Source organism: Luteimonas endophytica, assembly GCF_029887875.1.
Lineage (GTDB): Bacteria > Pseudomonadota > Gammaproteobacteria > Xanthomonadales > Xanthomonadaceae > Luteimonas > Luteimonas endophytica.
This window is the reverse complement of the sequence record NZ_JARXRM010000045.1, coordinates 56,496-113,866: the sequence shown is the minus strand read 5'-3', so window position 1 is coordinate 113,866 and position 57,371 is coordinate 56,496. Positions and strand designations below refer to the sequence as shown.

The 57,371-nt window shown below is 71.3% G+C and carries 44 protein-coding genes and 2 pseudogenes (2 of these 46 cut by a window edge); 23 read left to right on the top strand and 23 right to left on the bottom strand.

The features are described from left to right. Together ctaD and coxB are read right to left on the bottom strand one after the other, a co-directional pair. Positions 1 to 300, bottom strand: a pseudogene (gene ctaD, locus QFW77_RS16445) (cytochrome c oxidase subunit I); its annotated part reaches 1,323 nt to the left of the window's first position; the annotation flags it as partial. Positions 301 to 333: 33 nt separating this feature from the next. Continuing rightward, positions 334 to 1,302 carry a cytochrome c oxidase subunit II gene (coxB, locus tag QFW77_RS16440; RefSeq protein WP_331487969.1) on the bottom strand — a complete coding sequence of 323 codons (969 nt, stop codon included), beginning with the start codon at positions 1,300 to 1,302 and terminating at the stop codon, positions 334 to 336. 266 nt (positions 1,303 to 1,568) lie between these two features. On the opposite strand from coxB, the pseudogene putA reads away from it, so the two are divergent. Together putA and QFW77_RS16430 are read left to right on the top strand one after the other, a co-directional pair. After that, a pseudogene (gene putA / locus QFW77_RS16435) lies at positions 1,569 to 4,777 on the top strand (bifunctional proline dehydrogenase/L-glutamate gamma-semialdehyde dehydrogenase PutA). A gap of 204 nt (positions 4,778 to 4,981) precedes the next feature. After that, the gene (locus QFW77_RS16430) at positions 4,982 to 5,899 is read left to right on the top strand and encodes an AEC family transporter (protein WP_280575897.1); all 918 of its coding nucleotides are present in this window, start codon (positions 4,982 to 4,984) and stop codon (positions 5,897 to 5,899) included. Between the two features lie 87 nt (positions 5,900 to 5,986). On the opposite strand, the gene QFW77_RS16425 is transcribed toward QFW77_RS16430, so the two are convergent. Next, positions 5,987 to 6,691, bottom strand: coding sequence for a 2OG-Fe(II) oxygenase (locus tag QFW77_RS16425; protein WP_280575896.1), 705 nt, complete (start codon positions 6,689 to 6,691; stop codon positions 5,987 to 5,989). Further along, complete coding sequence (gene ada, locus QFW77_RS16420) at positions 6,681 to 7,745, bottom strand: bifunctional DNA-binding transcriptional regulator/O6-methylguanine-DNA methyltransferase Ada (protein WP_280575895.1); 1,065 nt, start codon at positions 7,743 to 7,745, stop codon at positions 6,681 to 6,683. Before ada ends, QFW77_RS16425 begins: the two co-directional genes overlap by 11 nt. Before the next feature lie 162 nt (positions 7,746 to 7,907). Here ada and QFW77_RS16415 point away from each other — a divergent pair, with 162 nt between their 5' ends. After that, positions 7,908 to 8,549, top strand: a complete 642-nt coding sequence (locus tag QFW77_RS16415) for a glutathione S-transferase family protein (RefSeq protein ID WP_280575894.1) — start codon at positions 7,908 to 7,910, stop codon at positions 8,547 to 8,549. 31 nt (positions 8,550 to 8,580) lie between these two features. Beyond that, a complete protein-coding gene (locus QFW77_RS16410; protein ID WP_280575893.1) occupies positions 8,581 to 9,018 on the top strand; it encodes a hypothetical protein in 438 nt (145 codons plus the stop codon). Positions 9,019 to 9,090: 72 nt separating this feature from the next. Here the strand turns inward: QFW77_RS16410 and QFW77_RS16405 are convergent, their stop codons facing one another. Continuing rightward, positions 9,091 to 10,479, bottom strand: coding sequence for an OmpP1/FadL family transporter (locus tag QFW77_RS16405; RefSeq protein ID WP_280575892.1), 1,389 nt, complete (start codon positions 10,477 to 10,479; stop codon positions 9,091 to 9,093). A 212-nt stretch (positions 10,480 to 10,691) separates the two neighbouring features. Between QFW77_RS16405 and QFW77_RS16400 the strand changes: the two genes are divergently transcribed. From QFW77_RS16400 to QFW77_RS16390, 3 genes are read left to right on the top strand one after another with little or no spacing between them, the layout of a single operon-like run. Then, the gene (locus QFW77_RS16400) at positions 10,692 to 11,384 is read left to right on the top strand and encodes a rhomboid family intramembrane serine protease (protein ID WP_280576127.1); all 693 of its coding nucleotides are present in this window, start codon (positions 10,692 to 10,694) and stop codon (positions 11,382 to 11,384) included. A gap of 18 nt (positions 11,385 to 11,402) precedes the next feature. Then, positions 11,403 to 11,723, top strand: a complete 321-nt coding sequence (locus tag QFW77_RS16395; RefSeq protein ID WP_280575891.1) for a DUF1820 family protein — start codon at positions 11,403 to 11,405, stop codon at positions 11,721 to 11,723. A 22-nt stretch (positions 11,724 to 11,745) separates the two neighbouring features. Continuing rightward, the gene (locus QFW77_RS16390) at positions 11,746 to 12,270 is read left to right on the top strand and encodes a hypothetical protein (RefSeq protein WP_280575890.1); all 525 of its coding nucleotides are present in this window, start codon (positions 11,746 to 11,748) and stop codon (positions 12,268 to 12,270) included. 204 nt (positions 12,271 to 12,474) lie between these two features. Here the strand turns inward: QFW77_RS16390 and QFW77_RS16385 are convergent, their stop codons facing one another. From QFW77_RS16385 to gpmI, 3 genes are all read right to left on the bottom strand, one after another. Further along, positions 12,475 to 14,109 carry a S41 family peptidase gene (locus QFW77_RS16385; RefSeq protein ID WP_280575889.1) on the bottom strand — a complete coding sequence of 545 codons (1,635 nt, stop codon included), beginning with the start codon at positions 14,107 to 14,109 and terminating at the stop codon, positions 12,475 to 12,477. 94 nt (positions 14,110 to 14,203) lie between these two features. Next, positions 14,204 to 15,415, bottom strand: coding sequence for a murein hydrolase activator EnvC family protein (locus tag QFW77_RS16380; protein WP_280575888.1), 1,212 nt, complete (start codon positions 15,413 to 15,415; stop codon positions 14,204 to 14,206). 8 nt (positions 15,416 to 15,423) lie between these two features. After that, positions 15,424 to 16,929, bottom strand: coding sequence for a 2,3-bisphosphoglycerate-independent phosphoglycerate mutase (gene gpmI / locus QFW77_RS16375; RefSeq protein WP_280575887.1), 1,506 nt, complete (start codon positions 16,927 to 16,929; stop codon positions 15,424 to 15,426). Positions 16,930 to 17,078: 149 nt separating this feature from the next. Between gpmI and QFW77_RS16370 the strand changes: the two genes are divergently transcribed. Next, the gene (locus QFW77_RS16370) at positions 17,079 to 17,822 is read left to right on the top strand and encodes a DUF4097 family beta strand repeat-containing protein (protein ID WP_280575886.1); all 744 of its coding nucleotides are present in this window, start codon (positions 17,079 to 17,081) and stop codon (positions 17,820 to 17,822) included. 73 nt (positions 17,823 to 17,895) lie between these two features. Beyond that, positions 17,896 to 19,617, top strand: coding sequence for a M28 family metallopeptidase (locus QFW77_RS16365; RefSeq protein ID WP_280575884.1), 1,722 nt, complete (start codon positions 17,896 to 17,898; stop codon positions 19,615 to 19,617). Between the two features lie 65 nt (positions 19,618 to 19,682). Here the strand turns inward: QFW77_RS16365 and QFW77_RS16360 are convergent, their stop codons facing one another. After that, positions 19,683 to 20,276: an MgtC/SapB family protein gene (locus QFW77_RS16360; protein ID WP_280575883.1), complete on the bottom strand. Its 594-nt coding sequence runs from the start codon at positions 20,274 to 20,276 to the stop codon at positions 19,683 to 19,685. A 25-nt stretch (positions 20,277 to 20,301) separates the two neighbouring features. Further along, positions 20,302 to 21,522 (bottom strand): tyrosine--tRNA ligase, encoded by a 1,221-nt coding sequence (tyrS, locus tag QFW77_RS16355; protein WP_280575881.1) that lies wholly within the window; start codon positions 21,520 to 21,522, stop codon positions 20,302 to 20,304. A 183-nt stretch (positions 21,523 to 21,705) separates the two neighbouring features. Here tyrS and QFW77_RS16350 point away from each other — a divergent pair, with 183 nt between their 5' ends. The 3 genes from QFW77_RS16350 (at position 21,706) to zupT (ending at position 25,379) form a co-directional block, all read left to right on the top strand. Continuing rightward, complete coding sequence (locus QFW77_RS16350) at positions 21,706 to 23,172, top strand: M23 family metallopeptidase (RefSeq protein ID WP_280575879.1); 1,467 nt, start codon at positions 21,706 to 21,708, stop codon at positions 23,170 to 23,172. Positions 23,173 to 23,294: 122 nt separating this feature from the next. Then, positions 23,295 to 24,425, top strand: coding sequence for an anhydro-N-acetylmuramic acid kinase (locus QFW77_RS16345; protein WP_280575878.1), 1,131 nt, complete (start codon positions 23,295 to 23,297; stop codon positions 24,423 to 24,425). 141 nt (positions 24,426 to 24,566) lie between these two features. Next, the gene (gene zupT, locus QFW77_RS16340) at positions 24,567 to 25,379 is read left to right on the top strand and encodes a zinc transporter ZupT (RefSeq protein ID WP_280575876.1); all 813 of its coding nucleotides are present in this window, start codon (positions 24,567 to 24,569) and stop codon (positions 25,377 to 25,379) included. Positions 25,380 to 25,436: 57 nt separating this feature from the next. Here zupT and QFW77_RS16335 read toward each other — a convergent pair whose 3' ends face one another. The 7 genes from QFW77_RS16335 to rhlB all read right to left on the bottom strand — a co-directional run bounded on the left by QFW77_RS16335 (position 25,437) and on the right by rhlB (position 32,474). Further along, positions 25,437 to 25,853 carry a hypothetical protein gene (locus QFW77_RS16335; RefSeq protein ID WP_280575874.1) on the bottom strand — a complete coding sequence of 139 codons (417 nt, stop codon included), beginning with the start codon at positions 25,851 to 25,853 and terminating at the stop codon, positions 25,437 to 25,439. A gap of 232 nt (positions 25,854 to 26,085) precedes the next feature. Beyond that, positions 26,086 to 26,964, bottom strand: coding sequence for an RNA polymerase sigma factor RpoH (rpoH, locus tag QFW77_RS16330; protein ID WP_280575870.1), 879 nt, complete (start codon positions 26,962 to 26,964; stop codon positions 26,086 to 26,088). Between the two features lie 256 nt (positions 26,965 to 27,220). Further along, a complete protein-coding gene (ung, locus tag QFW77_RS16325) occupies positions 27,221 to 27,928 on the bottom strand; it encodes a uracil-DNA glycosylase (RefSeq protein WP_280575868.1) in 708 nt (235 codons plus the stop codon). Between the two features lie 123 nt (positions 27,929 to 28,051). Then, a complete protein-coding gene (locus tag QFW77_RS16320) occupies positions 28,052 to 28,942 on the bottom strand; it encodes a response regulator (RefSeq protein ID WP_280575866.1) in 891 nt (296 codons plus the stop codon). A gap of 11 nt (positions 28,943 to 28,953) precedes the next feature. After that, positions 28,954 to 29,904, bottom strand: a complete 951-nt coding sequence (gene ftsX / locus QFW77_RS16315) for a permease-like cell division protein FtsX (RefSeq protein WP_280575865.1) — start codon at positions 29,902 to 29,904, stop codon at positions 28,954 to 28,956. After that, on the bottom strand, positions 29,897 to 30,586 hold the full coding sequence (ftsE, locus tag QFW77_RS16310; RefSeq protein ID WP_280575864.1) for a cell division ATP-binding protein FtsE: 690 nt from the start codon (positions 30,584 to 30,586) through the stop codon (positions 29,897 to 29,899). The genes ftsX and ftsE overlap by 8 nt, the downstream gene beginning before the upstream one ends. A gap of 118 nt (positions 30,587 to 30,704) precedes the next feature. Continuing rightward, positions 30,705 to 32,474 (bottom strand): ATP-dependent RNA helicase RhlB, encoded by a 1,770-nt coding sequence (gene rhlB, locus QFW77_RS16305; RefSeq protein ID WP_280575863.1) that lies wholly within the window; start codon positions 32,472 to 32,474, stop codon positions 30,705 to 30,707. A gap of 186 nt (positions 32,475 to 32,660) precedes the next feature. Between rhlB and trxA the strand changes: the two genes are divergently transcribed. The 4 genes from trxA (at position 32,661) to QFW77_RS16285 (ending at position 37,552) form a co-directional block, all read left to right on the top strand. Next, complete coding sequence (gene trxA, locus QFW77_RS16300; protein ID WP_280575862.1) at positions 32,661 to 32,987, top strand: thioredoxin TrxA; 327 nt, start codon at positions 32,661 to 32,663, stop codon at positions 32,985 to 32,987. Between the two features lie 231 nt (positions 32,988 to 33,218). Further along, positions 33,219 to 34,970, top strand: a complete 1,752-nt coding sequence (gene rho / locus QFW77_RS16295) for a transcription termination factor Rho (protein WP_280575861.1) — start codon at positions 33,219 to 33,221, stop codon at positions 34,968 to 34,970. A 145-nt stretch (positions 34,971 to 35,115) separates the two neighbouring features. Beyond that, on the top strand, positions 35,116 to 35,649 hold the full coding sequence (locus QFW77_RS16290; RefSeq protein ID WP_280575859.1) for a GAF domain-containing protein: 534 nt from the start codon (positions 35,116 to 35,118) through the stop codon (positions 35,647 to 35,649). Between the two features lie 70 nt (positions 35,650 to 35,719). Next, positions 35,720 to 37,552, top strand: a complete 1,833-nt coding sequence (locus tag QFW77_RS16285; RefSeq protein WP_280575858.1) for a monovalent cation:proton antiporter-2 (CPA2) family protein — start codon at positions 35,720 to 35,722, stop codon at positions 37,550 to 37,552. A 293-nt stretch (positions 37,553 to 37,845) separates the two neighbouring features. Here the strand turns inward: QFW77_RS16285 and QFW77_RS16280 are convergent, their stop codons facing one another. The 5 genes from QFW77_RS16280 to QFW77_RS16260 all read right to left on the bottom strand — a co-directional run bounded on the left by QFW77_RS16280 (position 37,846) and on the right by QFW77_RS16260 (position 44,548). Then, on the bottom strand, positions 37,846 to 38,172 hold the full coding sequence (locus tag QFW77_RS16280; protein WP_280575857.1) for a hypothetical protein: 327 nt from the start codon (positions 38,170 to 38,172) through the stop codon (positions 37,846 to 37,848). Positions 38,173 to 38,486: 314 nt separating this feature from the next. Then, on the bottom strand, positions 38,487 to 41,771 hold the full coding sequence (locus tag QFW77_RS16275) for an ankyrin repeat domain-containing protein (RefSeq protein WP_280575856.1): 3,285 nt from the start codon (positions 41,769 to 41,771) through the stop codon (positions 38,487 to 38,489). Beyond that, a complete protein-coding gene (locus QFW77_RS16270) occupies positions 41,764 to 42,036 on the bottom strand; it encodes a YcgL domain-containing protein (protein WP_280575855.1) in 273 nt (90 codons plus the stop codon). The genes QFW77_RS16275 and QFW77_RS16270 overlap by 8 nt, the downstream gene beginning before the upstream one ends. A 65-nt stretch (positions 42,037 to 42,101) precedes the next feature. Further along, positions 42,102 to 43,115, bottom strand: a complete 1,014-nt coding sequence (cydB, locus tag QFW77_RS16265) for a cytochrome d ubiquinol oxidase subunit II (RefSeq protein WP_280575854.1) — start codon at positions 43,113 to 43,115, stop codon at positions 42,102 to 42,104. Continuing rightward, on the bottom strand, positions 43,115 to 44,548 hold the full coding sequence (locus QFW77_RS16260; protein ID WP_280575853.1) for a cytochrome ubiquinol oxidase subunit I: 1,434 nt from the start codon (positions 44,546 to 44,548) through the stop codon (positions 43,115 to 43,117). The genes cydB and QFW77_RS16260 overlap by 1 nt, the downstream gene beginning before the upstream one ends. Before the next feature lie 305 nt (positions 44,549 to 44,853). On the opposite strand from QFW77_RS16260, the gene QFW77_RS16255 reads away from it, so the two are divergent. From QFW77_RS16255 to QFW77_RS16245, 3 genes are all read left to right on the top strand, one after another. Further along, entirely contained in the window at positions 44,854 to 47,214 is a 2,361-nt protein-coding gene (locus QFW77_RS16255) for a prolyl oligopeptidase family serine peptidase (RefSeq protein ID WP_280575852.1), read from the top strand. A 265-nt stretch (positions 47,215 to 47,479) separates the two neighbouring features. After that, entirely contained in the window at positions 47,480 to 48,424 is a 945-nt protein-coding gene (hemF, locus tag QFW77_RS16250; RefSeq protein ID WP_280575851.1) for an oxygen-dependent coproporphyrinogen oxidase, read from the top strand. A gap of 66 nt (positions 48,425 to 48,490) precedes the next feature. Next, on the top strand, positions 48,491 to 48,739 hold the full coding sequence (locus QFW77_RS16245; RefSeq protein WP_280575850.1) for a hypothetical protein: 249 nt from the start codon (positions 48,491 to 48,493) through the stop codon (positions 48,737 to 48,739). 249 nt (positions 48,740 to 48,988) lie between these two features. Here the strand turns inward: QFW77_RS16245 and uvrD are convergent, their stop codons facing one another. Beyond that, positions 48,989 to 51,172, bottom strand: coding sequence for a DNA helicase II (gene uvrD / locus QFW77_RS16240; protein ID WP_280575849.1), 2,184 nt, complete (start codon positions 51,170 to 51,172; stop codon positions 48,989 to 48,991). 233 nt (positions 51,173 to 51,405) lie between these two features. Here uvrD and QFW77_RS16235 point away from each other — a divergent pair, with 233 nt between their 5' ends. The 4 genes in view from QFW77_RS16235 to QFW77_RS16220 are tightly spaced (at most 29 nt apart) and all read left to right on the top strand, a layout consistent with a single transcriptional unit that may run on beyond the window. Further along, on the top strand, positions 51,406 to 54,417 hold the full coding sequence (locus QFW77_RS16235) for a TonB-dependent receptor (protein ID WP_280575848.1): 3,012 nt from the start codon (positions 51,406 to 51,408) through the stop codon (positions 54,415 to 54,417). Positions 54,418 to 54,446: 29 nt separating this feature from the next. Beyond that, positions 54,447 to 55,151, top strand: coding sequence for a SapC family protein (locus tag QFW77_RS16230; protein WP_280575847.1), 705 nt, complete (start codon positions 54,447 to 54,449; stop codon positions 55,149 to 55,151). Next, complete coding sequence (locus QFW77_RS16225) at positions 55,138 to 56,157, top strand: cupin-like domain-containing protein (protein ID WP_331487967.1); 1,020 nt, start codon at positions 55,138 to 55,140, stop codon at positions 56,155 to 56,157. The genes QFW77_RS16230 and QFW77_RS16225 overlap by 14 nt, the downstream gene beginning before the upstream one ends. Positions 56,158 to 56,166: 9 nt before the next feature. Next, positions 56,167 to 57,371, top strand: the 5' portion of a protein-coding gene (locus tag QFW77_RS16220) for a tryptophan halogenase family protein (protein ID WP_280575846.1). It continues 349 nt past the right edge of the window; 1,205 of the gene's 1,554 nt are visible here — the first part of the coding sequence; it begins with the start codon at positions 56,167 to 56,169; the stop codon falls past the right edge of the window.

Here is a 57,371-nt window from a genome sequence, read left to right as displayed (position 1 = left end):
GTTGGCCAGGCCGACGAAGGCCGGCATGACGCCGCCGAAGATCATCACCAGCGCGTGCATGGTGGTCATCTGGTTGAAGAATTCCGGATCGACGTGCTGCAGCCCGGGCACCGCCAGCTCGGTGCGGATGATCACGCTCATCGCCGCCCCGATGACGAACATCATGAAGGAGAACAGCAGGTACAGCGTGCCGATGTCCTTGTGGTTGGTCGAGAACAGCCAGCGTTCGACGAAGCCCTGCTTGTGGCCGTGTTCGTCGGTCGTCTGGTGGTGGCCTGCGGTTGCGGTATGCGTGGACATGGCGTCTGCCTGGAAAGCTTGCGGTAGGGTCGATCAGGCCGCGGGGGTCGCGGCGGCGGGGGCGATGCCGGTCTGCAGCGCGGGCTCCTCGCCCTCGGCCGCGTCCTCGATCATGTCGGGGTCGACGCCGCGCGGCGCGGTACCGCTGCCTTCCTCGTCGATCACCGAGGGCTCCTGCGGCGCCGAGTCGGCCTTGCGCGCGGCCAGCCAGGCGTCGAACTCGTCGCGCGGCACCGCACGCACCACGATCGGCATGAACGCATGGTCCTTGCCGCACAGCTCGGCGCACTGGCCGCGGTAGACGCCCGGCTCGCGGATCTCTGTCCAGGCCTCGTTGACCAGGCCCGGGATCGCGTCCTGTTTCCAGCCCAGCGCCGGCACCCACCAGGAGTGGATCACGTCGTCGGCGGTCACCACGAAGCGCACCTTGGTGTCGACCGGCAGCACCAGCTCGTTGTCGACCTCGAGCAGGTACGCCGGGTGGGCGTCGAGCTCGGCGCGGGTGGTGGCGCGGTTCTGGCGCAGGCGGTCGCTGTCGCGGTCCATGCGGCTGGTGAAGGCCACGTCCTCGCCGAGGTACTCGTAGGCCCACATCCACTGGTAGCCGGTGACCTTGACGGTCATCTCCGAGTCGCGCACGTCGTACATGGCGATCAGCTTGCTGGTGGCGGGCACCGCCATCACCACCAGGATGACGATCGGCACGATGGTCCAGATCACCTCGGCGGTGGTGTTGTGGCTGAACTGCGCCGCGACCGCGCCCTTGGACTTGCGGAACCTGAACATCGCCACCGCCATCGCGCCGAACACGATGACGCCGATGACCACGCAGACCCAGAGCACGAACATGTGCGCCTCGTAGGCGTTCTGCGAGGTGGCGGTCACGCCGCGCCCCATGTTCAGCTGCCACCGCTGGGGATCGGCGGATTGCGCGAGCGCTCCCGTGGACAGCGCCATCGCGGCGAGACCCAGGGCCCATTGCTTGAAACGACCGGCTTGCATCACTTTGGAACCCCGAATGCCTCGTTGGCGTCTGCTGTTGGCTGGCGGGAGCGCGAACCGGGCCCTCGCCCCGGGGGACCCTGGGGCAGCATGGCGCGGTGGCGGGCTGCGGTTAACCCGCAAATGGTAGCTGCGGCAGGCATTTGCGGGCAAGTCGCGGGACCGCGCCGTTCCCGACTGAATGGCTTCAGCGCCGCCCCCGGGCACCCTGTCCCGGCGGAGCGGCAGGCCCTAGAATCGCGGGCTTCGCCCGACCCCGGTGCCCCGTGCCCACCATCCTTTCTCCGGAACTGCCCGACCCGCCGCCGCCGGCGCGGGCCGCGATCACCGCCAGCTGGTCGCCGGACGAGACCGCGCACCTGCGCGAGCTGCTCGCGCGGGCGCGGCTGCCGGGGGAGGACGCTGCCGAGGTGCAGGCCGCGGCCGCCGACCTGGTGCGGCGGGTGCGGGCCCGGGCGCGCGACCAGGGCGCGATCGAGGCGTTCATGCAGCAGTACGACCTCGGCAGCGAGGAAGGGGTGCTGCTGATGTGCGTGGCCGAGGCGCTGCTGCGCATCCCCGACCAGGAGACCACCGACAAGCTGATCCGCGACAAGCTCGGCGAGGCCGACTGGAAGCGGCACATGGGCCGCTCCGAATCGGTGCTGGTGAACGCTTCCACCTGGGGGCTGATGCTGACCGGGCACCTGGTGGACCTGGCCGACGAGACCAGGCGCGACGTGCACAACGCCTTCAAGCGCGTGGTGGGCCGGGTCGGCGAGCCGGTGATCCGCCTGGCGGTGCGCCAGGCGATGCGGATCATGGGCCACCAGTTCGTGATGGGCCGCACCATCGACGAGGCGCTGGCGCGCGGCCGCAAGGGCCGCAACGCCGCGTACCGCTATTCGTTCGACATGCTCGGCGAGGCCGCGCTGACCGAGAAGGACGCGCAGCGCTATCTGCGCGCCTACCACGGCGCCATCGACGCCATCGGCCGCGGCGGCCCGGGCGGCAGCTACGCCGGCGGCGATCCGTTCGCGGCGCCGTCGATCTCGGTGAAGCTCTCGGCGCTGCACCCGCGCTACGAGCACGCCAAGCGCCGCAGGGTGCTCGACGAGCTGGCGCCACGGGTCCTGGAACTGGCGCAGCGCGCCCGCGCCCAGGGCATCGGCTTCACCGTCGACGCCGAGGAATCCGAGCGCCTGGAGCTGTCGCTGGACGTGATCGCCGCCGCCTATGCCGATCCGTCGTTGGACGGCTGGGAAGGCTATGGTCTGGCGGTACAGGCCTATCAGAAGCGCGCTCCGGCGGTGATCGATTTCGTCGTCGACCTGGCCCGGCGCCACGGCCGGCGGATTCCGCTGCGCCTGGTCAAGGGCGCCTACTGGGACAGCGAGATCAAGCGCGCCCAGGTGGAAGGCCACGAGGGCTACCCGGTGTTCACCCGCAAGCCCAGCACCGACGTGTCCTACCTCGCCTGCGCGCGGCGCATGCTGGAGGCCGCCGACGCGGTCTACCCGATGTTCGCAACCCACAATGCCCACACCATCTGCGCGGTGCAGCGGATGGCGCGGCTGTACCTGCCCGGTGCGTTGCGCGCACAGCCGGCGCCGTACGAGTTCCAGAAGCTGCACGGCATGGGCGACGACCTCTACGCCGAGGTGATCCCGCCCGAGCGCATGGGCGTGCCATGCCGGGTCTACGCCCCGGTCGGCAGCCACGAGGATCTGCTGCCCTACCTGGTCCGCAGGCTGCTCGAGAACGGCGCCAACTCCAGCTTCGTCAACCGCATCAGCGACGAGGACGTGCCGGTCGAGGACCTCATCCGCGACCCGCTCGAGACCGTCGCCGCATACGACTGCCTTCCCCACCCCCGGATTCCGCTGCCGATCGACCTGTTCCGCAGCCAGGGCCACCACAGGAGCAATTCCATGGGCCTCAACCTCGCCAACGACGACCGGCTGCGGCGGCTGGCCGAGCAGGTGGACGCGGCAGTGGCCGGGGCTGCCGAGGAGGGCTGGCGCGCGGCGCCGCTGGTGCCGGGCGCCCGGCCGTCCGGCCCGGAGATCGAGGTCACCAACCCGGCCGACCGGCGCCAGCGCGTGGGCCGATGGCGGGCGGCCGACGAGGCCACGGTGGAACGCGCGCTGGTCAACGCGGTGGCGTCCCAGCCCGGCNCGCCACCCCGGCCAGCTCGCGCGCGGCGATCCTGGAACACGCCGCCGAGCTGCTGGAATCGCGCATGGCGCAGTTCATCGCCTTGTGCACCAGGGAGGCGGGCAAGACCATTCCCGACGGCGTGGCCGAAGTGCGCGAGGCGGTCGACTTCCTGCGCTACTACGCCGGCCAGGCGCGCAAGCTGTTCGTGCCCGAACCGCTGCCCGGCCCCACCGGCGAGACCAACACCCTGCAGCATGCCGGCCGCGGCGTGTTCGTCTGCATCAGCCCGTGGAACTTCCCGCTGGCGATCTTCGCCGGCCAGGTGGCCGCGGCACTGGCGGCCGGCAACAGCGTGATCGCCAAGCCCGCCGAGCAGACCAGCCTGGTGGGCTACTACGCGGTGCAACTGCTGCACGAGGCCGGCATTCCGCGCGAGGTGCTGCAGTTCCTGCCCGGCGACGGCGCCACCGTGGGCGCCGCGCTCACCAAGGATCCGCGGGTGGCGGGCATCGCCTTCACCGGCTCCACCTTCACCGCGCGCGCGATCAACCGCGCGATGGCCCAGCGCGACGCGCCGATCGGCGTGCTGATCGCCGAGACCGGCGGCCAGAACGCGCTGATCGCCGACTCCTCGGCGCTGCCCGAGCAGCTGGTCAAGGACGTGCTGGGCTCGGCGTTCACCTCGGCGGGGCAGCGCTGCTCGGCGGCGCGGATCCTGTTCGTCCAGGACGACGTGGCCGAGCGGGTGATCGAGATGCTGGCCGGCGCCATGGCCGAGCTGCAAGTCGGCGACCCGGCGCTGCTGTCGACCGACGTCGGCCCGGTGATCGACACCGATGCGGTGAAGATGCTCGACGAACATGCCGCGCGCATGGCCACCGAGGCGCGGCTGATCGCCGAGGCCCCGGGCGGCGAGCACCTCGCCCACGGCACCTTCTTCCTGCCGCGCGCCTGGGAGCTGAAATCCCTCGATCAGCTGGAGGACGAGAAGTTCGGCCCGGCGCTGCACGTGATCCGCTGGAAGGCCAGCGAGCTGGACAAGGTGATCGCGGCGATCAATTCCACCGGCTACGGCCTGACCCTGGGCATCCACTCGCGCATCGACGAGACGGTCGAGCGGATCGCCTCGCAGGTGCGGGTGGGCAACGTCTACGTCAATCGCAACCAGATCGGCGCGGTGGTGGGAGTGCAGCCGTTCGGCGGCCAGGGCCTGTCCGGCACCGGCCCCAAGGCCGGCGGCCCGCACTACCTGCCGCGCTTCGCCACCGAGAAGGCGGTGACCATCAACACCACGGCGGCCGGCGGCAACGCCTCGCTGCTGACGCTGGAGGACTGAGCCGCGCTGCGCTGGGCGCAGCGGCGCCGTTTTCACCTCGACCCGGGCGCCGGGCGGGAGCGACGGAGGTCACGATCACTGGTGCCAGCCGCACCCGTGGTCGCGAACCCGCGGAGGCGGCAGCGCGTCGCAGATCAGTTGTCGATGCGGACGGTCGCCGGGCCGCCGCTCTAAGATGAAGGCCATTTCGCGACCGTTTTCCGCATGGCCTTCGACGCCTTCGCACTGATCCTCGCCATGCTCGCGCTGGGCATGCTGTTCGCACGCCTGCGGCTGTTCCCCGATGCGGCCGCGGAGTCGCTCAACCTGGTGGTGCTGTACGTCTGTCTGCCGGCGGCGGTGCTGCTGTACGTGCCGCGGCTGGACTTCGAGCCGGCGCTGCTCGGCCTGGCCGCCACGCCCTGGCTGCTGGCGGTCGCCACGGTCGCGCTTGTGCTGCCACTGGCCCGCTGGCTGGAGTTTCGCCGCGACGAGCTGGGCGTGGTGCTGCTGTGCGTGGCGCTGGGCAACAGCAGCTTCATCGGCTATCCGATGATCCGCGCCCTGCTCGGCGACGACGCGCTGCCCTACGCGGTGGTCTACGACCAGTTCGGCACCTTCGTGCTGCTGTCGACTTTCGGCCTGTACGTGATCGCCCGCTTCAGCGGCGACGCGCCGCCATCGGGGCGCGAGATCGGCCTGCGCATCGTGCGCTTCCCGCCGCTGTGGGCGCTGGCGTTCGGCCTGACCCTGATGCCGGAACAGCCGCCGGCCTGGATCGCCCAGGGCCTGCAGCGCCTGGCCGACGCGATGCTGCCGCTGGTGATGCTGGCCGTGGGCCTGTCGATCCGGCTGAAGATCCCGCGCGATGAACTGAAGCCGCTCGCCACCGGCCTGGCGCTGAAACTGCTGGCGATGCCGGCGCTGGCGCTGCCGCTGTCGCTGTTGTTCGGCATGCAAGGGAAAATGCTGCAGGCCAACGTGCTCGAGTCGGCGATGCCGACCATGATCACCGCCGCCGCGCTTGCGATCTCCCACGGCCTCGCTCCGCGCCTGGCCGCGGCGCTGGTCGCCTACGGCATCCTGCTGTCGCTGGCGACGCTGCCGCTGTGGGCGGCGCTGCTCGACGCCCTCTCGGGGTGACCCGCCTGCTGGACGGACTCGCCGCCCGCGCGGCGCCCTCGCCGCCCCGTGCTACAGCGGATCGATTCCCACGCGCTCGCCTTTGCATCAGGCGGCGTCGTGCAGGATGATGCCCATTGCATACCGGGTTCCACTGACGACGGCGCTCACACCGTGTCGCATCTTCACGCGGTAGTCGCCCCGCGCCCCTGGCACCGGCCGCTCGTTCACGGCGAACGCCACCGCATCGCCTTGCCGCAAGGGCACCACGGTCGCACGCGACTGCATGCGCGGGCGCTGCTCGGTCAGCACGAATTCGCCGCCGGTGAAGCCGCTTCCGGGCTCCGACAGCAGCACCGCCACCTGGATCGGGAACACGTGCTCGCCGTAGAGGTCCTGATGGAGGCGGTTGTAGTCTCCCGGCCCGTATCGCAGGAGCAGTGGCGTGGGCCGGGCCTGCCCCGCTGCATGGCACCGCGCGAGGAACTCCGCGTGCTTCTGCGGATATCGAACGCCCGATCCTAGGCGCTCGTTCCAGCCGTTCGCCAGCGGCCGCAGCAATCCGTACAGCCGGGCCCGCAACGCCTCGACCTGTTCCGGCAGCGGATAGGCGAAGTAGCGGTACTCGCCGCGGCCGAACCCGTGCCGGTGCATCACCACCCGCGAGCGGAAGCCTTCCTCGTCGCCGTACCGGGAGGCGATGTCCCGGCACGCCGGCGGGCCCAGCAGCCCAGGCAGCTGCGCCCATCCCTCGGACTCGAGATCCGCCTCCACGCTGCTCCAGTCGTACCCTGCCAACGCGTCACTGCTCACGCGGCGTGCCCTCGCGTTCGAGCAGAGCGTGCTTGCGATCGACGCCCCAGCGATACCCCGAGAGCGCACCATCCCGACGCACGACCCGATGACAGGGAATCGCCACCGCGATCGGATTGGCTCCGCAGGCCTGCGCGACCGCGCGCACCGCCTTCGGCTGGCCGATCGCAGCGGCGATCTCCGCATAGCTTGCGGTCCTGCCTGCGCCGACCGTGCGCAACGCCTGCCATACGCGCTGCTGGAACGCCGTCCCCTGGATGTCCAGCGGCAGGTCGAACCTGGAACCGGGCGATTCCACGAGCGCTATCGCTGCTGCCGTGGTCTGCTCGAAATCCGCGTCCGCACCGACGAGTTCGGCTCTGGGAAAGCGCTTCTGGAGATCCTCCACCAGCGCCTGCGGATCGTCGCCGAGAAAGATCGCGCAGACGCCGATGTCGGTTGCGGCCACGATGATCGAGCCGAGCGAGCATTCCCCCACGGCGAAGCGGATGCGCGCCCCCGCGCCGCCGGCCCTGAACCGTCCAGGCGACATGCCCAGCACCGCGGGCGCGGCCTCGTAGAAGCGGCCACTTGAACCGAAACCCGCGTCGTACGCCGCAGCGGTCACGCTCGGGGCGGTGGGCAGCGCCTGGCGCATGCGCCGCGAGCGCTGGGCCGCCGCATATGCCCGCGGCGTCACTCCGGTGACGGCCTTGAAGACCCGGTGAAAGTGGTAGGGGCTCATCCCCACCGAATCCGCGAGTTGCGCCAGCGGAAGGGGCGATTCGCTCTGCTCGATCAGCCGGCACGCAGCGACCGCCGCCTGCGCATTCTTCTCGCTCCGCGAAGGACCGTTCGGCACGCAGCGCCGGCACGGCCTGAAACCGGCGCGCTCGGCGGCCTCGCAGCTGGCGTGGAACGCGATGTTCTCCGGTCGCGCAGCGCGCGCAGAGCACGATGGGCGGCAGTAGACGCCGGTCGTGCGAACCGAGTAGACGAACGTGCCGTCAGCACTCGAATCGCGCCGTTTCAGGGCCGCCCAGCAGGCGGGCAGGTCAAGATGTCCGGATGGCATGCGGTATCTCCCGATCAACCTGCATCCACCTTAGCCCCGAGCCTTCCGGCACGCTCCCCGATCCTTGCTCGGCAATCCTCCACCGGGATTGCAGCGCAAGATCCGGATATGCACAAGCCAGGGAGGACCGGAAGATCGCCGCTTTTACGCGCGAGGATCGCCATGCTGACCCTGTACGACTATCTGCCGTCGCAGAACGGCTACAAGGTGCGCCTGCTGCTTTCGCAGGCGCAGATACCGCACCGGACCCGGCTGGTCAGCATCTTCGAAGGCGCGGGGCGAGCGCCAGAGTATCGCGCGATCAACCCCACCGGCGCGGTGCCCGCGGTCCGGCTCGACGATGGACGGGTGCTTTCCGAGTCGAACGCGATCCTCGCCTACCTGGCCGAGGGCACGGCATACCTGCCCGAAGACAGGTTTCTGCGTGCCAAGGTGGCGCAGTGGATGTCGTTCGAGATCGACTACGTTCAGAACACGATCGGCTCGCTCAGGTACTGGGCCCTGACCGGAAAGCTCGAGCAACGCCCCGCGGAACTCGTTGCCATGAAGCGCGCGGGAGCCCGGCGTGCGCTGGACGTGCTCGACGCCCACCTGGCCGCCACGCCGTTTCTGGTGGATGGGGCGTATTCGGTCGCCGATATCGCGGTGTTCGCCTACGCGCATCTCGCCGATGAGGCCGGGATCGAGCTGTCGCGCTATCCGGCTTTAATCGCCTGGGTGGGGCGCATCCGGTCGCAGCCGCGGTTCCTCGGCCAAGTCTTTCCCTACTCGATCGATCCACACGCTTCGGGAGAGCTGTCGTGACCGGGTCCGGGGCGGTAGCGAGGCCGCCAGCATGAGACTACTCGCGCTCGTTATCGCGTTGTCGCTGCTTTTTCCCGGTTCGGTCGACGGATCGGATGCGGAACCGGACTTCGATCACCCGGCCCCCGTCCAATGGTCGGCCACCTACGCGGAATCCGGCATCGACTCGGTCCGGATCGAGCTGGTGCGGGGCAGCGTCACGGTCGTACGCCGAGAGGGCCCTCTCGTGATCGAAGCCCGGAAACGCCGGTATGGCGGCCGAGCTACGGACGTGGACGTGCTGGCGACCGAGCGGGAGGGCCATCTGCGCCTCGTCGATACGTATCCGACGGAGTCGGCCGCAGTTGCGATGGAGTGCCACCCGCCCATCGACGAAAGGGGCGAGTACTGGTCCAGCGACATGGGCCTCGATCTGGTGGTGCGGGCTTCGGCGGCGGTCGAAGTCTCGCATTTCATCATGAGCGACTAGTCCCGGGTGGCACGGCGATAAAAAAAGGCCCCGCCGAAGCGGGGCCCTTTTTGCGACGCGTCGTGGCGCGGATCAGAACCGGTACTGCGCCGAGACGCCGAACAGGTTGGCGCCGCCGTCGTAGGTGCCGGTCAGGCGCGAGCCGCTGCTCGAGACCAGGTCCACTTCCGGATCGTCGGCCATCTGGATGCGGGTGTAGGCCGCGGAGATCTCCATCTGGTCGGAAGCCGCCCAGCTCAGGCCGACCGCGTACCAGTTGCGGTCCTGGTCGGGCATGCGCGGGGTGCGGTGCTGGAACGCGATCGGCGACTCGTCGCGGCCGATGCCGCCGCGCAGGGTGAAACGGTCGTTGAGCGCGTACTCGGCGCCGACGGTGTAGAACCAGCTGTCGTGCCAGTTGTAGTCCTCGACCGAATCGGGCTGGGCGGGATTCTCGAACTGGATGCGCACTTCCTCCATCGAGCTCCAGCCGGTCAGCGCGGTCTCGGCCATCAGGGTGAGCTGGTCGTTGACCCGCCAGCTGCCGCTGAAGGTGTGGGTGCTCGGCAGCACCAGGCGCGCGCCGCCGCCGGTGTCGACGAACTGGCCGGTGCCGGCCAGGATCGGCGCGACGTTCGAGGGCACGGTGAAGTCGGCGTGGCCGTCGATCTCGTGCTTGATCTCGGAGCGGTAGGCGTAACCCAGCGAGACGCGCTCGCCCGGGCGGAAGCTCAGGCCGCCGACCCAGCCGATGTTGGTGTCGTCGCCCTCGATCGAGACGAAGCCGTCGTTCTTCTGCGGGCCGTACGGGCCGGTGACCGGATCGGGCTGGAAGCACAGCGGCTGGGTGGCCGGGTTGGCGCACAGCGAGCTGCCGAAATCGATGGCGTTGGACAGGGTGACGTCGGCGCGCTCGATCACCGCACCGAAGCCGACCGAGAAGTTGTCGCTCAGTTCGACCGCGGCCGACAGGGTGAGGTCGACGATGCGTACGTCGGACTCGACCGCGTGGTAGCGGCCGACCCAGTCGGAGTCGTACTCGGTCTTCAGGCCGAACGGGGCGCTGACCATCGCGCCCAGGGTCAGGTACTCGAAGCGGTCGCTGAGCGGCAGGATGAAGGACATCGCCGGGACCGGGGTCACGCCGCCGGCATCGCCGCCGTCGCCGCCGCTCAGCGGCTGCTGCAGCGGGCTGCCCGCGGCGGCGCTGCCGCCGCCCTCGAACTCGAACGACAGGTCGATCGCGGTGACGTCGCCCTGCACGGTGGTCTGCTCGAAGCTCGACATCATCGCCGGGTTGTTGACCACCACCGAGGCGTCGCCCCAGGCGGAGGCGGAGCCGGCCATGGCGCGGCCCTGGGCCTTGACGCTGTTCTCGCGCAGCTCGAACGCGGAAGCGTGCGCCTGGCCGGCGCAGGCCAGCGCGCCGGCCACGCCGAGCGCCAGGACGGAAAGGGAGAGGGTGCGGGGAAGAGTCTGCATTGCTGGGTGGTCTCCGATGACTTCGTGGTTGACGCGCCGCAACATGCCAGGGCCTTGTCCCGGCCCTGTGCCCTGCATCGGAAGCCCTCCCGACCGCGGCGCCGGGCGCACTATAACCGTACCCGGGCGTGTGGTCACGGGACATGCGCCACGATTCCGCCGCCGCCCAGGCTGAACAGGTATCGTGGCGGCTTCCCGCAGGCGCCGCCGGCATGTTCGTCTCGATTCCCACCCACGCCCGTCCGGGCTTCCGCTGGGCCACCCCGCTGCTGTGCGCCCTGCTCTGGCTGGCCTACCTGTGGGCGAGCATGCGCCCGGACAGCATGCAGCACGACCTGCTGCTGGAATGGGGCGCGCTGAGCGGCGGCCTGGCGCCGACCGACCTGCTGCGCTCGTGGTCCGAGGCCGAGCGCTGGCTGCGCCTGCTGAGCGCGCTGTTCCTGCACGCCGACTGGGCCCACCTGCTCGGCAACCTGGTGTTCCTGCTGATCTTCGGGCTGCCGGCCGAGCGGGCGATGGGGCCCTGGCGCTTCCTCGGCCTGTTCCTGCTCGGCGGCGCGTTCGCCAACTTCGTCGCGGCGCTGGCGATCGGCGCGCCGGACCGGCTGATCATCGGCGCCAGCGGCGCGGTCTCGGCGCTGATCGGCGCCTACCTGGCGCTGTTCCCGCGCGCGCGCCTGGGGGTGGTGCTGCCGCTGGGGCTGTTCCTGGAGTTCGTGCGCGCCCCGGCCTCGCTGCTGATCGGGATCTGGGCGCTGCTGCAGGTGGTGTTCGCCTACATCGGCCCGGCCTTCGGCATGGTCGCCTGGGCCGCGCACGTCGGCGGGTTCCTGTTCGGCGCGGTGTTCGCCCTGGCCTCGCGCGGCGCGATCGCGCGGCGGCTGCGGCGGCGCCAGGGGTACTGAAGGCAATATACTGCCGCCATGCTCAAGCCGCTCTACAAGGTCAGCTTCCTCAACCTCGGCAAGGTCTACGAGCTGTACGCGCGGCGCGTGCACAGCGGCAGCCTGTGGGGCTTCACCGAGGTCGCGGACCTGGTGTTCGACGTCCACGACGGCGTGGTGGTGGATCCCACCGAGGAGCGCCTGCGCGACGAGTTCGCCGGCACCCGGGTGCTGCACCTGCCGATGCAGTGCATCCTGCGCATCGAGGAGGTCGAGAAGAAAGGCCAGTCGGCGATCCGCGACGCGGGCTCCGGCGAAAAGGTGGTCACGCCCTTCCCGCTGCCCGCCAAGCCGCGCTGACCGGGCCGGGCAGAGACGCGCAATGAAGCCTTCCGCCCGCACCACGCTGATGCTTGCCCTCGCCGCCGCCGCCTCCACCGGCTGCGAGCGCACGCCCACCCCCGCGGGCGAGGCCGGGGCGCCGGCCGGCGCGGCCGCACCGGCCAGGGCCGACAACGGCTTCGAGGTGGAGGTGACCCTGTCCGAAGCGGCAGCGCGCGCGCTGGCGGCCGGCGGCGAAAGCGTGGTGGTCTCCGCCGACTATTTCGGCTACCCGACGGTGGCGGCGCAACAGCGCGAGCTTCCAGGCACCGGCGACGGCTGGCTGAGCCTGCACGAGCGGAAACTGGAACTGGAAGGCGCCGGCAGGGTCGCGTTCGCGCCGGTGAATTTCGATGCCGGGCAGCTGCAGCTGATCGAACGGGGCCAGCCCCAGTTGCTGATCAACGTGTATTCCGGGCGCCGCTCGTCCGAGGACAATCTGCTCGACTGCGGCACCTTCCAGGACGCGCTGGCGGTGGCGGTCCGCTCCGGCGTGCACATCGAGTGCAAGCTGATCGCCGAATAGCCGGCCACCAAAAACCCCGCAACTGCGCCACGCCTCTGTAGGAGCGGCCCATGGCCGCGAAGGCCGCGGGAGCTTCGGCCGGGTCGGCGGCGATCTCCGGCGCTTCCGTCAGCACCGGCCCTCGCGCGCATGGCGCGCTCCTACAGCGGCGGCGAGGGCGGTTCCGCGGGGAGGGTCGATCCCCCGGACTCGTGCCTGCCTGCTTCAGCGGCTGGCGTTCGCAACGCTGGGGGCGGCCTTCGGCTGCGGCCCCGGCGTCGGATGTTTCAGTTCCGCCAGCGCCGCGTCGATCGGGCCGTCGCCATCGAGCACCTCGCCGGCGTTGTCGCCCGGCAGGGCTTCCTCATCGCCGCGCAGGTGCCCTGGCAGGGCCGCTTCGGAGTACTCGCCGGCAAGCCGCGCCGGGCGGTCCTCCGCTTCCAGCACCACGTCCGGGTCGATGCCGCGCGCCTGGATCGAACGCCCGCTGGGGGTGTAGTAGCGCGCGGTGGTGAGCTTGACCGAGTCGCCGTTGTCGAGCGGCAGCACGGTCTGCACCGAGCCCTTGCCGAAGGTGCGGCTGCCGACGATCCGCGCGCGGCCGTTGTCGTGCAGCGCCCCGGCCAGCACCTCCGAGGCGCTGGCCGAGCCGGCGTCGACGATCACCACCACCGGGGCGCCGTCGAGCAGGTCGCCGGGGGTGGCCGAGAACTCGGCATCGCTGATGCTGATCCGGCCGCGGGTACTGACGATCGCGCCGGCGTCGAGCAGGTCGTCGGCGATCTGCACCGCCGAGGTGAGCAGGCCGCCAGGATTGCTGCGCAGGTCCATCACCAGTCCACGCAGCGGTCCGTCCGCCTGGAGCTCTCGCAGGGTGCGCTGGAACTCCGCAGCGGTGTCGACCTGGAAGGCGGCGATGCGGATGTAGGCATAGCCGGGCTCGAGCATGCGCCCGCGTACGCTGGCCACGCGGATGATCTGGCGCTCGACCGGGATCTCCAGCGGCTCGGCGGCGCCTTCGCGCAGCACGGTGAGCACCACCGAGGTGCCCGGTTCGCCGCGCAGCGGGCCGGCGCCGTCGTGGCTGGACGGGGTGAAGGTCACGCCATCGGCGGCGACGATGGTGTCGCCGCTGCGGATGCCGGCACGCTCGGCCGGCGTATCGTCGATCGGCGCCACCACGCGCAGGCTGCCCTCGGGCAGCTGCAGCACCTCCACGCCGATGCCGGCGTAGGCGCCGGAGGTGCTCTCGTCGAAGGCCTCGGCGGCGTCGCCCTCCAGGTAGGCGCTGTGCGGATCGAGGTCGAGCAGCAGGCCGCGGATGGCCGACTGCATCAACTCGCGATCGTCGACCGGCTCGACGTAGGCTTCGCGGATCGCGTTGAAGACCGCCACATAGCGGCGGATCTCCGCCAGCGGCACGCGCGTCGAACTGCCTTCGGCGGCGTCGGGATCGTCGCTGGGGCCGACGACGCGGGCCTCGCCTGGATCCGGCTCGGCCGCAGGTTCCGGCGTCGCCGGGGACCCCGCCGGCGGAGCCGGCTCCGCTGCCGGGCGCTCGGTGCCGGCCGGCTCCGCCCCGCCCTCCTGCGGCGTGTCCTCCTGCGGCTGCGCCGCGGGCGCAACCGCGGCACCCGGGTCGGTCGGCTCCCCGGCCTCCGGCTCGCCCGCGGCCGGCGCCGGCTCCGACGCGGCGGGGGCGGCATCGGGAGCGGCCGGAACCTCCCCCATCGGGGCCTGGCCGGCCCCGGCCGCGCCTTCGACGGCCGGCCCGGCCTGCGGTTCGGCGGCGCGCTCCTGCGCCGGCAGGGGGACCGGCGACAGCGCGGCGAGGATCAGCAAGAGCAGGAGATGGCGCATGCAGCGGCTCCGGGAATGAGCAGTGTCAGACCGCGCGATGCGACCCGGGTTCGACCGATTATGCACGCAGCGCCGCGGGCGCGAAGGGCGCCGTTCAGCGTTTCTGCAGCCAGGTCGCCGGATCCACCGGCTTGCCGTCGCGGCGCAGCTCGAAGTACAGCGCCGGCTGGCCCTGCCCGCCGGAACTGCCCACGCTGCCGACCGCATCGCCGCGCTTCACCCGGTCGCCGACCTGGCGCAGCAGCGCGTCGTTGTGGGCGTACAGGCTCATGTGGCCATTGCCGTGGTCGACGATCGCGATCAGCCCGTAGCCCGTCATCCACTCCGAGAACACCACGGTGCCGTCCGCCACCGCCTGGACCGGGGTGCCGGCAGCGGCACCGATCAGCACCCCGGAGCTGGCGCGGCCATCGGGCATGCGCCCGCCGAAGCCGGCCAGCAGCGTCCCGGAGACCGGCCAGCCCAGTCCGCCCACCCGGATCGGCGCTCCGCGCGCCACCTGCGCCGGGGCCCGGCGCCCGTCGTCGCGGCCTGCCCCGGCGCGTGCGGCGGCGGCGCGTTCGGCAGCCGCGGCGCGGGCCGCGGCCTCGCGCAGCTGCGTCATCAACCGCTCCAAGGCCCTGGCGTCGCGGCCGAGCGCGCTCTCGCGGGCGCGCCGGTCCGCGTGGCGGCGTTCCAGTTCGGTCACGGTGCCGGCGCGCTCGGCGCGCTCGCGCTCCAGTTCGGCCAGCTGCCGGCGCTGGCGCTCGCGCGCCCGGTCGAGCGCTTCGCGACGCGCGGCGATCTCCTGCTCGACGGCATCGAGCTCGGCCAGTTCGCCGGCCAGGTCGCCGATCCGGCGTGCGCGCTGGCGCTGCAGGTAGCGGTGGTAGGTCAGGGCGCGGTTGGCGTCGCCGACCCGGTCCTGCGCCAGCAGCAGCTTGAGCGCGGCGTGGTTGCCGATGGCGTGCGCGGCGCGCAGCAGCTGCCCCAGTTCGCGGCGCTGCGCCGCCAGCCGCTGCTGCAGCTCGCCGCGGCGGGCGCCGAGTTCGGCCAGGGCCAGTTCGCCCTGCTCGAGTTCCGATTCGGTCCGGCGCAGGGCGCCGGCGCTCGCGGCGACCCGCTCGTCGGCGTCGCGCAACGCGCGCGCGGCGGCGCCGCGGCGGCCTTCGAGCCGGCGCCGCTCGGCGGCCACGTCCCGCAACTCGCGGCGAACCTCCTGCAGGCGCCGTTCGGCATCGCGCTGCTCCTGGCCGGCCGCCGGCGCTGCCAGGGCCATGCCGGCGGCCAGCACGGCCGCGGCCAGGGCGGTGCGGAGGGCCGCCATGGCCCGGCTCAGCGCCGCAGCAGCAGCGAGCGGCCGGTCATCTCCTGCGGCGGGTCGATGCCGAGCAGGTCGAGGATGGTCGGCGCGATGTCGCGCAGCGAGCCTCCGTCGTGCAACCCGGCATCGCGCTCTCCGACGTAGATCAGGTCGACCGGCCCGACCGTATGCGAGGTGTGCGGCTGCCCGGTTTCCGGATCCCGCATCATCTCGACGTTGCCGTGGTCGGCGGTGACCAGCAGTTCGCCGCCGCGCGCCCGGGTCGCCTCGACCACCGCGCCGACCGCCTGGTCGACCGCCTCCACCGCCTTCACCGCGGCCTGCAGGTCGCCGCTGTGGCCGACCATGTCGGGATTGGCGTAGTTGCACACCACCACGTCGAAACGCCCCGACTCGATCGCCTCGACCAGCCTCTCGGTGACCTCGGCGCAGCTCATCTCCGGCTGCAGGTCGTAGGTGGCGACCTTCGGGCTCGGCACCAGGATGCGTTCCTCGCCGGGGTACGGCGCCTCGCGGCCGCCGCTGAAGAAGAAGGTCACGTGCGCGTATTTCTCGGTTTCGGCGATGCGCAGCTGGGTCAGGCCGTTGGCGGCCAGCACCTCGCCCAGGGTGTTGCGCAGGTTGTCCGGGGCGAACGCCACCGGTGCCGGGAGCGTGGCGTCGTATTCGGTCAGGCAGACGTAGCGCGACAGCTTGGGGCGCCGCGCCTGGAAGCCGTCGAAGCCCGGGGCGACGAAGGCAGCGCTGAGCTGCCGCGCGCGATCGGCGCGGAAGTTCATGAACACGACGGCGTCGCCGTCGGCCATCGGCGCCGCGCCCTCGAGCGCCGTCGGCAGCACGAATTCGTCGTTCTCGCCGCGGCCGTAGGCCGCCTCCAGCGCCGCGGCCGCATCGGCCGCGCGCTCGCCGGAGGCCTCGACGATCGCATCCCAGCCCTTGTGCACCCGTTCCCAACGCTTGTCGCGATCCATCGCGTAGTAGCGCCCGCCGACGCTGGCGATGCGCGCGTTGCCGTGGCGGTCGCATTCGGCCTGCAGCGCTTCCAGGCTCGGACCGGCCGAGCGCGGCGGCATGTCGCGCCCGTCCAGGAAGGCGTGCACCGCCACCCGCGGCACGCCGCGGCGGGCGGCCAGCTCCAGCATCGCGAACAGGTGCCGTTCGTGGCTGTGCACGCCGCCGGGCGAGAGCAGGCCCATGAGGTGCAAGGTGCCGCCCGAGGCGATCGCCGCCTCGCATGCGGCGTCGAGTTCGGCGTTGTCGAAGAAGCTGCCGTCCTCGATCGCGGCGTCGATACGGGTCAGCTCCTGGTAGACGATGCGGCCGGCGCCGAGGTTCATGTGGCCGACCTCGGAGTTGCCCATCTGCCCGTCCGGCAGCCCGACGTGGCGGCCCTCGGTGTGGACCAGCGCATGCGGATGCGCCGCGTACAGGCGCCGCCAGTTGGGGATGTCGGCGGCGGCCAGGGCGTTGTCGCGGGGATCCTCGCGATGGCCCCAGCCGTCCAGGATCAGCAGCACGACCGGTTTCGGGCGGTTCTGGGAATCTGGCACGACGTTCGACCCCGTGACTTCGGACAGGTGCGATTGTAGCCAAGCCCGGGCATGCTGACCGTAACGCAAGGCACGGCCACCGGCCGGCCACCGGCAAACGCTGCAAGGAGAGACGCATGAAGTTCCCTTCCCGCTCCCGCTCGAGCCTGCCCGCAACAGCGCTTGCGCTCGCCATCGCGCTCGCCGGTCCGGTCATGGCCCAGGAAGACATCAGCAAGGTGAACGGCTCGGTGACCGCGGAGGCCGGCCAGGCGTACGGCGACCTGAGCACGGTCAACGGCAGCGTTCGCATCGGCGAGCGGGTCCGCGCCGAGGACGCGGAGACCGTCAACGGCGGCATCAACGTAGGCGACGGCGCCGAACTGCGCAATCTGGAAACCGTCAACGGCGGCATCACCCTGGGCGAGGGCGTCACCGCGCGCAGCATCACCACCGTCAACGGCATGATTCGTACCGGCCGCAACGCGGACATCGCCGGCGCCGTCGAAACCGTGAGCGGCAGCATCTTCATCGACCGCGGCGGCAACATCGGCGGCAACGTGGGCACCGTCAGCGGGGGCATCGGCCTGGTCGACACCGACGTCGGCGGCGGCATCGAGACCACCAACGGCGACGTCACCGTCGGCGTGGGCTCGCACGTGCGCGGCGGCCTGCACGTCCGCAAGCCGAACTCCAACTGGTTCCTGGTCAACGTCAACAAGCGCACGCCGCGCATCATCGTCGGCCCCGGCGCGGTGATCGAGGGGGAGCTGGTGTTCGAGCGCGAGGTGGCGCTCTACGTGCACGAGAGCGCCCGCACCGGCCGCATCAGCGGCGCCGAGGCCAAGCCGTATTCCGGCAGGCGCGCGCCCGCCGACTGAGCGCGCCCCCACGGCACGGGTGCGCCACGGCGCCAGCGGCTAGAATCGGGGTTTCCCGTGCCGGAGACCCCAGATGCAACGACCCCTGCTGATCAGCCTGGCCGCCGCCCTGGCGCTGGCCGCCTGCGGCGGCGACCGCCAGGACGATGCCGCCGCGCCCACGGCCCAGGCCGACGCCGCCCCCGCCGCCGGGGCCGAGACGCACGCGTTCTCGCCCGAGATCGCCGAGGACGATTTCCGCGAACTGGTGCGCACCCTCGCCTCCGACGAATTCGAGGGCCGCGCTCCGGGCTCGCCGGGCGAAGAGAAGACCGTGGAATACATCCGCGCCCAGTACGAACGCATCGGCCTGCAGCCCGGCGGCGAGGATGGCGGCTGGTACCAGACCGTGCCCATGGTCGAGACCACCGCCGACGAGTCGACGGTGCTGCGGCTGGACAGCAACGGCCAGCAACGCGAGCTCGAGTTCGGCACCGATATGGTGATCGGCACGCGCACCGGCCAGCCCCGGGTGGAGATAGACGACAGCGAGCTGGTGTTCGTCGGCTACGGCGTCGATGCGCCGGAGCAGGACTGGAACGACTACGCCGGCGTCGACGTCGAGGGCAAGACCGTGGTGATCCTGGTCAACGACCCGGGCTTCCACGCCGGCGACGAGAGCCTGTTCGAAGGCAACCGGATGACCTACTACGGGCGCTGGACCTACAAGTACGAGGAGGCCGCGCGCAAGGGCGCGGCCGCCGCGCTGATCGTCCACGACACCGAGGGCGCGTCCTACGGCTGGGACGTGGTGCGCAACTCCTGGTCGGGCGCGCAGTTCGACCTGCGCGCCGAGGACGATCCGGAGCCGCGCCTGCCGGCGCAGGGCTGGATCAGCACCGAGGTCGCGCGCCAGCTGTTCGCCGACTCCGGGCACGACCTCGACGAGATGTACGCGGCCGCCAACCGTCGCGGCTTCGAGGCGGTGCCGCTGCAGGCCAGCATGTCGGTTGACCTGGAAAGCACGGTCGCGGAGAAGTCCTCCCGCAACGTCATCGGCGTGCTGCCTGGCAGCACCAGCCCCGACGAGGCGGTGATCTACATGGGCCACTGGGACCACCTGGGCGCCCACGAGCGCGACGACGGCGGGCGCGACATCTACAACGGCGCGGTCGACAACGCCACCGGCATCGCCGGCATCATCGAGATCGCCGAACGTTTCGCCAGCGAGGAGCCGGCGCCGCAGCGCTCGCTGGTGTTCCTGGCGGTCACGCTGGAGGAATCGGGCCTGCTCGGATCCAAGTACTACGTCGCCCAGCCGACATTCCCCATGGAGAAGATCGCCGCGGTGATCAACCTGGATGCGATGAGCGTGGCCGGGCCCTCTCGCGACTTCGTGGTCACCGGCAAGGGCAGTTCCGAGCTCGAGGACATCCTCGAGACCATCGCCGGCGAACAGCAGCGCACGCTGGTGGAGGAAGGCAATCCCGCCGGCGGGTTCTACTTCCGCTCCGACCACTTCAATTTCGCCAAGGCCGGGGTGCCGGCGCTCTACGCCAAGGGCGGCAGCGATCTGGTCGAGGGCGGCACCGAGGCCGGCAAGGCCGCGACCGAGGACTACGCATCGCGCTACCACCAGCCCGGCGACGTCTACCGCGAGGAGTGGAACCTCGGCGGGGTGATCCAGGACCTGGAGGCGCTGTACCGGGTCGGCCGCGTCCTGGTCGACGACCCGGACCGCTGGCCGAACTGGTACGAGGGCAATCCGTTCAAGGCGGCCCGCGACGAAATGATGGCGGGAGCGGACGGCACCTAGTCCGGCGCAGCGCGGCCTCCGGAAACGGCGCCCACGGGCGCCGTTTCCGTGTCCACCCCGGCCACTCAGTCGCGCCCGGAGCGCTCTGGACGCTGCCGGGTGCGATCCGCGTGGCCGGCCGGGTCGTCGGACGCTGCCCGGCCCGGCCTGCCGTGGGGGGTGCCGTGCCCGGCTTCCGGCGGGAGCCCGGCGCGCCGCTCGCGCGAGCGTTCCCAGGCCGACAGGCCGACCAGCACCAGCAGTGCCAGCACGGTGGCCATCAGCGCCAGCAGGTGATAGTTCAGCCCCGCCGCCACGCCGATCGCCGCCACCGTGAGCAGCGATGCGGCGGTGGTGATGCCGGCGATGGTCTCGCCGCCGCGCCGTCCCTCGCTGAAGATCGTCCCGGCGCCGATGAAGGACACCCCGGCGATCACCGCCTCCACCAGCCGGAGGGGGTCGATCCGCATGATCTCCGCCCCCTGGCCGGCCATCCGCTCGAGCACCGACAGCTGGCCGATCCCGATCAGCAGTGCCGCCGCCCCGGCGACCAGCATGTGAGTGCGGAACCCGGCAGGCCGGCGCTTGAGTTCGCGCTCGAAGCCGATCGCGCCGCCGAGCAGCATGGCGTAGGCCATGCCGAGCACCACCCCTAACTGCCCATTCAGCATGTCGTTCATGGCGCGAAGCTTCGCGCCGCCGCCGTCATGGCGCGGTGATCAGCCGCACCCGTGCGAAGTTGCGCTTGCCGACCGCCAGCACCCCTTCGAAGCCCGGCGCAAGGACCCTGCCCGGGTCCTCGGCCACCGCCCCGTCCACCCTGACCGCACGCTCCCTGAGCTTGCGGTTCGCCTCGGAGTTGCTCGGGGTCAGCCCGGCCGCGGTCAGCAGGGCGGCAAGGCGCAGCCCCTCGGCGGGAACGCGCACCTCCTGCAGCGGCAGGAGCGCGGTATCGCCCTCTCCACGCACCGCCGCGTGCCAGCCGGCGATCGCGGTCTCGGCGGCCGCGGCATCGTGGAAGCGCGCCGCCAGCTCGCGCGCCAGGCGCAGCTTGACGTCGCGTGGATTGAGCCCGGCCGCCATCCCGGCGCGCAGCCGCCGCGCCTCGTCGGCGCCGATCTCGAAGCTCAGCAGCTCGATCCACTTCCACATCAGCGCGTCCCCGATCTTCATCGTCTTGTTGACGATGTCGATCGCCGGCTCGTCGATGCCGATGTAGTTGCCCAGCGACTTGGACATCTTCTGCACGCCGTCCAGGCCCTCGAGCAGCGGCATGGTCAGCACCACCTGCGGCTTCTGGCCGTAGTGCTCCTGCAGGCCGCGCCCCATCAGCAGGTTGAACTTCTGGTCGGTGCCGCCGAGCTCGACGTCGGCCTCCAGCGCCACCGAGTCGTAGCCCTGGACCAGCGGATACAGGAACTCGTGGATCGCGATCGGCTGCTGCGCCGCGTAGCGCTTGGCGAAGTCGTCGCGCTCGAGCATGCGCGCGACGGTGTGGCGGGCGGCCAGGCGGATCATGTCCGCTGCATCCATCCTGCCGAACCACTCGCTGTTGAAGCGCAGCTCGGTCTGCTCGCGGTCGAGCACCTTGAACACCTGCTCGGCGTAGGTGCGCGCATTGGCGTCCACGTCCTCCCGGGTGAGCGGTTTGCGGGTGGCGTTCTTGCCGGTCGGATCGCCGATCATCCCGGTGAAGTCGCCGATCAGGAAGATCACCGTATGGCCGAGCTCCTGGAACTGCCGCATCTTGTTGAGCAGCACGGTATGGCCGATGTGCAGGTCGGGGGCGGTCGGGTCGAACCCAGCCTTGACCCGCAGGGGCCGGCCCAGGGCCAGGCGTGCCTCGAGCTCCTCGCGCTTGAGGATCTCGTCTGCGCCACGGGCGATCAGGTCCAGGGCGTCGCGGGCGGCAGGGGCATGTGGCACGGAAACCTCGGATGTTCGGATCACGGATGTGTCGAAATGTGATCGGGTTGTGAAAACGGGCGTTAAGCTGCGCTAACGTTGGCCGATCACGTAAAACGCCTGTCGGCTCAAGCATTTGACGCGCCCTGTTCGCGTCATTATGTTACCTCGCTGACGCGCCCTTCACGCCACCGGGAACGCCCAATGCCGACACCTGCTCCGGAAGCGGACCGCAATCGCGATATCCGCCTCGCCAACCTGAGCGCGGTCGCCCAACGCGCCGCCGATATCTCGCAGCAGGTTCCCGAATTCCTCGAACGCAAGGGTTTCAACGGCCGCTGGACGCGCCGCCACTGGGCCCAGGCCAGCCTGTTCGCCACCCTGGGCGCGCTGGTGGTGACGCTGGTGCCCGGGTTCTCCAGCGCGATGCAGCCCGCCTCCGGCCAGCCCGCACTGACCACGATGGCGCTGGCGCTGCCGCCGCTGCCGGCGCGCAAGGCCGGCGTCGCCGAAGCTCCCAGCTGGCAGCTGGTCACCGTGCAGTCCGGGCAGACCCTGGGCGAGATCTTCGCCGGCTTCGACGTTCCCGCGGCCACCCTGCAGCGGATCCTCGAGCATCCCTCGGCCGCGGAGGCGCTGGCGCGGATCCGGCCCGGGACCGAGTTCGGCTTCGACCTCGCCCCCGATGGGCGGCTGCGCGGGTTCCGCTTCGACCGCGGCGACACCGAGCGGGTCCAGCTCAGCCTGGCCGGAAACGACATCCGCGAGCGGATCATCGAGCGGCCGGTCGAGGTCCACACCACGGTGGTCACCGGCGAGATCCGCAGCTCGCTGTACGGCTCGGCGAGCCAGGCCGGGCTCTCCCCCAGGGTCATCCACACCCTGACCGACAGCATCTTCCAGTACGACATCGATTTCTCCCGCGAGATCCAGCCTGGCGACCGCTACAGCGTGGTGATCGAGGAGCTGTGGCGCGAAGGCGAGAAGATCGGCAACGGCGAGGTGCTGGCCGCGACCTTCAGCACCGGCGGCAAGACCTTTTCCGGGTTCCGCTTCGAGCGCGACGGCAAGGCCGAGTACTTCACCGCCGACGGCCGCCCGCTGAAGAAGAGCTTCCTGCGCATGCCGGTGGAATTCGCGCGGCTGAGCTCGCGCTTCGGCGCGCGCCGCCACCCGGTGCTGGGCAGGATGCGCATGCACAAGGGCGTGGACTACGCCGCCGGCACCGGCACGCCGATCAAGGCCGCCGGCGACGCCCGGGTGCAGTTCCGCGGCACCCAGCGCGGCTACGGCAACGTGGTCATTCTCGACCACGGCCGCGGCTACACCACCCTGTACGCGCACATGTCCCGTTTTTCCAACGTACGCCAGGGGCAGCGGGTCGCGCAGGGCGAGGTGATCGGCTACGTCGGCGCCACCGGCCTGGCGACCGGACCGCATCTGCACTACGAGTTCCGGGTCAACGGCGTGCACCGCAATCCGCTGTCGCAGACGATGCCGCCGCCGGAACCGCTCAAGGGCGCGGCGCTGGCGCAGTTCAAGGCGCAGGCCGCGCCGGCGCTGGCGCGGATCCAGCAGGTGGAAACGCTGCGCTACGCGCAACTGCCGGGGCCCGAGGGCGGCCGCGAGGTCGCCAGCGCACGCCCGGCGGCGACCGGCAAGCGCGGCTGACCCGAGGGCGCCCGCCGCGCGGCGGGCGTATCGAGCCCGGCACCGGCCGTGCCGTGGGCCGCGAGCGTTTCGCCGCATACTCCGCCGACGCCGCGGCACACCGCGGCGATGAAGACCCGCCGATGTCCGCAATTCCCCCGCCATCGCTTTACCTGGGCCTGATCTCGGGCACCAGCGCCGACGGCATCGACGCCGCGCTGGTCGAGTTCGACGGCGAGCGGCCGAAGCTGCTGTTCGCCCGCACCTACGCCTGGGACCCCGCGCTGCGCGAGCGGCTGGTCGCATTGGGGCAGGAGCACACGCCGCTGCTGCTGGACGAGGTCGGCGAACTCGACGTGCGTATCGGCCAGGCGTTCGCAACGGTCGCGCTGCGGGCGTTGGCCGACAGCAAGATCCCGGCGGCGGCGGTGGCGGCGATCGGCTCGCACGGCCAGACCCTGCGCCACCGGCCCCACGGCCGTGCCGGCGACGGGCGTTTGCCGTTCACCATGCAGCTCGGCGATCCATCGCTGATCGCCGAGCGCACCGGGGTGACGGTGGTGGCCGACTTCCGCCGCCGCGACCTGGCTGCGGGCGGCCACGGCGCACCGCTGCTGCCGGCGCTGCACGCGGCACTGCTGGCCGCGCCCGGGGAGGCGCGCGCGGTGCTCAACCTGGGAGGGATCGCCAACCTGACCCTGCTGCCGCCCGGCGGCGAGGTGCGCGGCTTCGACTGCGGCCCGGCCAACGGCCTGATGGATGCCTGGTGCCGGCGCCAGACCGGGGCGGCGTTCGACGCCGGTGGCGCGCTGGCGGCCGCGGGCCGGGTCGACACGGCGCTGCTGGAGCGCCTGCTCGAAGATCCGTGGTTCGCGCTGGCGCCGCCCAAGTCGACCGGCCGCGACCATTTTCACCTCGGCTGGCTCCAGGAGCGGCTGCGCGGCGACGAGGCGGCGCAGGACGTCCAGGCCACCCTGCTGGCGCTCAGCGTGCGCACCACCGTCGCGGCGCTGCGCGCGGCGCAGCCGAAGACCGCCCGGGTGATCGCCTGCGGCGGCGGGGTCCTGAACCCGCCGCTGATGGCCTCGCTCGCGGCCGCGCTCGGCGACTGCGCCCTCGATTCGAGCGCCGCGCACGGTCTCGACCCGGACGCGGTCGAGGCGATGGGCTTCGCCTGGTTGGCGCGGCAGACCCTGCTGCAGCGGCCCGGCAACCTGCCCAGCGTCACCGGCGCCGCCGGCCCCCGCATCCTGGGCGGCATCTACCGCGCCTGATCCAGGCGCCGCGCGGCGTTGCGGCCACCCGCGCCGCCCATCGCAAAGGCGCGCCGTGTTTCGCTACGATGGCCCTCCGCGCGCCGCCGCGCGCGGGCCGTTTGCCGGCGGCATCTCGCCCGGCCTGCCGGACCACGCCGCATGCTTGCAGACATCACCGCGCACAACGTTCTGGTGGCGCTCGCCGTCACCACCGCGGCCGGCCTGGCCACCGGCCTGGGCGGGCTGCTGGTGTTCACCACCAAGACCCCGAACGCCCGCATGCTCGCGTTCGGCCTGGCTTTCGCCGGGGGCGCGATGGTCTACGTCTCCCTCTCGGAGATTCTCAACAAGTCCATCGCCTCGTTCACCAGCGCGTACGGCGAAGCGCAGGGCTTCTCGTACGGCACCCTGGCGTTCCTGTCCGGGGTGATGCTGATCGTGCTGATCGACCGGATGATCCCCAACCCGCACGAGCGCCTGGAGGCGGACGACCCGTTCTTCCGCGACCACAATCGCGAGTACATCAAGCGCGTCGGGCTGCTGACCGCGGTAGCGATCACCGCGCACAACTTCCCGGAGGGGCTGGCGACCTTCTTCGCCACCCTGGAGGACCCGCGGGTGGGCCTGCCGCTGGCGTTCGCCATCGCCATCCACAACATCCCCGAGGGCATCGCCATCGCGGTGCCGGTGTACTACGCCACCGGCAACAAGCGCTACGCCTTCGTCGCCTGCATGGTCTCGGGCCTGGCCGAGCCCGTCGGCGCGATCATCGGCTACGCGGTGCTGGCGCCGTATCTGTCGGAGGGGATGTTCGGCGCGCTGTTCGGAATCATCGCCGGGGTCATGGTGTTCCTGGCCCTGGACGAACTGCTGCCGGCGGCCAAGCGCTACGCCAAGGGCCACGAAACCGTCTACGGGCTGGTCACCGGCATGGGCGCGCTGGCGATCAGCCTGATGCTGTTCAAATGGTGACACTTGCGGTGCGGGTACGACCGCAGGTGGGGGCGCCCCCGCCTGCGGCCATGCTGCTCAGTGCCAGCCGTCGAAGTAGTGGGCGTCGGCGGTGATCGTTCTGCTGCTGCCCGTTGCATGGTCGGTGATCCTCACCTCCATCCTCACCAGTCCATCGCCCGAGACGTCGGTCGCGATCCCGGTCGAGCAGAATTGCGTATTGCCGCAGCCAGGTGGAGGCGCGCCGGTGTCCCGATCCTTCCAGGCGAACGAGTAGTTCCCGGCTGGCAGCTGGACCACCTCGAAGTGCGCGACGGACGGGTTGTCCGCGGTCCACGGTGTCCAGGTGGAGATACAGTAGTTGGCGGTGGGTTGATCGAACGCATAGGTGTCCACGTAGCATTCCAGGACGGCATTCGTCAGGTCGCCTGCGACAGCCTGTTGAGGGGCGAACCCCGAGGACGCGGCCAAGGCGAAAGCCATCAGGACGGACATCGATTTCCTTTCCATGCTCTTCTCCCATGGTTGCTGAGGTTGCGCCGGCACCCTGTGCCGGCCGGGGAATTTGGCAACATCGGCGAACCTGCGACCGTGACCCCGTAGGCAGTCCGAAAGCGCTCCGTTGCCGCTCGTCGGTGAGCGCGGCCAGTGGGGGGTCTTCGGGTGACGAAGACGGGTGGCAAACGACCGGGCCCTGGATGCAGCCGCAGCAAAAAAGCCCGACGTGTCAGGCCGCGAACAGCGCCTTCATCTTCTTGAGCGCATTGGCCTCGACCTGGCGGATCCGCTCGGCCGAGACACCGTACTCGTCGGCCAGCTCCTGCAGGGTGATCCTGCTGTCGTCGTCCAGCCAGCGGCGGCGGATGATGTCGCGCGAGCGCGGGTCCAGCTCGGCCAGCCCTTCGCGCAGCAGCGCCAGCTGATCGTCCTCGCTGTCCTCGCGCTCGTAGAGCTGCGCCGGGTCCTCCTCCTGGGACATCAGATAGCCGGAGGGCGCGGGCGGGGCGTGGTCGTCGTCCTCGTCGGCGGAAGCGTCGAAGCCGACATCGCGCCCGGACAGCCGCGACTCCATCTCCATCACCTCGCGCTCGGAGACGTTCAGATCGGCGGCCACCGCACGCACTTCCTCGGCGTTGAGCCAGCCCAGGCGCTTCTTGCTCTTGCGCAGGTTGAAGAACAGCTTGCGCTGCGCCTTGGTGGTGGCCACCTTGACGATGCGCCAGTTGCGCAGGATGTATTCGTGCATCTCCGCGCGGATCCAGTGCACGGCGAACGACACCAGGCGGACGCCCACGCCCGGATCGAAACGCTTCACCGCCTTCATCAGGCCGATGTTGCCTTCCTGGATCAGGTCGCCGAGCGGCAGGCCGTAGCCGTTGTAGCCGCGCGCGACGTGAACCACGAAGCGCAGGTGCGAATGCACCAGCTCACGCGCCGCGTCGAGGTCTTCCTGGTCGCGGTAGCGGTGGGCCAGCGCCTGCTCGTCCTCGACGGAGAGGACCGGGATCTGATGGACGGCGTTGATGTACGCGTCCAGCGAGCCGAGCGAGCTCGGGACCGGCAGGTTGTTGGCGACCAGGGCGGTGGTGGAGGTCATCTGGGTCATGGCGGCCATTTTATCAGTGTGCAGATCTGACAGATACAGGTGCAAGGAGTTCCCAGCGTTCCCTAGCTGGAACGCACTCCTTCATAAGCAATTGATTTCATTGAAAGGCCATCCGAGCCTGCCCTGTGCCGGGATACCGGGATCGCGGACCGGCCGGGGCCTGGCCAGGGCGCCATGGTGCGCCCGCGCTGGTGAAGGGGTGGTGTGGCTCCGGCACGGTCGCGCCCGCCGCCGGCGGATCCGGCGGGGCGCGGTCTCAGATCTCCAGTTCGGCGCGCGGCGGCAGCGACCAGTCGACCGGCGCCGCGCCATTGCGAACCAGGGACGCGTTGGCGGCGGAGAAATGCCCGCAGCCGAGGAAACCGCGGTGCGCCGACAGCGGCGAGGGATGGGTGGTCCTGAGCACCCGATGGCGCCGCGGATCGATCACCGCGCCCTTCTTCTGCGCGTAGCTGCCCCAGAGCATGAACACCAGGTTTTCGCGTTCCCGGCCCAGGGTTTCCACTACGTGGTCCGTGAACCCTTCCCAGCCGCGGCCCTGGTGGGCGCCGGCGCTGCCCTGTTCCACCGTCAGCACGGCGTTGAGCAGCAGCACCCCGCGCCGCGCCCACGGCAACAGGCAGCCGTGGTCGGGCGGTGCGATGCCCAGGTCGCGCTGGATCTCCTTGAACATGTTCTGCAGCGACGGCGGCACCGGCACGCCGGGCAGCACGGAAAAGCACAGCCCGTGGGCCTGGCCGGGGCCGTGGTAGGGGTCCTGGCCGAGGATCACCACCCTGACGGCATCGAACGGCGTCGCATCGAACGCGGCGAAGATCTGCGAGCCGGGGGGGTAGATCCTCGCTCCCGCCGCCTTGCGCTGGCGCAGGAAAGCGGATAGCTCGCGCATCTGCGGCCGCAGCAGATAGTCGCCGAGGCGCGCCTTCCAGGACGGCTCGAGTTGGATCCGGTCGGTATCGGGCATGGGCCGTGGTTGGTGGTTCGTGATCGGGATTGGGGAGGGGGCGGCGGCGATCGATCGCGACGGCCTGCGCGACCGCGCCGCGGCGTTCGCGGCCGAGGCGGAGCGGCCGCGCTGCCGGTCCGCTCAGGTCTGGCCGGTTGTTCCGCCCGGCGCCGCGCCGGCGTTCTCGGCGGTGCGGCCGATCCTCGCCAACCGCAGCTGGAACAGCGCCTTGGTCACCAGCAGGCGCTCCTCGATCGGCTTGAGCACCAGGTCGTTGGCGCCGTCTCGCAGCAGGCCCATCTGGTTGACGCGGTTGTCGTCGCCGGTCATCACCAGCACCGGCAGCCGCCGCTTGCCGTAGCCGAACTCCTGGCGCACCGCCTGCAGCAGGTCGCGGCCGCTGAGTTCGCCCTTGAGGTAGACATCGGTCAGCAGCAGGTCGGCACCGGGGGCGACGTCGCTGCCGCGCCATTCGCGCAGCCAGTCCAGCGCATCCTCGGCGCTGATCACGTGGGTCACCTCCATTCCGTGCGACTGCAGCATGCGCCGGGTGGCCAGCGCCACCGTGCGGCTGTCCTCGACATAGAGCACGTGTGCGCCGGGGATCGGCTCGGGCATCACGTAGCCGCGGATGAAGGTCGCCAGCGCCTGGTGGCCGTTGGCCTTGTCGAAATAGTCGGTCACGTCCTCGGTGAAACGCCGCGACTCGAGGTGCCCCTGGGCGTCGCCGGACACCACGATCACCGGGACGTAGCGCTGCACCGCGGCGCGGCGCACCACGCGCGCCAGCTGCAGGCCGTCGCCGTCCGGCAGCACCAGCGCGGTCGTGACCAGGTCGACGGGCGCCTGCTCCAGCGCCGCGCGCGCTTCGGCCAGGCCGGCACAAGCCACCACCTCCACCGCCGGCAGTTCCTTGCGCAGCACGTCGCCGATCAGTTTGCGCACCAGCTTCGAGCCGTCGACCACCATGATCCGCGGCGATTCGCTTACCAGGTGCCGGAGGTCGTGTCCGTCGGTCTTCGAGCTGGTCATGGCGCTCCCTGTCAGGTCTCGGTGGGGCGGGTCTGGCGCAGGAAATGGCCGGTCACCAGGCTGGCGCCCAGCCAGCCCAGCGCCCCGGCGCCGAGCACGATCGCCAGCAGCTGCGCCGGCGCGAAGCCCGCCAGCGCGAAGCCGCTGCCATAGCTCGCCGCAAGGCCCGCCACGGCATCGTTCAGGGCCAGCCCGGCGGCGCCCAGCAGGCCCAGCGCCAGCGCGCCTGCGGCCAGCCCGTACCAGGTGCCCAGATACAGGAACGGCCGGCGGATGAAGCCGTCGGTCGCCCCCAGCAACTGCAGCACGCCGATCTCCTCGCGGCGCGACTGGATGTCGAGCCGGACGGTGTTGCCGACCACCAGCAGTGCGCCCAGCCCCAGCAGGACCGCCAGCACCCAGACCGCACGTCCGCCGAAACGCAGCCAGCCGTCGAGACGCTGCCGCCACTGCGCGTCGTGCTGCACCAGCTCGGCCTCCGGCAGCTGCCCGAGCGAGCCGGCCAGCAGGGTCTCGTCGCCGGCCGGCACCACCACCAGCACCGCCGGCAGGGGATTCTCCCCGACCGCGTCGATGGCCTCGCCGAGGCCGCCACGCTGGCGCAATTCCTCCAGCCCCTGCTCCGGGGTGCGCAGCTCCACGGCGGCGACGTCGGCCCGGCCGCGCAGCTCCTCGGCCAATGCCCGCGCGCGCCGCGGCGTGACCTCCAGGTCCAGGAACACCGCGATTTCGCGCGACTGCTGCACCCCGCCGGACAGCCGCGCCACGTTGTCCAGCACCAGCCACAGGCCCAGGGGCAGCGCCAGCGCGACCGCCATCACCCCGATCGTGAGCGCCGTGGCCCACGGCCTGCGGAAGACCCGGCCGAGGCTGGAGACGAAGCTGTACAGATGATGGTCGATCCAGGTGCCCAGCCGCGAGTGGGTGCTGCGCCCGGGCAGGTTCGCGCGCGGCTCAGCCATCGGCCAGGTCCTCCGGGGCGATGTCGTCGACCAGGGTGCCGTGGTCGAGCACCAGCACGCGCTTGCGCATCCGCCGCACCAGTGCCAGGTCGTGGCTGGCCACCAGCACGCTGGTGCCCCGGCCCGGCAGTTCCGCGAACAGCGCCATGATCTCCGCCGACAGGGTGGGATCGAGGTTGCCGGTGGGCTCGTCGGCCACCAGCAGCATGGGCTCGCCGACGATCGCCCGGGCGATGCCGACGCGCTGCTGCTCTCCCGCCGAGAGCTGGCCTGGCAGCGCGCGCTCGCGCGCGCCCAGCCCGAGACGCTCGAGCGCGCCGCGCACCCGCCTGGCGATCTCGCCGCGGCGCATCCCGCGCAGGATCAGCGGCAGGGCGATGTTCTCGTACACGCTGCGGTCGGTCAGCAGGCGGTGGTCCTGGAACACCACGCCGACATCGCGCCGGTGCATGGCCACGCGGCGGCCACGGACCCGCAGCAGATTGCGCTCGGCGAACAGCACCGCGCCGCGGCTCGGGCGCTCGGACAGGTGCACCAACCGGAGCAGGGTGCTCTTGCCGGCGCCGGAATGGCCGGTCACGAACAGCATCTCCCCGGCGGCCACGTCGAAGCTGACCTCGGACAGCGCGACGTGCCCGCCCGGATACTGCTTGCTGACGCTGTCGAAGCGGAGAACGCTCATTCGGGGGACTGCACGGGGGACCCGGCAAGCTTAGCGAACTTCGCCCGGCGGGCGTCCGCGCCGGCCCGACGCGGCCGGCGGCGCGGCACCGCGCACCGGCGACGCGCCCGCCGCGGCGTCAATGACGGTTGTCGGGGGCGCGGGTGACCAGCTTCTTCAGACCGCGGCCGAGCCGCGACAGCAGCGAGGGTTCCCGCCCGGACGGCGGCGATCCCTGGGGCTGGCGCTGGGCCGGCCGCGCTTCCGCGGCGGGCTTGCGCGCCGAGGCCGGCGCCTCGCCGGTCCCGCGGGCCCTGGCCGCCGGACGTTCCTGGGCCGGCGCGGCACCGGTCTCGCCCTCGATCCGGCGTCCGCCGCGGCGGCGGCGGCGCTTGCGCGGCGGCTTGACGCCTTCCCCGCCCGCGGGGGATTCGCCGGATGGCGCGGGGGCGGCCGTTGGCGGCTCCTGCGCCGGCGCCTCGGCGACCGGCTGCGCGGCCGGCGTTGCGGCCGGGTCGCGCTCCGGCCGCGCCCGGCGCGGCCGCTCGCGCTCGCCCCTGGCGGCCCCGCCGCCCTCGCGGCGGCCGCCGCTGCCGGACCGCCGCGCACCGGGGCCGGTGCCGCGCCTGGCGTCGTCGGCGGCGCGCTGCTCGCGGGCCTCGCGGAAGATCTCGCCGATGCTTTCGCCGTCGTCGGGCTGGGCCTCGACGCCCACGCGCGGCTTGCGCGGCAGCGCCACCAGCAGCTCCGGGGTCACCGCCTCGACGGGGATCTTCTGTTCGATGAAGGTTTCGATGTCCGGCAGGCTCTGCGCGTAGATCTCGCAGGCGAAGCTGATCGCGTCGCCCTCCGCGCCGAGCCGCGCGGTGCGCCCGATGCGGTGCACGTAGTCCTCGGCGTCGAACGGCAGGTCGTAGTTGTAGACGTGGCTGACGCCGTCGATGTGCAGGCCGCGCGCGGCCACGTCCGTGGCCACCAGCAGCTCGAGCTGGCCGGCCTGGAACTTCTTCAGCAGCGACTCGCGCTTCTTCTGCGGCACGTCGCCGGACAGGACGCCGACGCGGTAGCCGCCGCGCTCCAGCGCGCGCGCCACCCGTTCCACCCAGGCCTTGGTGTTGACGAACACCATGGTGCGCGCGCCTTCGCTGCGCGAGAGCAGGCCGAGCAGCAGCGGCAGCTTTTCCTCGTTGGAGGGGAAGAACACCTTCTGCCGGACCTTGGCGTTGGTGATGAATTCGGTCTCGACGACCACCTTCTCCGGCTCGTTCATGTGCTCGTAGGCGAGCTCGAGCACGCGATGGCTGAGGGTGGCAGAGAACAGCAGGGTCTGCCGCTCGGTGCGCGCCGGCATGCGCCGGAGCAGGAAGCGGATGTCCTTGATGAAGCCGAGGTCGAACATGCGGTCGGCCTCGTCCAGCACGCACATCTCGCAGGCGTGCAGCGACACGACCTTGTGCTGCTTGACGTAGTCGATCAGCCGCCCCGGGGTGGCGATGATCACGTCGGCGCCGTCCTGGAGCAGCTGCCGCTGCTTGTCGTAGTCGACTCCGCCGTAGACCAGCGCGAACTTGAGGCCCAGGTCGGAGGCGAACTTCACCGCATCCTTGTGGATCTGGATGGCCAGTTCGCGGGTCGGCGCCAGGATCAGCGCGCGCGGATCCTCCGGCTTGCGGTCGGCGAGCGCCGGACGCGACAGCAGCCGGTTGATCACCGCCACCAGGAACGCCAGCGTCTTGCCGGTACCGGTCTGGGCCTGGCCGGCGACGTCGCGGCCGGGCAGGGCGATCGGCAGGGTCAGCGCCTGGATCGGGGTGCAGCGGAGGAACCCGGCGGCCTCGAGACCCGCGAGCAACTGCGGGTGCAGCTCGAACTCCGAGAAGGGGATATCGGTCAGTGGTTTGTCTGTCATGCCTGGAATGGTCTGTGCGGCGGGGCGCGGTTGCGCAGGGGGCGACCGCGTCGCAGACTGCCGAACCGTGAATGGAAGGCTGTGCGGACCTGGGGAAACCCTTGATCCGGCCCGAAAACGCCCCAGTTTAACAGCACCCAAGCCGCCCCGCCCGCCCGGCACGCGGCCCGACCCCAGGAGAACCCCGTGAGCAACAAGGTCATCCACGCCGGCGACGCCGATTTCGATTCCACCGTGCTGCAGTCCGACGAGCCGGTGCTGGTCGATTTCTGGGCGCCCTGGTGCGGTCCGTGCAAGATGATCGCCCCGGCGCTGGACGAGCTGGCGGAGAGCTACGCCGGGCGCGCCAAGGTGGTGAAGGTCGACATCGACCAGAACCAGGGGGTCGCCATGAAGTACCACGTACGCTCCATTCCGATGCTGCTGCTGTTCAAGGGCGGCCAGGTTCAGTCCACCCAGATCGGCGCGGTGGGCAAGGGCCAGCTGTCGCAGATGATCGACAAGGCGCTCTGAGCGCCTGCCCCGCCTCCGCGAGCGCGGGGCACCAGCGCGGGATACCCCAGGCGGGCGGCGCGCCGCCGCGGACCGCCCGGTCCCGCAGCCGGATCGCTTGCCGTGGACGCGGGGCGGTGCTAGCGTTGTTCCATCCGGTGCGGGATCCCGCGCCGCACCCCGTCTGAAGGCCCACCCTTCCAACCCTCCGCCCGCCTCCGCGGGCGCTCGCAGCTAGCGAGGAATTCGCACTTGTCCGACAACACCTCCGATTCCGGCGATTCCGCCGAGAAGCGCGTGCGCAAGCCGCGCGTCAGCAAGACCGCCCGGGTCGCCAAGACCGCAACGCCGGAGGCTCCGGCGGCGCCGGCCGCCGCCAGCAGCGAAACACCGGCCCCGGCCCCCGCGCCGGCTCCGAAGCCGGCATCGCCGGCCGAAGCGTCCTCTCCCCAGCCTCCCCCGAGCCGCCCCCCCGCAAGCGCCCCGGCGCCTGCCGCGGAAGGCGACGGCGGCGGCGGCGGCAACGAATCGCGCGAGGCGCGTGAACAGCGCGAACAGCGCGAGCGCGACGGCCGGCCGGGCAATCGCCGCGATCGCTTCCGCAACCGCCGCGACCGCAACCGTGGCGGTGGAGGCGGCGGTGGCGGTGGCGGTGGCGGTGGTCGCGACGACGGCCTGCCGCAGGACGGCGGCGACCAGGGCCAGCGCCTGCCGCCGCCGAACATCCCCGAGGACTTCCCGCAGTACACCCTCAGCGACCTGAAGCGGATGCCCGCGCAGAAGCTGATGGACATCGCCGAGCAGCTCAACATCCACGACGGCGTGGCCCGCGCCCGCAAGCAGGACGTGATCTTCAACCTGCTCAAGGTGCTGACCCGCCACGGCGAGGGCGTCGTCGCCGACGGCGTGCTGGAGATCCTGCCCGACGGTTTCGGCTTCCTGCGCGCGGCAGAGGCCTCCTACCTGGCCGGCCCCGACGACGTCTACATCTCCCCGAGCCAGATCCGCCGCTTCAACCTGCGCACCGGCGACCACCTCTCCGGCCGGATCCGCTGGCCCAAGGACGGCGAGCGCTACTTCGCGTTGTCGGTGGTCGACACCATCAATGCCGAGCCGCCGGAGGCCAGCAAGGGCAAGGTGCTGTTCGAGAACCTCACCCCGCTGTTCCCGCGCAAGCGCTTCAAGCTCGAGCGCGGCGACGGCTCCAGCGAGGACATCGCCGGCCGCATCCTCGACCTGATGGCCCCGCAGGGCAAGGGCCAGCGCGCGCTGATCGTCTCGCCGCCCAAGGCCGGCAAGACCATGATGATGCAGCAGATCGCCACCGCGATCACCACCAACCACCCCGACGTGCACATGATCGTGCTGCTGGTGGACGAGCGGCCCGAGGAAGTGACCGAGATGCAGCGCACCGTGCGTGGCGAGGTGGTGTCCTCCACCTTCGACGAGCCCGCCGCGCGCCACGTGCAGGTCGCCGAGATGGTGATCGAGCGCGCCAAGCGACTGGTCGAGCACAAGAAGGACGTGGTGATCCTGCTGGATTCGATCACCCGCCTCGCGCGTGCCTACAACAACGTGGTGCCCAGCTCCGGCAAGGTGCTCACCGGCGGTGTCGACGCCAACGCACTGCACCGCCCGAAGCGCTTCTTCGGCGCCGCGCGCAACGTCGAGGAAGGCGGCTCTCTGACGATCATCGCCACCGCGCTGGTCGACACCGGCAGCGCGATGGACAAGGTGATCTACGAAGAATTCAAGGGCACCGGCAACTCCGAGATCCATCTGGACCGCCGCATCACCGAGAAGCGCGTGTACCCGGCGATCAACGTCAACCAGTCCGGCACCCGCCGCGAGGACTACCTGATCGAGCCGGAGCTGCTGCAGAAGATCTGGATCCTGCGCAAGCTGCTGCACCCGATGGACGAGATCGCCGCCATGGAGTTCCTGCTCGACAAGATGAAGCAGACCAAGTCCAATGACGAGTTCTTCGCCTCGATGCGGCGCTGATCGACCCGGAAACGATGAAGACGCCCCGCGACGCGGGGCGTCTTCGTTTCGCCGCCGGCATCTCCCGGGTCGTGACCGCGTGGCGCTGCGGCGCTAGCATGGCCCGGTCTTGGACGGCCGCCGCGCCGCCGCCCCGGGGACCCAGATGCCGAGCAGCACCGCGGACCACTTCCTCCGGCAGGCCGGCCCCCGGCTGGCCGCGCTGGTCGAGGAACTCGGCCGCTGCGCGCGCGCCGTCGACGTCGCCTGGACCCTGTGCGAGTTCGCCGGCCCCGCCCTGGGGCTGGTCGACTGCGTGACCTACCTGCTCGACAGCGACGGCCGCACCCTGACCCAGCGCGCCGCCTGGGGGCCCAAGCGCGCCGCCGACCGGGTATTGGAATCGCGCATCCAGCTCGGGCTCGGCCAGGGCATCGTCGGCAGGTGCGCGCAGCTGCGGCTGCCGCAGCGCACCGCCGATGCGCGCCTGGACTGCCGCTACGTGGTCGACGACCAGTTCAACCTGTCCGAGCTCGCGGTGCCGATCTGCCTCGGCGACACCCTGTTCGGGGTGCTCGACAGCGAGCATCCGGAGGCGGACCACTACGCGCTGGCGCACGAACACGCGCTGTACGCGATCGCCGAGCGCGGCGCGCGGCGGCTGCGCGAGCTCGCCGGGACGAGCGCCGCGGCCGGCTGAACCGCGGGGACCGGCTGCCCGCCGCCGATCCGGCGGCGCTGCCGTGCATACTTCCGCCACGGAGGTGCGCATGCACGGCAGCGGTCTGCAATTGGCATTGGTGTTCCTGCTCGCCGCGGTGATCGCGGTACCGCTGTTCAAGCGATTCGGGCTGGGCGCGGTACTGGGCTACCTTGCCGCCGGCGTGGCCCTCGGGCCGGACGGCGTAGGCGTGGTGCGGGATGCCGAGCCGGTGCTGGCGGCCAGCGAGATCGGCGTGGTGATGATGCTGTTCGTCATCGGCCTGGAACTGTCGCTGGCGCGGCTGAAGCTGATGCGCCGGCCGGTGTTCCTGACCGGCGGGTTGCAGGTCGCGATCTCCGGCGCGGCGCTCGCCGCGATGGTGGCGTTGATCGGGCTGGGCTGGAAGGTGGCGATCGTCGTGGGCCTGGGCCTGGCGCTCTCCTCCACCGCGTTCGGGCTGCAGTTGCTGGCCGAGCGCAAGGCGCTGCACAGCGGGCATGGGCGGCTGGCGTTCGCGATCCTGTTGTTCCAGGACCTGGCGGCGGTGCCGCTGATCGCCGCGATCCCGCTGCTCGCGCACGCGGCCGCACCGGACGCCGGACACCCGGGCTGGGCATTGCTCAAGGCGATCGCGGCGCTGGCCGCGGTGTTCTTCGGCGGCCGCTACCTGCTGCGCCGGCTGTTCCGTACCGCGGTGCGCATCGGCGTGCCGGAAATGCAGACCGCGAGCGCGCTGCTGGCGGTCCTCGGCGCCGCCTGGGTGGTGCAGCTGGCCGGACTGAGCATGGGCCTGGGCGCGTTCCTGGCCGGCGTGCTGCTCGCCGAATCCGAGTTCCGCCACGAGATCGAATCGCAGATCGAACCGTTCAAGGGACTGCTGCTGGGGCTGTTCTTCATGGCGGTGGGCATGAGCATCGACCTGGCGCAGGTGGCGGCGGAACCGGTCCTCGTGCTGCTGGCGACGCTGCTGCTGATGGCGGTCAAGTTCGCGATCCTGTTCTGGCTCGGCCGCTACCCGGGCGGTCTGCGCCCGCGCGAGGCGCTGCGCCTGGGCGGGGTGCTGTCGCTTGGCGGGGAATTCGCGTTCGTGATCTTCGCCGAAGCGGCCGGCGCGGGGCTGCTGGAAGCGGCGATGCACAACCGTCTGCTCGCGGTGGTGGGCCTGTCGATGGCGCTGACGCCGCTGCTGGTGATCGCGCTGGCCCGGCTGCTCGGCGGCCACGAGGTTGCCGAGGCGGCGGCCCGCGACTTCGATCCGATCCACGACCACGGCCATCCGCAGGTGATCATCGCCGGTCTCGGCCGGTTCGGGCAGATCGTCGCGCGCCTGCTGGTGGCGCAGAAGATCCCGTTCGTCGCGCTCGATGCCGACCCCGCCACCGTGGACGCACTGCGGCGCTCCGGCAACGTGGTGTACTTCGGCGACCCCACCCGCCCAGAACTGCTGCGCGCCAGCGGCGCCGCGCATGCGCGGCTGTTCATCAACGCCATCGACGACCGCGAGGCCAGCCTGCGCACCACGCATCTGCTGCGGCACCTGTACCCGCATCTGCGCGTGTTCGCGCGCGCCCACGACCGCCGCCATGCCTGGCAGCTGATGGACCTGCAGGTGGAGGCCTTCCGCGAAACCTTCGCCTCGGCGCTGGAAATGGGCCGCGAGGTGCTGGTGGCGCTGGACGTGCCGCGCGAAGTGGCGACGGATCGTACCCGGCGCTTCCGAGAGCATGACGAACGCCTCCTCGCCAGCCACCACCGCATCTACACCGACGCGCCGGCCCTGCTGCAGGCATTGCGCGAGGGCCGTGCCGAACTCGAGCACCTGTTCGAGGCCGACCAGGCGCAGCCGGAACCGGATCCAGGCCCCGACCGCGGCACCGGCGCCCGCGGCGGTGCGGACTGAGCCTCGTTTCCCGGCGGCTGAAGCGGCATCAGCGCGCATGCCGAACCACCTGAGGCACCCGATCGGCCGCCATCACTGCCGGGGGGATATTCGCCCGGCGATGCGCTCGCCGGTTCGAAGCGCCCGTATGGCGGGATACCTCCGGTCGGCTGGACCACTGCATCCGACATCCATGATCTCGCGACGAAGGGGGGCGGGATCCGGCAACCGCGGCCGGCTCGAGCAGCCACGCCCGCGCCATCGTGGAAACGCCCCGCATCGCGGGGCGTTTTGGCGTACCGGTCGGCTGCGGGTCAGAAGCAGGCGAACACATTGTCCGGCTGGCAAACGCACACCCCGGGCTCCTGATACTGGTAACGGTAGCAGCGCGCCCGGGCGCCGGGCGTGGAACAGGCCGTTCCCTCGATGGTGGCGCATTCCGGGTAGTAGCCCTGCGCAACGCGCGGGCCCTCCCAGAGCAACGGTTGGGAGTCGACCGCGTCGAACACCAGCACCGGTGCCGCAGACGGCCCGGCAGCGTTCGGTTCGGCCGCAGAGGGATACTGGGAAGGAATGGAATACGCGTGCGACGCCACGACGAGCACACACGCCAGGACTGCGAGACGCATCAGGTGTTTCATGGAATCCTCCAAGCGGTTGTTTGAATTCGATCCTCGATTACGACAACTGCTCCGCGTCCAGACTGCGCTGAACGCTCCACGTCGGTGTGGAAGGGATGAGGTAGCACACTGGGGCCCAGCACACCAAGCGGCCGCGAGGAGGGGCTGCGTTCGCAAGGGTTGACCGCCGTTCAAGATCGGCGGAAACCGCACTGCAGCATCCGATCTGCGCGAACCGATTCATACCGCGTGGCAGCAGGGGGGGCCGGAGTTGCGGTTGCGCAGGCCCGGTGGACGGGCGCCGGGAGTCTCGGGACGGCGGGCGCGGGGCCGCCTCAGCGCGGCTCGCGCAGGAACCTGGCCATCGACACGCCCGGCTGCGACTGCGCCGGGGCGAACTCGGCGGCCACGTCGACGAAACCCCGCATCACCGCGATCTCGCGGGGGGTGCGGTTGAGCGCGTCGCGCAGGTCCGGATCGGCACCGGCGCGCAGCAGCCGGCGGGTCAGCTGCAGCAGGCCGTGCAGCGCCGCCAGGTGCAGCGGGCCGAACCCGCGCGGATCCTGCGCCTCCAGCGAGACCTCCTCGTCGAGCAGGTAGTCGAGTACGCCGAGCACCACCTCCTCGTCGCAGGCGGTGCCGGGTTCTGCGCGCGCGCCGAGCAGCAACAGCAGCGGGGTGACCCCGCCGGCGGCCGCGGCGTCGACATCGGCCCCGGCCAGCAGCAGGGTGTCGAACAGCGCCAGCAGCCGTGGGCGGTCGCGACAGGTGAATCCGTACAGCGCCGCGCAGTGCAGCGGGCCCAGCCCCTGCGCGTCGGTGGCGTGGACGTTGGCGCCGGCGGTGAGCAGCCGCGCGCAAAGATCGGGCAGTCCGAGCGCGGCGGCCAGCATCAGCACCGTGACCTCGCCGGGCAGCCGCTGCTCGAGTCCCGCGCCGGCATCGAGCAGGCGGTCGACGATCTCGCCCTGGCGCATGCTCACCGCGGCCGACAGCGCCGTGGCCCCGGTATGCGCCGCCAGCTGCGGGTCGGCGCCCCGCGCCAGCAGCAGGTCGACCGTGGCGCGGTGCCCGCCGCCGGCGGCGCGCAGCAGCGCGGTGCAGCCCTGGGCGTCGGGCGTGTCCACCCGAAAACCCAGGTCCAGCAGCCGGCGCACCGCATCGGCGTCGCCGACGATCGCCGCCGCGGGCAGGTCGTCGGCGCGCAGCGCGCGCCGCGGCAGGGTCCAGCCGCGCCAGTCCAGCCAGTCGGCCAGGTCGCGGCGGCCGCCCGAGAGCGCCACGCCCAGCGGGGTCTGGCCGTCGGCGGCGCGCACGTCCGGCGCGGCGCCGTGGCGGACCAGGGTCTTCAGCGCCGCCTCGCGGCCGAGCGCGGCGCACAGGTGCAGCGCGGTCATGCCGCGGCTGTCGCGCGCGTCCAGATCGACGCCGACCGCCACCAGGCGCTCCAGCAGCCGGCCCCAGCCCAGCCGGACCGCGAGCGCCAGCGGCGGATCGCCTTCGGTGCTGGGAGCGAACGGATCGGCGCCGCGCTCGAGCAGTTCCAGGGCCAGCTGCTCCAGGCCCCGCCCGGCCTGCTCGCTGCGGGCGCAGGCGGCCAGGAACCGCGCCAGTCCGCCGGCACCGGCCGGCGAGACGTTCCGGCGCAGCATCGCCTGCAGCGCGTCGATCGCGTCCGGGCCCTTGGCAAGGAGCCGGAAGATCGCGCTGTCGCCCAGACCGTCGCGCACCTCGGGGTCGGCGCCGTGCGCCAGCAGCCAGTCGATCCGCTCGACCGACAGCGGGGCCTGTTCGTCGAGCAGCAATCCACCCAGTTCGCGCGGGCCCAGCAGCGGCAGCAATGGCGCCAGGCCCTCGAGGCGCCCTTCCCGCAGCCCGTCGCGCAGCAGCGAGAGCGGCGCACGGTCCGGAACCGGAGCGTCGCCGCCGCCCTCGGGAAGGATGCTGGCGGGCAGCGCGTAACCGGGATCGAGCAGCGCCACCAGCGACCAGCGGCCGGCGGCCGCAGCGTGTTCGACCGCCAGCCGGCCTTCGGCGTCGGCCAGCTGCGGATCGACTCCCAGCTCCAGCAGCCGCTGCACCAGCGGCGCCGAGGGCGTGTCGCCCTGACACGCCAGCACCAGCGCGCTGCGGCCGGCAGCATCGACCGCGCCGGTCTCTGCCCGCGCCGCGGCCAGCGCTTCCAGCGTCGCCAGGCGCGCGCCGCGTGCGGCCTCGAGCAGCGGGGTGCGGCCCTGGTGGTCGCGCGCCTGCACATCGGCGCCGGCGGCGATCAGCGCCGCCACGATCTCGGCGTGGCCGGCGAAGGCAGCGGCGTGCAGGGCGCTGCGGCCGCCGCGGTCGCAGGAGCTGGGCTTCGCCTTGTGCCTGAGCAGCAACTGCACGCCGGCGGTGTCGTCCTCCTCGCCGCCGGCGGCGGCGAGCAGCGCCGGGGTCGCGCCGTCCACCTCGGCGCGCGCGCCGCGCTCGAGCAGGAACCGCGCCAGCCGCCAGTTGCCGACCGCGCAGGCCGTCCCCAGCGGGGTCAGGCCGTCGCCGTTGACCGCATCGAGCTCGGCGGCGGCATCGCGCAGCAGCGCGGCGACGCCGGGATCCGAGCTGCGCGCGGCATGATGCAGCGGGGTATTGCCCTCGGCGTCGCAAGCGCGGGGATCGGCGCCGTTGGCGAGCAGGGTCATCACCGCCTCGGGCCGCCCGTGCCAGCTGTCGCGGGTCGCCGCCAGCAGCGGGGTCAGGCCGGCATGCGCCGCGTTCAGGTCGGCGCCGCGGGCGATCAGCGCACGCAGCAGGCGCAAGTCGGGCAGCACCGCTGCGAGCACCGCCAGACTCCGCTGGTCGCGCTCACCCGGCGCCGGCAGCGCATGCGGATCGGCGCCCAGGTCGAGCAGCTCGAGGGCGCGGTCGACGCGCCCGCCGCGCGCGGCGAGGTAGAGTTCGCCCTCCGGATCGCCCGGTGGCGGCACCGGACCGGGTTCGGCCGCCACGCCCGGCATCTCCACCACCGGCATCGGCAGCGCCGCGGGCGCCGGCAACCGCTGCAACAGCCAGTGCGCGAGCGGCCACAGCAGCAGCCCGGCGACCGCCAGCGACCAGCGCACCGGCGCCACGAGCAGCCCCGGCCAGGCCATGGCGATGGCCGCCGCCAGCACCGCCGCCACGCACAGCGCCAGGACCGCACCACGCCCCGCGGCCGGGTCGTGATCGGCCAGCCGCCGCCATTGCGCGGCCAGGCCGCCGCCGTCGCGCTCGAGCGCGTGCCAGAACGGCCACAGCCGCCACAGCGCCACTACGCAGATCCCGGTCATCGCGCTCAGCCCCACCGCGGCGCCGAGACTGCCGGACTGGCGCAGCGCCGACAGGGGCCACGCCACCAGCACCGCGGACAGCGCCAGCGCGCCGCTCCAGAGCGCAAGCAAGGCGGACAGGTCGCGCCGCAGCGCGCCCGCGTCGGCCGGCGCATCGCCGCCGCGCCACCAGCGCACGGCCAGCGCGAACGCAGGCTGCGCCAGGCCCAGGCCGAGCGCGGCGGCGGCGCCGCCAAAACCGGCGATCAGGCTGAGAACGGCTCCGGAAACGAACGCGAGGGCGGCGCGCCGGCGCGGGCGCTGCGGGTCAGGCATCGGTGCCCCAGTCGTCGCGCATCGGGTCGCCCGCGGCCGACGGCGGAAGCTGCAGGTGGAACCCGCGCACGGCCAGATTGCCGCGGACCGCGTCGACGTCCTCGCGCGCCAGCCGCCGGCCCGGGGTCAGCGCGACGTCGAGCACGAAATGCAGCGCGCCCAGCTGCGCGCGCAGCGCCTCGGGCAGCAGCGTGAAATCGTCGCGGGTCGCCAGGTAGACGTAGGTATCGGCCTTGCGCTGGCTCTTGTAGACGTAGGCGTGCATGGCCCGGAAAACAGCTGGATCCAGGCGATTGTGCGGGAAAAGCCGGGAATGGGGAATGGGCCGCCCTAGTGGTATCCCGCATCCGCATCGACCTTGCCGCGGAACACCCGGTACGACCAAGCCGTATAGCCGAGGATCATCGGCAGCAGCACCACCAGACCGACCAGCACGAAGCCCTGCGAGGAAGGCGGCGAGGCCGCCTCCCAGATGCTCAGGTCGGGCGGCACGATGTTCGGCCAGATGCCCAGCACCAGCCCGGCGAACCCCAGCCCGAAGAAGCTCAGCGTGAGCAGGAACGGCGTGGCGTCACGGCCCTCGCGCATCGCCGCGCGCCACAACCAGATCGCATTGGCCAGCGCCAGCAGGGGCACCGGCGAAAGCCACCAGAAATTGCCGTCCTCGAACCAGCGCGCCATGATCCGGGAATCGAGGAACGGCAGCCATGCGCTCACCAGGCCCATGAACGCCGCCACCACCATCACCAGCGGCCGGGTCAGGGTGCGGGCGATCTGCTGCATGCGGCCGCCGGTCTTGAGGATCAGCCAGGTGCTGCCGAGCAGCGCATAGCCGAACATCACCGCCACCCCGGTCAGCATCGAGAACGGGCTGAACCAGGCGAACGCCCCGCCCACGTAGCGGCCTTCCTGCAGCGGCATGCCCTCGACCAGCGCGCCGAGGATCACGCCCTGGGCGAAGGCGGTGAACATCGAACCGAGCGCGAACGCGGCGCCCCAGAACGGCCGGGCGCGCCGCGCCTTGAAGCGGAACTCGAAGGCCACCCCCCTGAACACCAGCGCGATCAGCATCAGCAGCACCGGCAGATACAGCGCCGACAGCACCACCGCGTACGCACGGGGGAAGGCCGCCAGCAGGCCGGCGCCACCGAGCACCAGCCAGGTCTCGTTGCCGTCCCAGATCGGCGCCGCGGTGTTCATCATGTGGTCGAGCTGCTTGCCGTCCTCCGCGAACGGCGCCAGGATCCCCAGCCCCAGCACGAACCCGTCGAGCAGCACGTACATCAGCACGCCGAAGCCGATCACCCCGAACCACAGCACCGGCAGCACGGTTTCCATTTCCATCACGCCTCTCCCGTCGGGGGCCGCGCCGCGCCGGGCGGGGCGTTCTCGGCGGGTTCATCGGCGGCCGAGATCGGCCGCATCGGCGTGCGCTCGCCGTCGTCGGTGTCGGGTGCGTCCTCGAAATGCTGCGGCCCGGCGCGCACCATCCTGACGATGTAGGCGGCACCGGCGCCGAACACCACCGCATAGGCCAGGACGAAGACCGTCAGCGAGGCCACCACGCTGCCGCGCCCGACCGCGCTCACCGCGTCGGCGGTGCGCAGCAGGCCCTGGATCACCCAGGGCTGGCGCCCGATCTCGGCCACGAACCAGCCGCTGATCACCGCGACGAAGCCGCTGAACGTCATCAGGCGCCAGCCGTCCAGCAGCCAGCGCGACCCGAACAGCCGCCCGCGCCACAGCGCCCACAGCGACCCGAGCGTGAGCAGCAGCATGGCCATGCCGAGGCCGACCATGATCCGGAAGCCGTAGAACACCGGCGCGACCGGCGGTCGCTCGTCGCGCGGCACCGCGGTCAGCGGCTGGATCTCGCCGTCCCAGCTGTGGGTCAGGATCAGGCTGCCCAGCCGCGGAACGGCCAGCTCGTAGCGGTTGCGTTCGGCTTCCTGGTCCGGCACCGCGAACAGCACCAGCGGCACGCCGGCACCCGCGGGCCCGCGCTCCCAGTGGCCTTCCATCGCCGCGACCTTGGTCGGCTGGAACTCGCGGGTCTTCAGGCCGTGCACGTCGCCGACCACGACCTGCAGCGGCACCGTCAGCGCCGCGAACACCACCGCGGCCCGCAGCATCCGCCTCCCGGCATCGGCGTGCGCACCGCGGCGCAGGTAGCCGGCGCCGACCCCGCCGATCACGAAACAGGTGGTGATGAAGGCCGCCAGCACCATGTGCGCCAGCCGGTAGGGAAACGAGGGGTTGAAGATCGCCGCCCACCAGTCGGAGGGATGGAACACGTCGCCGACCAGCTCGTAGCCGGCCGGGGTGTGCAGCCAGCTGTTGGCGGAAATGATCCAGAAGGTGGAGATCAGGGTGCCGACGGCGACCATGCAGGTGGCGAGGAAGTGCAGCTTTTCCGGGACCTTGCGCCAGCCGAACAGCATCACCCCGAGAAATGTGGCCTCGAGGAAGAACGCGGTCAGCACCTCGTACGACAGTAGCGGGCCGAGGATATTGCCGGCGCGCTCGGAGAGGACCGACCAGTTGGTGCCGAACTGGAAGCTCATCACGATGCCCGACACCACGCCCATGCCGAACGAGACCGCGAAGATCCGCAGCCAGAAGAAGTAGAGATCGCGCCAGACCGGATCGCGGGTGCGCAGCCAGCGCCACTCCAGGAACGCCAGCCAGCTCGACAGGCCGATCGTGAACGCCGGAAACAGCACATGGAAGGAAATCACGAATCCGAACTGGATCCGCGACAGCAGCAGCGCGTCCAAGCCTCGCTCCGGGGGAAGTCCGGGCGCGATTATGCGCCTGCCCCCGTTAAGGATGAATGCCCTCTTCGGCAGCCGCCGGCGCGGCGGGCCTGGCGCAATGCGCCGAAACGAGAAGGCCATCGCGGATCCCCCCGCGCCCCGGTGTTAGCGTCGCTCGCACAGGGACGATCCGGAAGCACCGGGGACAGGGAGGTACACAGGGGCGCTCTGCGCCCCTGTTTCGTTGGCGCGCATGACCTGTGGCCCAGCCGGGCGCAGCGGCCGGCTGCTACCCTGCGGCGGTTTGTTCACGCCACGAGGGCGCCATGATCCGTCTGCTGCCGCTGTCCCTGCTGCTGTTCGCAGCCTCCGTTGCCGCCCAGCCGGCGCAAACGCTGACCATGGACCGGATCATGGCCGACCCGGACTGGATCGGCCCGCCGGTGGAGCAGGCGTGGTGGGCCTGGAACGGCCAGCGCGCCTACTATTCGCTCAAGCGCGAGGGCAGCAGCGTCCGCGACACCTGGGCCCAGGATCTCGACGGCGGTGACGCCAGCCGCATCGACGGCGCCGCGCGCGCCGATCTCGACGGCCTGCAGCCGGTGTACGACGCCAGCCGCGCGCGCGCGGCGTTCGTGCGCGACGGCAACGTGTTCGTGCGCGACCTGCGCAGCGGCGCGCTGACCCAGCTCAGCCGCGACGACGAGCGCGCCGCCTCGCCGCTTTGGGGCAGCGACGGCGCCCTGGTCTGGCGGGTCGGCAACGACCGCTGGTTCCGCTGGACGCCCCGCGAGGGCGTGACCGCCGCGGCGGTGCTCAAGGCCGAGGACGATCCTGGCGAGGCGCCCGCCGCCGATGCCCTGCGCGAGCGCCAGCTGCGGCTGGTGGAGACCCTGCGCACCGAACGCGAGCGGCGCGAGGCCCAGCGCCTGCAGGAACGCGACTGGCGCCGCGCCGATCCCACCCGCGCGCCGGCCCCGGTGTACCTGGGCAAGGACGTGGAGATCGCCGCCAGCGCACTGTCGCCCGACGGGCGCTGGCTGCTGGTCGCCACCGAGGCGAAGGGGGCGGACAAGGGCACCGAGGGCCGGATGCCGAAGTACATCACCGAATCGGGCTACGAGGAGTTCGAGGACGTGCGCACCCGGGTGGGCCGCAACGATCCGCTGCCGCAGGCGTTCTGGCTGGTCGACATGAACAGCGGCGAGCCGCGGCGGCTCGACCTCGACGCACTGCCGGGCATCGACCGCGATCCGCTCGCCGAGCTGCGCCGCACCGCCGGCAAGGAGCCGCTGAAGGGCGCGCGCCCGGTGCGGATCGAGGCCGACGGACCGGCGGCGATGCAATGGAGCGGCGACAGCCGCGGGGCCGCGCTGATGCTGCACGCGGTCGACAACAAGGACCGCTGGCTGGTGACGCTGGATCCGGCGGACGGCGCGCTGCGCACCCGCCACCGGCTCACCGACGAGGCCTGGATCAACTGGGGCTTCAACGAGTTCGGCTGGATGCCGGACAACCGCACGCTCTGGTTCCTGTCCGAGCACACCGGCTACTCGCACCTGTACCTGGATGCCGGTGGGCGCACCCGCGCCCTGACCTCCGGCGAGTGGGAGGTCTCGGCGCCGGCGCTGGCGGCCGACGGCGGCGGGTTCCTGTTCGTCTGCAACCGCGCGCGGCCCGGCGACTACGAGGTCTGCGCGGTCCCGGCCGGCGGCGGCCAGGTGCGCGAGCTCACAGCGCTCGACGGGGTCGAGGACTTCACCCAGTCGCCCGACGGCGGCCGGTTGCTGGTGCGCCATTCGGAGGCCTACCTGCCGCCGCAACTGGCGGTGATCGGCACCGACGGCAGCGGCCTGCGCACGCTCACCGACACCCGCAGCGAGGAATTCCGCGGCTACGACTGGCTGCAGCCGCAGACCGTGCAGGTCCCCTCGCGGCACGGCGCCGGCACCATCTGGGGCAAGTACTACGGCCCCGCCACGCTCGAACCGGGACGCGAGTATCCGGTGGTCCTGTTCGTGCACGGCGCCGGCTACCTGCAGAACGTCAGCGAACGCTATCCCAACTACTTCCGCGAGCAGATGTTCCACAACCTGCTGGTACAGAACGGCTACATCGTGCTGGACCTGGACTTCCGCGCCTCGGAAGGCTACGGCCGCGACTGGCGCACCGCGATCTACCGGCGCATGGGCCATCCGGAGCTGGAGGACTACCTCGACGGCGTCGAGTGGCTGGTGGCCGAGAAGCAGGCCGACCGCGACCGGGTCGGCATCTACGGCGGCAGCTACGGCGGCTTCATGACATTCATGGCGCTGTTCCGTGAGCCCGGCACCTTCAAGGCCGGCGCGGCGCTGCGCCCGGTCACCGACTGGACCCAGTACAACCACGCCTATACCGCCAATATCCTCAACACCCCGGAGCTCGATCCCGAGGCGTACAGGGTCTCGTCGCCGATCGAGTACGCCGAAGGCCTGCAGGACCACCTGCTGATCGCCCACGGCATGATCGACGACAACGTCTTCTACCGCGACTCGGTGCTGCTGGCGCAGCGCCTGATCGAGCTGCGCAAGGACAACTGGGAACTGGCGGCCTATCCCCTCGAGCGGCACGCCTTCCAGCATTCGGACAGCTGGTACGACGAGTACCGGCGCATCTTCGAACTGTTCGAGCGCGCGCTGAAGGAGTAGCCAGGAGCGCGACGCCGATGCGGCGCCGTGCATCCCGTAGGAGCGTGCCATGCACGCGAAACCCGGTGCGGCCGGCCATGCCCGGAATCACCGCCAGCCGGGCCGGAGCCTACCGCGGCCTTCGCGGCCATGGGCCGCTCCTACCAAGGCTGCACCGATGCCGCGTATCTCGCACAGCGCGGGCTCGCCACCGGGGCCACCGTGTCGATCGACGCCTCCGCGGCGGCCGGCCTCGCGCGACAACGTCCGCCCCTACAATGCGTCCATGAACGACATCGCCACGGTACGCGGCTACCTGACCGGGTTGCAGGACCGCATCTGCGCCGCCATCGAGGCCGCCGACGGCGGCGCCCGCTTCGCGGAGGACGTCTGGGTCCGGGACGCCGACGGCGCCGACGCCGGTGACAACCCGCAGGCCGGCGGCGGCGGCCGCACCCGGGTGCTGCGCGAGGGCGCGGTGTTCGAGCAGGCCGGCATCGGCTTCTCCGACGTTTCCGGCAGCGCCCTGCCGCCTTCGGCCACCGCCGCGCGTCCGCAGCTGGCGGGCGCTTCCTGGCGCGCGGTCGGGCTCTCGCTGGTGTTCCACCCGCGCAATCCCTACTTGCCGACCACCCACGCCAACGTCCGCCATTTCCGCGCCCTGCGCGACGGCGAGACGGTGGCGTGGTGGTTCGGCGGCGGCTTCGACCTGACCCCGTTCTACCCATTCGACGAGGATGTGCTGCACTGGCACCGCACCGCCCGCGCCCTGTGCGAACCGTTCGGCGGGCAGGCGCGGTACGAGGCGCACAAGCGCTGGTGCGACGAGTATTTCTTCCTCCGGCACCGCGGCGAGACCCGCGGCGTGGGCGGGCTGTTCTTCGACGACCTGCACGACGACTTCGAACGGGACTTCGGCTACCTGCGCGCGGTCGGCGACGGTTTCCTGGACGCCTGGCTGCCGATCGTCGAGCGCCGCCGCGACGCCCCGTACGGCGAACGCGAGCGCGCGTTCCAGCTGTACCGGAGAGGACGCTACGTCGAATTCAACCTGGTCTGGGACCGCGGCACGCTGTTCGGGCTGCAGTCCGGCGGACGCACCGAGTCGATCCTGATGAGCCTGCCGCCGCTGGCGCGCTGGGAGTATGGGCATACGGTGGCACCCGGAAGCGCCGAGGCACGCCTCGCCGACTATCTGCGCCCGCGCGACTGGCTGGGCGAATCGGCCTGAAGTCCCGTTCACTTCGCGCTACCGGCGGCGCGGGACAATGGGAGCCATCGCACGCGGAGACCCGCCATGCCCGGTCGTGAACGACGCGCCCCCAGAGACGTGCCCGGGACGCCGGAACTGCGCGCCGGCCTCACGCCGGCCCAGCAGGCGGCGCTGCCGACCCTGGAGCGATTCGGCTGGACCCTGCGCTTCGTGCGCCGGCCGCTGTTCAGGGACCCGGTGCCGGTGCTGTTCGACCAGGGCGGCGAGCGCTGGGTGGTACTGGAAGCCGACGGATCGCTCGACGAGGCGCCGGACTTCCAACTGCGGCGCTGACACCCGCATCGATCTTCGCGCCGACCCAGCCCGCCGCGGCGTTCGCGGCCATGGGCCGCTCCTACAGGCACCACTCGCCGCCGCGCCCCGTAGGAGCGTGCCATGCACGCGAAAGCCGGCGTGCTCGGCAACGCCCGGCATCGCCGCCGATCCGCCCGGAACCTCCCGCGGCCATCGCGGCCGTGGGCCGCTGCTACGGACACCGCTCGATGCCGCCCTCCACCTGCAGGACGCGAAAGCCGGCGCTGCTTAGGCCGGCTGCAGGTTGGCGTAGGCCAGCACCAGCCACTTGCTGCCGGCCTCGTCGAAATTGACCTGCACGCGCGCGTGCGCGCCGCTGCCCTCGATGTCGGTGACCACGCCGCTGCCGAACTTCGCGTGGGCGACGTTCTGGCCCAGCCGCAGCCCCGGCCCGTCTTCGACCACCGCGTGTCCGTAGTTGCGCCGCGGTGCCGAGAACGCGGGCCGTGAGACCTGCACCCGCGGACGCACTTCGTGCAGCAGCGGCGCCGGGATCTCGCGCAGGAACCGCGACGGCACGCCGTACATGTCCTGGCCGTGCAGGCGCCGCGACTCGGCATAGCTCAGCACCAGCTTCTGCCGCGCGCGGGTGATGCCGACATAGGCCAGGCGGCGCTCCTCCTCCATCCGCCCCGGCTCGTCGGCCGAGCGCTGGTTGGGGAACAGCCCCTCCTCCATGCCGGCCAGGAACACCAGCGGAAATTCCAGGCCCTTGGCGCTGTGCAGGGTCATCAGCTGCACGCCGTCCTCGCCGGCCTGGGCCTGGCCCTCGCCGGCCTCGAGCGCGGCGTAGGCCAGGAACGCGACCAGTTCGGTCAGCGCCGCGGCCTCCTCGTCGTCGCCGTGGACGAAGCGCGAGGCCACCGAGACCAGCTCGTCGAGGTTCTCGGTGCGCGACTCCGAGTCCAGCCCCGCCCGGCTCTCCTTGGACCAGTGCTCGCGCAACCCCGAGCGGGCCAGCACGTGGTCGATCTTGTCCTGCAGCGGCAGCGCGTCCACCTCGCCGGCCAGCGCATCGATCAGGCCGTGGAAACCGGCCACCGCGCTGCGCGCGCGCGCGGTGGCCGCGGCGCCCTGCGTGACCCGGCGCGAGGCGTCCCACAGCGACAGGCGCTCCGCGCGCGCACTGCGGCGCACCTCGTCGAGGGTGCGGTCGCCGATGCCGCGCGGCGGGGTGTTGACCGCGCGCTCGAAGGCGGCGTCGTCGCCGCGGTTGGCGACCAGGCGCAGGTAGGCCAGGGTGTCCTTGATCTCGGCGCGCTCGAAGAAGCGCACCCCGCCGTAGACCCGATAGGGGATCTGCTCGGCCACCAGCTGCTCCTCCAGCGCGCGCGACTGGGCGTTGCTGCGGTAGAGCACCGCGCAGTCGCCGTAGCTGCCGCCGCCCTGGACCCACTGCGCGACCCGCTCGACCACGAAGCGGGCCTCGTCGACCTCGCTGTAGGCGGCGTACAGGTCCACCGGATCGCCCTCGCCGCTGTCGGTCCACAGCCGCTTGCCGAGCCGGTCTGGGTTGTGCGCGATCACCGCGTTGGCGGCATCGAGGATGTTGGCTGAGGAGCGGTAGTTCTGCTCCAGCCGGATGGTCCGGGCGCCGGGGAAGTCGCGCAGGAACTGCTGCACGTTCTCGACCTTCGCCCCGCGCCAGCCGTAGATCGCCTGGTCGTCGTCGCCGACCACGAACACCTGGCCGGTGTCGCCGGCCAGCACCCGCACGAAGGCGTACTGGATGGCGTTGGTGTCCTGGAACTCGTCGACCAGCAGCTGGCCGAAGCGCTGCCGGTAGTGCGCCAGCAGCGGTGGATTGTCACGCAGCAGCTCGTGCGCGCGCAGCAGCAGCTCGGCGAAGTCGACCAGCCCGGCGCGGTCGCAGCGCTCCTGGTACAGCGCGTAGCTGCGCCGCATCACGTCGGCCCATTCGTCCTCGCCGGACTGAATGTGTTGTGGGCGGCGGCCCTCGTCCTTCTGCGCGTTGATCCACCAGGCGATCTGGCGCGGCGGGAAGCGCGCTTCCTCCAGCTCGAGCTGCTGGGCCACGCGCTTGACCAGGCGCAGCTGGTCGTCCGAATCGAGGATCTGGAAGCCCTCCGGCAGCTTCGCGTCCTGCCAGTGCAGACGCAGCAGCCGGTGGGCCAGGCCGTGGAACGTGCCGATCCACAGGCCGCGCCCGCCCTGACGCAGCAGCGCCCCGGCGCGCTGGCGCATCTCGCCGGCGGCCTTGTTGGTGAAAGTGACCGCGAAAATGCCGTGCACCGGCACACCGTGCACCTCGTGCAGCCAGGCGATGCGGTGGGTGAGCACGCGGGTCTTGCCGGAACCGGCGCCGGCCAGGACCAGGTAGTGCCCGGCCGGTGCCGATACGGCCTCGCGCTGGGCCGCGTTGAGGCCGTCGAGCAGGTGGGAGACATCCATTGCCGTCATTGTACCGGCGGCTCCCGGGGGCACAGCCGTGCCCGCCGCCGCTTCGGCCCGGCGATGGAGGCGCGGCGTTCGGGATCCTCCACCCGCACGGGGGCGCGCAGGCGAAATTTCGTTGCACCGCAGCATGACAACGCTGTCAGTTTCCTCTCCAATGCGTGACGGGCGGCCCACCGGGCCAGCACCGAACACCCATCCGATTCGTGAGGCCCTGGGGAGGGAGAATCATGAAACAGCCAACCGCGGCGCCGAAGCGCCGCCTGCTCGTTTCCGCAATGCTGCTGGCGCTGGCGCCGCCGCTCGCCGCACAGACCGTCGACGAGGAACGCACCGACCCGGCCGCCACCGCCGCCGACGATGCCACCACGCTCGACACCGTGACCGTGACCGGCATTCGCGGCAGCCTGATCTCGTCGATGAACCTCAAGCGCGACGCCCAGGGCGTGGTCGACGGCATCGTCGCCGAGGACATCGGCAAGTTCCCGGACACCAACCTGGCCGAGTCCCTGCAGCGGATCAGCGGCGTGTCGATCGACCGCACCTCCAGCGGCGAGGGCCAGCGCGTCACCGTCCGCGGCGTCGGACCCGACTTCAACCTGGTGCTGCTCAACGGCCGCCAGATGCCGGCCTCCAACCTCGGCCCCGGCGGGGCCGGCACCTCCAACTCGCGCGCCTTCGACTTCGCCAACCTGGCATCGGAAGCGGTGTCGGAAATCCAGGTCCACAAGACCAGCCGGGCGGACAATCCGACCGGCGGCATCGGCGCCACCATCGACATCCTCACCGCGCGCCCGCTGGACAACCCCGGGCTGCAGGCCAGCATCGGCATCAAGGGCGTGCACGACAGCTCGGCCGACAACCTGCCCGACAGCTATCCGGGCAGTTCGGTCACTCCGGAAGTCTCCGGCATCTTCAGCAACACCTACGCCGACGGCCGCTTCGGCGTCGCGCTGACCGGCAGCTACCAGGAGCGCGACTCCGGCTACAGCCAGGCCGCGGTGGCCGACGGCTGGGCGATGTTCGAGGGCGACGACAGCAACAGCTGGAACCGTCTGCCGATGGAAGGCGAGCCGGGCTACGACCGGATCACCAACCGCCCCGGCCCGGACACGATCTACGCGCGGCCGCAGAACACCGGCTACAGCGTCAACGGCGTGCAGCGGCAGCGCACCAACGGCCAGCTGGCCCTGCAGTGGGCGCCGACCGAGAACGTCACCGCCACGCTGGACTACACCTACGCCGAGAACAAGGTTCAGCAGCAGCGCAACGAACTGTCGGTCTGGTTCAACTACGCGCCAGGTACCAGCTCCTGGACCGACGGCCCCGTCTCCGCCCCGATCGAGTACTCCGAGGACATTCCGGCCGCCAACGCGGACCTGTCCATGGGCGGCATGGAGCTGGCGACCCGGAACGAACTGAAGTCGCTCGGCTTCAACGTCGAGTGGGAGGTCAACGATGCCCTCAGCATGGCGTTCGACTACCACGACTCCAGCTCGGAATCGAGTCCCGACGGCCCCTATGGTTCGGCAGGGGTGCTGGGCGTGGCCGCCTTCATCCGCGGCACCACCACGGTCGACTACAGCGGCGAGCTGCCGATCCTGACCGTCGAACTGCCGCCCGGCATCACCGAGGTCGGCCCGGAGCACGCCGTCGTCACCGGATCGGTCTTCCAGAACAGCTACAGCCGTTCGGACGTCGAGCAGTTCCAGGCCAGCGGCCGGTTCGAGTTCGCCAACTACTCCGGCCTCGACTTCGGCGTCTCGGCCACCGAGGTCCAGAACCGCACCGCCTCCGCGGTGATGCAGCGCGACACCTGGGGCGGCGTCGGCTCCACCGCCGACTACGACGACGACATCTGGCATGCCGACAACATGGGGCGCTACTTCGGGGCCTTCGCCGGCCACGACGATCCCCGGTTCACCGACCGCTTCCTGGTCTTCGATTTCGAGCGGCTGCGGCAGCGGGCCGCCGAGGTCGCCGGCAACGATGCGTTCTACCGCGCCCCGTCGGAGTTCACCGACGATCTTCGCACCACCGAGAAGTCGAAGGCCGCCTACCTGCAGTGGACCAACACCTTCGACTGGGCGCGCCCGGTCCACGTGGCTGCCGGCGTCCGCTACGAGGAGACCGAGGTGGAATCGTCGGCGCTGGTGCGTGTGGGCACCGGCATCTCCTGGGACGCCGCCAACGAGCTCTACGTGATCTACGACGACGAGCGCGACTTCGTCGGCGGCGAGGGCGAGTACGACTACTTCCTTCCCAGCCTCGACCTCAGCGTCGAATTGACCGAAGACATGCTGCTGCGCGGCAGCTACGGCCAGACCATCGGCCGCCCCGGCTGGCAGCAGATCCAGGGCGGGTTGACCCTCGCCAACGTGGTCCGCGTCGACGGTGGCGACGGATCGCAGGGCAACCCCGCGCTCGAACCGCTCAAGTCGAACAACTTCGACGTGTCGTTCGAGTGGTACTACGGCGAGGCCAGCTATCTCTCGGTGGGCTACTTCCGCAAGAACATCAGCAACTTCATCAGCGACACGATCGTGGAGGACACGCCGTTCGTGCTGAATACGCCGGTCGGCGGCACCTACTGGAACAACGCGCTGGCGAGCGGCTGCCCGGCCACCGACATGGTGTGCATCCGAGACTACATCTTCACCAACCATGCCGGCGACCCGGGCGTCACCGTCACCGGCACCAACGAGGCCGGCCAGCTGACTGGAAGCATCGTCGGCCAGCCTGGCGACCCGATCGCCTCGTTCGACATCAGCACGCCGGTCAACCAGCGCTCCGACTCGCTGGACGGCTGGGAGCTCAATCTGCAGCACATGTTCGGCGCGAGCGGCTTCGGGCTGATGGCCAACTACACCATCGTCGATTCCGGATTGACCTTCGACGACACCAGCCTCGGGGTGCAGTATCCGATGCTCGGCCTGAGCGATTCGGCCAACCTGGTGCTGTTCTTCGACAAGTACGACTGGCAAGTGCGGGCGGCCTACAACTGGCGCGACGAGTTCCTGTCCGGCATCGGCGGCCAGGGCCCGAACCCGAACTACACCGAGTCCTACGGCCAGCTGGACCTCAACGTGAGCTACCAGGTCAACGACAGGCTGTCGCTGCACGCCGAGGCCATCAACCTCACCGACGAGACCCAGCGCATCCACGCCCGCCACACCAACCAGCTGCGCTACGCCACCCAGACCGGTCCCCGCTACATGCTCGGAATGCGGTACAAGTTCTGAGGAGACCCGACGGAGGCGCGGCGCCGGCCATGACCCACAGCGTCCTGCTGAACAACATCGACCACGCCGGCCTGCGGGTCGATACCCGGCGCGGCGCGGACCTCGGCGATGCCGTGATGTCCGCGCCGACCTTCCCTGCGGAGTTCCGCCAGCTGCAGGCGCACTACCCGGTGGTGTTCCAGGGGAGCGGGGACGGCACGTTCCAGCCGGTGGCGCTGTTCGGGCTGGAACCGGGCCGGAACCTGTTCCTGGAGGGCGCGCGCTGGGACGCGGCCTACCTCCCGCTGGCGGTCGAGCGCGGTCCGTTCCGGATCGGGGAGACGGCGGACGGGCCCATGGTCCATGTCGACCTCGACCATCCGCGGGTGCGCAGCGGCCGGGGAGAGCCGCTGTTCCGCGAGCACGGCGGTCACACCGAACTGCTCGAGCGCATCCGCTCCGTGCTGCTGGCGCTGCGCGAAGGGCTGGGCGCGGTGCCGGCCTTCGTGGAAGCGCTGCAGCGCCACCGGCTGCTCGAGCCGTTCGTGCTGGACGTGCGCCTGGACGACGGCTCGCAGGGGCGGCTGGCGGGGTTCCACGCCGTCGACGAGGATCGGCTGCGCGGGCTGGGCCCCGCGGCGCTGGGCGAGTTGCACGCCCGCGGCCACCTGGAGGCGGTCTACATGGCGGTGGCCTCCGTGTCCCGCTTCCGCGATCTGATCGACCGGCTGAACCGCCGCCATGGCCGCGGTTGAGCGCGCGATCGCGGAGTTCGACTGCCGCGGAGCGCAGGCGCCGCCGGAGGACGTTCTGCGCGGGTTCGAACCGGCGGTGCTGCGCGGCATCGCCGGCCATTGGCCGCTTGTGCGCGCCGCGAAGGATTCACCGCACCAGGCCGTGGACTATCTGGGCCGCTTCCAGCGCCAGCCGGCCCCGCCGGTGGTGGCGACGGTGGGCCCGCCCGAGATCGAGGGTCGTTTCTTCTACACCGACGACCTGCAGGGCTTCAATTTCCGTCGCGAGAAGATGCCGCTTGGCACGGTGCTGGCGACCCTGCTCAAGTACCTGCCGGACCCGGCGCCGCCGGCGATCTACGTGGCCTCGACCACCGTCGATACCTGGCTGCCCGGCCTGCGCGGCGAAAACGACATCGACCTCGGTGACCGCGGACCGCTGGCCAGCATCTGGATCGGCAACCGCACCCGCATCGCCGCCCACCAGGACCTGCCGGACAACCTCGCCTGCGTGGCCGCAGGCCGGCGCCGGGTCACCCTGTTCCCGCCGGACCAGCTGCGCAACCTGTACGTCGGGCCACTGGACTTCACCCTGGCCGGCCAGCCGGTGAGCCTGGTCGATTTCGCCAGGCCCGACCTCGCACGGTTCCCCCGCTTCGCCGAAGCGCTGCGGCATGCGCGCACGGCCGAACTCGGCCCGGGCGATGCGGTACTGATCCCGTCGATGTGGTGGCACCACATGGAGGCGCTGGAGAGCTTCAACGTCCTGGTCAACTATTGGTGGCGGCGCTCGCCGGCGTGGATGGACACGCCGATGAACGCGCTGATGCTGGCGATCATGAGCGTGCGCGACCTGCCGCCTGCGGAGCGCGCGACCTGGCAGGAGGTCTTCCGCCACTATGTCTTCGAACCGGGCGAGGCCACCGACGGACACATTCCCGAGGCCGCGCGCCGGGTGCTGGCGCCTTTGGACGACAGCCGCGCGCGCGAACTGCGCGCGCGCCTGCTGCAGCGACTCAACCGCTAGGGGGACGCCTTGGAACGATCGGATCCACAAACCGGGCGCGGCCCGGTCAGGCGGGTGCTCATCGCCGGCGGCGGCACCGCCGGCTGGATGGCAGCGGCGGCGCTTTCGCGCATTCTCGGCAAGGGCCTGGACATCCGCCTGGTCGAGTCCGAGCAGATCGGCACCGTCGGCGTCGGCGAGGCCACCATCCCCACCCTGGTCACCTTCCACCGCCTGCTCGGGATCCCCGAGCAGGAATTCATGACCGCGGCGCAGGGCACGATCAAGCTGGGGATCTCGTTCGAGGGCTGGCGCCAGCGCGAGCATCGCTACATCCACTCCTTCGGCACCACCGGGCAGGACCACTGGAGCGCCGGTTTCCAGCACTTCTGGCTGCGCGGTCGCGAGCGCGGCCTGGCGGAGGGCTACGAGGCCTACTGTCTGGAGTCGCGCGCGGCCGAACGGGAGCGCTTCGCGCACCTGCCGCACAATGGCCTCAACTACGCCTATCACATGGATGCCGCCGGCTACGCGCGCTTTCTGCGCGGCTTCGCCGAGGGCCACGGGGTCAGGCGCATCGAAGGGAAGATCGCCGAGGTCCGCACCGACCCCGATTCCGGCGACATCGCCAGCCTGGTGCTCGAGGACGGCAGCGAGCTCGCAGGCGACCTGTTCCTCGACTGTACCGGCTTCCGCGCGCTGCTGATCGGCCAGGCGCTGCGGGTCGGCTTCGAGGACTGGTCGCACTGGCTGTTCAACGACAGCGCCTATGCGGCGCAGACCACCGCGGTGCGCGACCCGGTCCCCTACACCCGTGCGATCGCCGGCGAGGCCGGCTGGCAGTGGCGCATCCCGCTGCAGCATCGGGTCGGCAACGGCATCGTCTACTCGAGCCAGTACATTGAGCAGGCGCAGGCGCTTGAGGCGTTCACCTCGAGCCTGGAGGGTGAACTGGTCGCTCGGCCCTGGCACTTGCGCTTCCGGCCGGGCCGGCGGATCCGGTGCTGGCACCGCAACTGCGTCGCGCTGGGCCTGGCGGGCAGCTTCATCGAGCCGCTGGAATCGACCACCATCCATCTGATCCAGCGCGGCATCATGCACCTGCTGCGCTGCTTTCCAGCGGTGATCGCGCAGCAGGACATCGATGCATACAACCGCCAGATCGACGCGGAGGTCGAACACGTGCGCGATTTCGTGGTGATGCATTTCCACCTCACCGAGCGCCGCGACAGCGC

What these genes read in the sequence shown, in the direction of transcription:
- coxB (WP_331487969.1), bottom strand. Translation starts at nt 1,302, where the DNA reads ATGCAAGCCGGTCGTTTCAAGCAATGGGCCCTGGGTCTCGCCGCGATG.
- QFW77_RS16430 (WP_280575897.1), top strand. Translation starts at nt 4,982, where the DNA reads ATGGCCTTCGACGCCTTCGCACTGATCCTCGCCATGCTCGCGCTGGGC.
- ada (WP_280575895.1), bottom strand. Translation starts at nt 7,745, where the DNA reads ATGCCATCCGGACATCTTGACCTGCCCGCCTGCTGGGCGGCCCTGAAA.
- QFW77_RS16415 (WP_280575894.1), top strand. Translation starts at nt 7,908, where the DNA reads ATGCTGACCCTGTACGACTATCTGCCGTCGCAGAACGGCTACAAGGTG.
- QFW77_RS16410 (WP_280575893.1), top strand. Translation starts at nt 8,581, where the DNA reads ATGAGACTACTCGCGCTCGTTATCGCGTTGTCGCTGCTTTTTCCCGGT.
- QFW77_RS16405 (WP_280575892.1), bottom strand. Translation starts at nt 10,479, where the DNA reads ATGCAGACTCTTCCCCGCACCCTCTCCCTTTCCGTCCTGGCGCTCGGC.
- QFW77_RS16400 (WP_280576127.1), top strand. Translation starts at nt 10,692, where the DNA reads ATGTTCGTCTCGATTCCCACCCACGCCCGTCCGGGCTTCCGCTGGGCC.
- QFW77_RS16395 (WP_280575891.1), top strand. Translation starts at nt 11,403, where the DNA reads ATGCTCAAGCCGCTCTACAAGGTCAGCTTCCTCAACCTCGGCAAGGTC.
- QFW77_RS16390 (WP_280575890.1), top strand. Translation starts at nt 11,746, where the DNA reads ATGAAGCCTTCCGCCCGCACCACGCTGATGCTTGCCCTCGCCGCCGCC.
- QFW77_RS16385 (WP_280575889.1), bottom strand. Translation starts at nt 14,109, where the DNA reads ATGCGCCATCTCCTGCTCTTGCTGATCCTCGCCGCGCTGTCGCCGGTC.
- QFW77_RS16380 (WP_280575888.1), bottom strand. Translation starts at nt 15,415, where the DNA reads ATGGCGGCCCTCCGCACCGCCCTGGCCGCGGCCGTGCTGGCCGCCGGC.
- QFW77_RS16370 (WP_280575886.1), top strand. Translation starts at nt 17,079, where the DNA reads ATGAAGTTCCCTTCCCGCTCCCGCTCGAGCCTGCCCGCAACAGCGCTT.
- QFW77_RS16365 (WP_280575884.1), top strand. Translation starts at nt 17,896, where the DNA reads ATGCAACGACCCCTGCTGATCAGCCTGGCCGCCGCCCTGGCGCTGGCC.
- QFW77_RS16360 (WP_280575883.1), bottom strand. Translation starts at nt 20,276, where the DNA reads ATGAACGACATGCTGAATGGGCAGTTAGGGGTGGTGCTCGGCATGGCC.
- QFW77_RS16350 (WP_280575879.1), top strand. Translation starts at nt 21,706, where the DNA reads ATGCCGACACCTGCTCCGGAAGCGGACCGCAATCGCGATATCCGCCTC.
- QFW77_RS16345 (WP_280575878.1), top strand. Translation starts at nt 23,295, where the DNA reads ATGTCCGCAATTCCCCCGCCATCGCTTTACCTGGGCCTGATCTCGGGC.
- zupT (WP_280575876.1), top strand. Translation starts at nt 24,567, where the DNA reads ATGCTTGCAGACATCACCGCGCACAACGTTCTGGTGGCGCTCGCCGTC.
- QFW77_RS16335 (WP_280575874.1), bottom strand. Translation starts at nt 25,853, where the DNA reads ATGTCCGTCCTGATGGCTTTCGCCTTGGCCGCGTCCTCGGGGTTCGCC.
- rpoH (WP_280575870.1), bottom strand. Translation starts at nt 26,964, where the DNA reads ATGACCCAGATGACCTCCACCACCGCCCTGGTCGCCAACAACCTGCCG.
- ung (WP_280575868.1), bottom strand. Translation starts at nt 27,928, where the DNA reads ATGCCCGATACCGACCGGATCCAACTCGAGCCGTCCTGGAAGGCGCGC.
- QFW77_RS16320 (WP_280575866.1), bottom strand. Translation starts at nt 28,942, where the DNA reads ATGACCAGCTCGAAGACCGACGGACACGACCTCCGGCACCTGGTAAGC.
- ftsX (WP_280575865.1), bottom strand. Translation starts at nt 29,904, where the DNA reads ATGGCTGAGCCGCGCGCGAACCTGCCCGGGCGCAGCACCCACTCGCGG.
- ftsE (WP_280575864.1), bottom strand. Translation starts at nt 30,586, where the DNA reads ATGAGCGTTCTCCGCTTCGACAGCGTCAGCAAGCAGTATCCGGGCGGG.
- rhlB (WP_280575863.1), bottom strand. Translation starts at nt 32,474, where the DNA reads ATGACAGACAAACCACTGACCGATATCCCCTTCTCGGAGTTCGAGCTG.
- QFW77_RS16290 (WP_280575859.1), top strand. Translation starts at nt 35,116, where the DNA reads ATGCCGAGCAGCACCGCGGACCACTTCCTCCGGCAGGCCGGCCCCCGG.
- QFW77_RS16285 (WP_280575858.1), top strand. Translation starts at nt 35,720, where the DNA reads ATGCACGGCAGCGGTCTGCAATTGGCATTGGTGTTCCTGCTCGCCGCG.
- QFW77_RS16280 (WP_280575857.1), bottom strand. Translation starts at nt 38,172, where the DNA reads ATGAAACACCTGATGCGTCTCGCAGTCCTGGCGTGTGTGCTCGTCGTG.
- QFW77_RS16275 (WP_280575856.1), bottom strand. Translation starts at nt 41,771, where the DNA reads ATGCCTGACCCGCAGCGCCCGCGCCGGCGCGCCGCCCTCGCGTTCGTT.
- QFW77_RS16270 (WP_280575855.1), bottom strand. Translation starts at nt 42,036, where the DNA reads ATGCACGCCTACGTCTACAAGAGCCAGCGCAAGGCCGATACCTACGTC.
- cydB (WP_280575854.1), bottom strand. Translation starts at nt 43,115, where the DNA reads ATGGAAATGGAAACCGTGCTGCCGGTGCTGTGGTTCGGGGTGATCGGC.
- QFW77_RS16255 (WP_280575852.1), top strand. Translation starts at nt 44,854, where the DNA reads ATGATCCGTCTGCTGCCGCTGTCCCTGCTGCTGTTCGCAGCCTCCGTT.
- hemF (WP_280575851.1), top strand. Translation starts at nt 47,480, where the DNA reads ATGAACGACATCGCCACGGTACGCGGCTACCTGACCGGGTTGCAGGAC.
- QFW77_RS16245 (WP_280575850.1), top strand. Translation starts at nt 48,491, where the DNA reads ATGCCCGGTCGTGAACGACGCGCCCCCAGAGACGTGCCCGGGACGCCG.
- uvrD (WP_280575849.1), bottom strand. Translation starts at nt 51,172, where the DNA reads ATGGATGTCTCCCACCTGCTCGACGGCCTCAACGCGGCCCAGCGCGAG.
- QFW77_RS16235 (WP_280575848.1), top strand. Translation starts at nt 51,406, where the DNA reads ATGAAACAGCCAACCGCGGCGCCGAAGCGCCGCCTGCTCGTTTCCGCA.
- QFW77_RS16230 (WP_280575847.1), top strand. Translation starts at nt 54,447, where the DNA reads ATGACCCACAGCGTCCTGCTGAACAACATCGACCACGCCGGCCTGCGG.
- QFW77_RS16225 (WP_331487967.1), top strand. Translation starts at nt 55,138, where the DNA reads ATGGCCGCGGTTGAGCGCGCGATCGCGGAGTTCGACTGCCGCGGAGCG.